This is a genomic window from Streptomyces sp. 351MFTsu5.1, assembly GCF_000383655.1.
Classification (GTDB): domain Bacteria; phylum Actinomycetota; class Actinomycetes; order Streptomycetales; family Streptomycetaceae; genus Streptomyces; species Streptomyces griseorubiginosus.
Window position 1 is genome coordinate 170,702 of record NZ_KB911786.1, and the last position, 57,671, is coordinate 228,372.

48 protein-coding genes (1 of these 48 cut by a window edge) are annotated in these 57,671 nt (G+C 71.1%); 22 read left to right on the top strand and 26 right to left on the bottom strand.

Annotated features, from left to right (window positions below; translation table 11 throughout):
- Nucleotides 1-91 precede the first annotated feature (91 nt).
- Nucleotides 92-1,846 carry a cellulase family glycosylhydrolase gene (locus H295_RS0126300; protein WP_020138341.1) on the bottom strand — a complete coding sequence of 585 codons (1,755 nt, stop codon included), beginning with the start codon at nucleotides 1,844-1,846 and terminating at the stop codon, nucleotides 92-94.
- A 97-nt stretch (nucleotides 1,847-1,943) separates the two neighbouring features.
- Nucleotides 1,944-3,446, bottom strand: a complete 1,503-nt coding sequence (locus H295_RS0126305; RefSeq protein ID WP_020138342.1) for a glycoside hydrolase family 43 protein — start codon at nucleotides 3,444-3,446, stop codon at nucleotides 1,944-1,946.
- A 294-nt stretch (nucleotides 3,447-3,740) separates the two neighbouring features.
- Here H295_RS0126305 and H295_RS0126310 point away from each other — a divergent pair, with 294 nt between their 5' ends.
- From H295_RS0126310 to H295_RS0126320, 3 genes are read left to right on the top strand one after another with little or no spacing between them, the layout of a single operon-like run.
- Nucleotides 3,741-4,790: an aldo/keto reductase gene (locus H295_RS0126310; RefSeq protein ID WP_020138343.1), complete on the top strand. Its 1,050-nt coding sequence runs from the start codon at nucleotides 3,741-3,743 to the stop codon at nucleotides 4,788-4,790.
- Complete coding sequence (locus H295_RS45675) at nucleotides 4,787-5,515, top strand: DUF998 domain-containing protein (RefSeq protein ID WP_020138344.1); 729 nt, start codon at nucleotides 4,787-4,789, stop codon at nucleotides 5,513-5,515. Before H295_RS0126310 ends, H295_RS45675 begins: the two co-directional genes overlap by 4 nt.
- A gap of 11 nt (nucleotides 5,516-5,526) precedes the next feature.
- Nucleotides 5,527-6,561: an SDR family oxidoreductase gene (locus tag H295_RS0126320; protein ID WP_020138345.1), complete on the top strand. Its 1,035-nt coding sequence runs from the start codon at nucleotides 5,527-5,529 to the stop codon at nucleotides 6,559-6,561.
- Between the two features lie 87 nt (nucleotides 6,562-6,648).
- On the opposite strand, the gene H295_RS0126325 is transcribed toward H295_RS0126320, so the two are convergent.
- From H295_RS0126325 to H295_RS0126350, 6 genes are all read right to left on the bottom strand, one after another.
- Complete coding sequence (locus tag H295_RS0126325) at nucleotides 6,649-9,540, bottom strand: glycosyl hydrolase family 95 catalytic domain-containing protein (RefSeq protein ID WP_020138346.1); 2,892 nt, start codon at nucleotides 9,538-9,540, stop codon at nucleotides 6,649-6,651.
- Nucleotides 9,541-9,630: 90 nt separating this feature from the next.
- Nucleotides 9,631-10,671, bottom strand: coding sequence for an ABC transporter permease (locus H295_RS0126330; protein ID WP_020138347.1), 1,041 nt, complete (start codon nucleotides 10,669-10,671; stop codon nucleotides 9,631-9,633).
- The gene (locus H295_RS0126335; RefSeq protein ID WP_028809767.1) at nucleotides 10,664-12,172 is read right to left on the bottom strand and encodes a sugar ABC transporter ATP-binding protein; all 1,509 of its coding nucleotides are present in this window, start codon (nucleotides 12,170-12,172) and stop codon (nucleotides 10,664-10,666) included. Before H295_RS0126335 ends, H295_RS0126330 begins: the two co-directional genes overlap by 8 nt.
- Before the next feature lie 20 nt (nucleotides 12,173-12,192).
- The gene (locus tag H295_RS0126340; RefSeq protein WP_020138349.1) at nucleotides 12,193-13,260 is read right to left on the bottom strand and encodes a sugar ABC transporter substrate-binding protein; all 1,068 of its coding nucleotides are present in this window, start codon (nucleotides 13,258-13,260) and stop codon (nucleotides 12,193-12,195) included.
- A 109-nt stretch (nucleotides 13,261-13,369) separates the two neighbouring features.
- Complete coding sequence (locus H295_RS0126345) at nucleotides 13,370-14,128, bottom strand: SDR family NAD(P)-dependent oxidoreductase (protein ID WP_020138350.1); 759 nt, start codon at nucleotides 14,126-14,128, stop codon at nucleotides 13,370-13,372.
- Complete coding sequence (locus H295_RS0126350; protein ID WP_020138351.1) at nucleotides 14,125-15,432, bottom strand: L-fuconate dehydratase; 1,308 nt, start codon at nucleotides 15,430-15,432, stop codon at nucleotides 14,125-14,127. Before H295_RS0126350 ends, H295_RS0126345 begins: the two co-directional genes overlap by 4 nt.
- Nucleotides 15,433-15,742: 310 nt before the next feature.
- Between H295_RS0126350 and H295_RS0126355 the strand changes: the two genes are divergently transcribed.
- From H295_RS0126355 to larE, 8 genes are all read left to right on the top strand, one after another.
- Nucleotides 15,743-16,465 carry a FadR/GntR family transcriptional regulator gene (locus H295_RS0126355; RefSeq protein WP_020138352.1) on the top strand — a complete coding sequence of 241 codons (723 nt, stop codon included), beginning with the start codon at nucleotides 15,743-15,745 and terminating at the stop codon, nucleotides 16,463-16,465.
- A gap of 190 nt (nucleotides 16,466-16,655) precedes the next feature.
- Complete coding sequence (locus tag H295_RS0126360) at nucleotides 16,656-17,507, top strand: fumarylacetoacetate hydrolase family protein (protein WP_020138353.1); 852 nt, start codon at nucleotides 16,656-16,658, stop codon at nucleotides 17,505-17,507.
- Entirely contained in the window at nucleotides 17,507-18,496 is a 990-nt protein-coding gene (locus H295_RS0126365) for an aldo/keto reductase (protein ID WP_020138354.1), read from the top strand. The genes H295_RS0126360 and H295_RS0126365 overlap by 1 nt, the downstream gene beginning before the upstream one ends.
- A 101-nt stretch (nucleotides 18,497-18,597) precedes the next feature.
- A complete protein-coding gene (locus H295_RS0126370) occupies nucleotides 18,598-19,500 on the top strand; it encodes an amidohydrolase family protein (protein ID WP_020138355.1) in 903 nt (300 codons plus the stop codon).
- A complete protein-coding gene (larA, locus tag H295_RS0126375; RefSeq protein ID WP_020138356.1) occupies nucleotides 19,497-20,777 on the top strand; it encodes a nickel-dependent lactate racemase in 1,281 nt (426 codons plus the stop codon). The genes H295_RS0126370 and larA overlap by 4 nt, the downstream gene beginning before the upstream one ends.
- A complete protein-coding gene (gene larB, locus H295_RS0126380; protein WP_020138357.1) occupies nucleotides 20,774-21,460 on the top strand; it encodes a nickel pincer cofactor biosynthesis protein LarB in 687 nt (228 codons plus the stop codon). The genes larA and larB overlap by 4 nt, the downstream gene beginning before the upstream one ends.
- Complete coding sequence (gene larC / locus H295_RS0126385) at nucleotides 21,457-22,629, top strand: nickel pincer cofactor biosynthesis protein LarC (protein ID WP_020138358.1); 1,173 nt, start codon at nucleotides 21,457-21,459, stop codon at nucleotides 22,627-22,629. The genes larB and larC overlap by 4 nt, the downstream gene beginning before the upstream one ends.
- Complete coding sequence (gene larE / locus H295_RS0126390) at nucleotides 22,622-23,452, top strand: ATP-dependent sacrificial sulfur transferase LarE (RefSeq protein WP_020138359.1); 831 nt, start codon at nucleotides 22,622-22,624, stop codon at nucleotides 23,450-23,452. The genes larC and larE overlap by 8 nt, the downstream gene beginning before the upstream one ends.
- A gap of 6 nt (nucleotides 23,453-23,458) precedes the next feature.
- Here larE and H295_RS0126395 read toward each other — a convergent pair whose 3' ends face one another.
- Nucleotides 23,459-25,885: a SpoIIE family protein phosphatase gene (locus H295_RS0126395; RefSeq protein WP_020138360.1), complete on the bottom strand. Its 2,427-nt coding sequence runs from the start codon at nucleotides 25,883-25,885 to the stop codon at nucleotides 23,459-23,461.
- Between the two features lie 327 nt (nucleotides 25,886-26,212).
- Here H295_RS0126395 and H295_RS0126400 point away from each other — a divergent pair, with 327 nt between their 5' ends.
- Nucleotides 26,213-28,906, top strand: a complete 2,694-nt coding sequence (locus H295_RS0126400; protein WP_020138361.1) for an RICIN domain-containing protein — start codon at nucleotides 26,213-26,215, stop codon at nucleotides 28,904-28,906.
- A gap of 108 nt (nucleotides 28,907-29,014) precedes the next feature.
- Here the strand turns inward: H295_RS0126400 and H295_RS0126405 are convergent, their stop codons facing one another.
- From H295_RS0126405 to H295_RS0126455, 11 genes are all read right to left on the bottom strand, one after another.
- Nucleotides 29,015-30,019, bottom strand: coding sequence for an aldo/keto reductase (locus H295_RS0126405; RefSeq protein ID WP_020138362.1), 1,005 nt, complete (start codon nucleotides 30,017-30,019; stop codon nucleotides 29,015-29,017).
- A gap of 33 nt (nucleotides 30,020-30,052) precedes the next feature.
- Nucleotides 30,053-31,090: a sugar kinase gene (locus H295_RS0126410; protein ID WP_020138363.1), complete on the bottom strand. Its 1,038-nt coding sequence runs from the start codon at nucleotides 31,088-31,090 to the stop codon at nucleotides 30,053-30,055.
- Nucleotides 31,087-31,716, bottom strand: coding sequence for a bifunctional 4-hydroxy-2-oxoglutarate aldolase/2-dehydro-3-deoxy-phosphogluconate aldolase (locus tag H295_RS0126415; protein ID WP_020138364.1), 630 nt, complete (start codon nucleotides 31,714-31,716; stop codon nucleotides 31,087-31,089). Before H295_RS0126415 ends, H295_RS0126410 begins: the two co-directional genes overlap by 4 nt.
- Nucleotides 31,713-32,474, bottom strand: a complete 762-nt coding sequence (locus H295_RS0126420) for an SDR family oxidoreductase (protein WP_020138365.1) — start codon at nucleotides 32,472-32,474, stop codon at nucleotides 31,713-31,715. Before H295_RS0126420 ends, H295_RS0126415 begins: the two co-directional genes overlap by 4 nt.
- A complete protein-coding gene (locus H295_RS0126425) occupies nucleotides 32,471-33,514 on the bottom strand; it encodes a zinc-dependent alcohol dehydrogenase (RefSeq protein WP_020138366.1) in 1,044 nt (347 codons plus the stop codon). Before H295_RS0126425 ends, H295_RS0126420 begins: the two co-directional genes overlap by 4 nt.
- Nucleotides 33,515-33,627: 113 nt before the next feature.
- Nucleotides 33,628-34,533 (bottom strand): amidohydrolase family protein, encoded by a 906-nt coding sequence (locus H295_RS0126430; RefSeq protein ID WP_020138367.1) that lies wholly within the window; start codon nucleotides 34,531-34,533, stop codon nucleotides 33,628-33,630.
- Nucleotides 34,534-34,571: 38 nt separating this feature from the next.
- Nucleotides 34,572-34,919 carry an L-rhamnose mutarotase gene (locus H295_RS0126435; protein WP_020138368.1) on the bottom strand — a complete coding sequence of 116 codons (348 nt, stop codon included), beginning with the start codon at nucleotides 34,917-34,919 and terminating at the stop codon, nucleotides 34,572-34,574.
- Entirely contained in the window at nucleotides 34,916-36,916 is a 2,001-nt protein-coding gene (locus H295_RS0126440) for a hypothetical protein (protein WP_020138369.1), read from the bottom strand. The genes H295_RS0126435 and H295_RS0126440 overlap by 4 nt, the downstream gene beginning before the upstream one ends.
- Before the next feature lie 8 nt (nucleotides 36,917-36,924).
- On the bottom strand, nucleotides 36,925-37,779 hold the full coding sequence (locus H295_RS0126445; RefSeq protein WP_020138370.1) for a carbohydrate ABC transporter permease: 855 nt from the start codon (nucleotides 37,777-37,779) through the stop codon (nucleotides 36,925-36,927).
- A 97-nt stretch (nucleotides 37,780-37,876) separates the two neighbouring features.
- Nucleotides 37,877-38,791, bottom strand: a complete 915-nt coding sequence (locus H295_RS0126450) for a carbohydrate ABC transporter permease (RefSeq protein WP_020138371.1) — start codon at nucleotides 38,789-38,791, stop codon at nucleotides 37,877-37,879.
- Complete coding sequence (locus H295_RS0126455) at nucleotides 38,788-40,155, bottom strand: ABC transporter substrate-binding protein (RefSeq protein ID WP_028809769.1); 1,368 nt, start codon at nucleotides 40,153-40,155, stop codon at nucleotides 38,788-38,790. Before H295_RS0126455 ends, H295_RS0126450 begins: the two co-directional genes overlap by 4 nt.
- 308 nt (nucleotides 40,156-40,463) lie before the next feature.
- Here H295_RS0126455 and H295_RS0126460 point away from each other — a divergent pair, with 308 nt between their 5' ends.
- Entirely contained in the window at nucleotides 40,464-41,225 is a 762-nt protein-coding gene (locus H295_RS0126460) for a FadR/GntR family transcriptional regulator (protein ID WP_020138373.1), read from the top strand.
- A gap of 87 nt (nucleotides 41,226-41,312) precedes the next feature.
- On the opposite strand, the gene H295_RS0126465 is transcribed toward H295_RS0126460, so the two are convergent.
- A complete protein-coding gene (locus H295_RS0126465) occupies nucleotides 41,313-43,649 on the bottom strand; it encodes an alpha-L-fucosidase (protein WP_020138374.1) in 2,337 nt (778 codons plus the stop codon).
- Between the two features lie 449 nt (nucleotides 43,650-44,098).
- On the opposite strand from H295_RS0126465, the gene H295_RS0126470 reads away from it, so the two are divergent.
- From H295_RS0126470 to H295_RS0126485, 4 genes are all read left to right on the top strand, one after another.
- The gene (locus H295_RS0126470) at nucleotides 44,099-44,605 is read left to right on the top strand and encodes a SigE family RNA polymerase sigma factor (RefSeq protein ID WP_020138375.1); all 507 of its coding nucleotides are present in this window, start codon (nucleotides 44,099-44,101) and stop codon (nucleotides 44,603-44,605) included.
- Between the two features lie 11 nt (nucleotides 44,606-44,616).
- Nucleotides 44,617-45,135 (top strand): hypothetical protein, encoded by a 519-nt coding sequence (locus H295_RS45680; protein ID WP_078616750.1) that lies wholly within the window; start codon nucleotides 44,617-44,619, stop codon nucleotides 45,133-45,135.
- A 73-nt stretch (nucleotides 45,136-45,208) separates the two neighbouring features.
- Entirely contained in the window at nucleotides 45,209-46,432 is a 1,224-nt protein-coding gene (locus H295_RS0126480; protein ID WP_078616751.1) for a bifunctional glycosyltransferase family 2/GtrA family protein, read from the top strand.
- Nucleotides 46,429-47,721, top strand: a complete 1,293-nt coding sequence (locus tag H295_RS0126485) for a glycosyltransferase family 39 protein (protein WP_028809770.1) — start codon at nucleotides 46,429-46,431, stop codon at nucleotides 47,719-47,721. The genes H295_RS0126480 and H295_RS0126485 overlap by 4 nt, the downstream gene beginning before the upstream one ends.
- Before the next feature lie 42 nt (nucleotides 47,722-47,763).
- Here the strand turns inward: H295_RS0126485 and H295_RS0126490 are convergent, their stop codons facing one another.
- A complete protein-coding gene (locus tag H295_RS0126490; protein ID WP_020138379.1) occupies nucleotides 47,764-50,133 on the bottom strand; it encodes a glycosyl hydrolase family 95 catalytic domain-containing protein in 2,370 nt (789 codons plus the stop codon).
- Between the two features lie 302 nt (nucleotides 50,134-50,435).
- Between H295_RS0126490 and H295_RS0126495 the strand changes: the two genes are divergently transcribed.
- On the top strand, nucleotides 50,436-50,951 hold the full coding sequence (locus H295_RS0126495; RefSeq protein ID WP_028809771.1) for a DinB family protein: 516 nt from the start codon (nucleotides 50,436-50,438) through the stop codon (nucleotides 50,949-50,951).
- Between the two features lie 226 nt (nucleotides 50,952-51,177).
- The gene (locus tag H295_RS0126500; RefSeq protein ID WP_234021679.1) at nucleotides 51,178-52,053 is read left to right on the top strand and encodes a GNAT family N-acetyltransferase; all 876 of its coding nucleotides are present in this window, start codon (nucleotides 51,178-51,180) and stop codon (nucleotides 52,051-52,053) included.
- Nucleotides 52,054-52,095: 42 nt separating this feature from the next.
- Here H295_RS0126500 and H295_RS0126505 read toward each other — a convergent pair whose 3' ends face one another.
- Nucleotides 52,096-52,356, bottom strand: a complete 261-nt coding sequence (locus tag H295_RS0126505; protein ID WP_020138382.1) for a helix-turn-helix domain-containing protein — start codon at nucleotides 52,354-52,356, stop codon at nucleotides 52,096-52,098.
- Nucleotides 52,356-52,841, bottom strand: a complete 486-nt coding sequence (locus H295_RS0126510) for a DUF2975 domain-containing protein (RefSeq protein ID WP_020138383.1) — start codon at nucleotides 52,839-52,841, stop codon at nucleotides 52,356-52,358. Before H295_RS0126510 ends, H295_RS0126505 begins: the two co-directional genes overlap by 1 nt.
- Before the next feature lie 18 nt (nucleotides 52,842-52,859).
- Between H295_RS0126510 and H295_RS0126515 the strand changes: the two genes are divergently transcribed.
- The gene (locus tag H295_RS0126515) at nucleotides 52,860-53,396 is read left to right on the top strand and encodes a hypothetical protein (RefSeq protein ID WP_158691064.1); all 537 of its coding nucleotides are present in this window, start codon (nucleotides 52,860-52,862) and stop codon (nucleotides 53,394-53,396) included.
- Nucleotides 53,397-53,508: 112 nt separating this feature from the next.
- On the opposite strand, the gene H295_RS43580 is transcribed toward H295_RS0126515, so the two are convergent.
- A complete protein-coding gene (locus tag H295_RS43580; RefSeq protein ID WP_234021688.1) occupies nucleotides 53,509-53,664 on the bottom strand; it encodes a DUF6131 family protein in 156 nt (51 codons plus the stop codon).
- Between the two features lie 116 nt (nucleotides 53,665-53,780).
- Here H295_RS43580 and H295_RS0126525 point away from each other — a divergent pair, with 116 nt between their 5' ends.
- Nucleotides 53,781-54,581: a phosphotransferase enzyme family protein gene (locus H295_RS0126525; RefSeq protein ID WP_199788620.1), complete on the top strand. Its 801-nt coding sequence runs from the start codon at nucleotides 53,781-53,783 to the stop codon at nucleotides 54,579-54,581.
- A gap of 227 nt (nucleotides 54,582-54,808) precedes the next feature.
- Nucleotides 54,809-56,872: an alpha-L-fucosidase gene (locus H295_RS0126530; protein ID WP_020138387.1), complete on the top strand. Its 2,064-nt coding sequence runs from the start codon at nucleotides 54,809-54,811 to the stop codon at nucleotides 56,870-56,872.
- Nucleotides 56,873-57,002: 130 nt separating this feature from the next.
- On the opposite strand, the gene H295_RS0126535 is transcribed toward H295_RS0126530, so the two are convergent.
- A protein-coding gene (locus tag H295_RS0126535; RefSeq protein WP_020138388.1) for a glycosyltransferase family A protein crosses the window boundary here: on the bottom strand, nucleotides 57,003-57,671 show its 3' portion. The gene runs 984 nt beyond the window's last position; 669 of the gene's 1,653 nt are visible here — the last part of the coding sequence; the start codon falls outside the window, past its right edge; the stop codon is at nucleotides 57,003-57,005.

The following is a 57,671-nucleotide window of genomic DNA, read 5'->3' on the forward strand; positions in this document are numbered from 1 at the left end:
ACCAGCGTGTCCACGGCCGTCTTCAGGCTCGTCGTCCGCGAGAGCACGGCTCGGCCGAGGGAGTGGGCGGCGGCACCCGGGGTGCGGCAGATCAGGCGACGGTCCCCGTCACGGTGCCTCCGTTCTTCGTCACGCGGTACGTCACGGTCGTTCCGCTCCAGAAGTGGAAGGTGAGCGTGACCTGCGCTCCGTCGGTCAGGGCGTTGAGGTAGGCGGGGAGCAGGGTGATGGCGTTGTTCGGGTAGTCGGGGGAGAAGGCGCCGTTGAACTCCTGGTAGGGCGTCCAGGAGGTGTTGCCTGCGGCGCTGCCGTCGGCGTACCGGGACTCCAGGGTCGCCAGCTGGTCACCGCGGAACCGGGTGGGGATGCTCAGCCCGTCGGTGGTGTTGCCGTGGGTGTCGGCGAGGACCGGCGGGTCGTAGCTGGTCACATGGATGCTCCAGGGGACGCCCGCGGAGAAACGGGCCTGGATCGTCGCGTTGGTGCCGTAGGCGCGGTCGCCTGCCAGCCTGGTGAGGGCGGAAGCCGTGAGGGTCAGCTGGTTGCCGGAGAGCGTGTAGTCCCGCCCCGGGAGCAGTTGCGTGCCGCCCTGCCACAGGCCCCGGAAGGTGGTGCCGTTCGGGTTCAGGGTGAGGGTCTTGGCGGTGATGGCGCCCGCCTTCGCCAGGTAGACCCGGTCCGAGGACGCGGTTCCCGAGCGGGTGGTCCAGCTGGACCTGATCGCGGCGCCCAGGCCGGGGTCGCTCCACCGGAGCGTGGTGCGGTTGAAGTAGTTCCAGCTGCCCGCGTCCCACAGGGCGGTGGTCGCCCCGGCGGTGCGGGCACTGTGGCCGAGCATCTCGTAGTACTTGAGGGCCTCGCCCTGCTCGACGCGGGAGGGGTGGTTGCTGTCGGGGTACCCCAGCAGGCCGTACTCGCCCAGGTAGGTGGGGATTCCCTGGCTGACGAAGAGGGTGCGGATCCTGGTGAAGGCGTCGGTCATGTCCTGCTGCGAGGTGGCGTCGAACCGGGTGCCGCCCGCGATGTTCACGCTGAACGGGTAGTAGCCGTAGTAGTGGACGGTGGCCGCGAGGCCGGGGTCGTTCATCGACTTGAGCTGCGCGGCCAGGGGCTCCATGCGCGCCTGGGACGGCGTGCAGCCGAGGGTGGGCAGGAACAGCAGCCGGGTCGCGTTGTTGCCGCCGGACTGACGAACCACCGTCCGGAAGGCGCTGTTCAGTTCGGCGTTGTACGCGATGCCCTGGGCCTCGGTGGTGTTGTTGAACTGCGGCTCGTTGTTGCCCTCGAAGAGCAGTTTCCGCGGGTGGTCGCGGAAGGTGCCGGCGATCTGCGTCCAGGTGGCCTTGAACCGGGCCAGCACACCGTCATGGTCGGTGGGCATGTCGGCGATCCACTGCCACGAGTCGTGGTGGACGTTGAGCACGACGTAGAGGCCGTCGTTCAGGGCCAGGTCGACGGCCTTCCTGACGGACGTCATCCACGCCGCGTCGATCGTGTAGGGAGCCGTGGCGGACTGGTGGTCGGTCCAGGTGACGGGGATGCGCACACTGCGGTATCCCTGCGCCTTGAGGGCGTCGAACAGGGACTTGGTGGGCACGTCGTTGCCCCAGGACGTCACGTCCGGAATGGCGTCGAAGGTGTTGCCCAGGTTCCAGCTCGGCTGCATCGCCGCCACCGTGTCCGCCGGGCTCGCCGCGACAGGCAGCCGTATCGGGAGCGGGTCCTTGCGGGCGGGGGACGCGAGGGCCGCGGTGCCGGTCGCCCCGATCACGGTGACCAACGCGAGCAGCAGACCCAGCAGGCGACCGAGGCCGCGGCCTCCGGTCAGGTACCGCGTTCTCTGCATGGTTGACCCTTCTCTGTCGGCCGGGCGGGGGGACCGCCCGTGGGGGGAGGTGCGAACAGACGGGTGAAGGAAGGCCCCCGAGGCGAGCGGCGCCTGGTCAGAAGCCCTGTGGGGTGTAGTCGAACCAGTCGAAGCGGACCGTGCCGGCGGCGGCGTACATGCCGATGACCCGTCCGGTGAAGCCGCCCGCCACCTCGGTGGAGAGGTGACGGCCGTCCAGGGAGCCGAGTTCGGCGAAGGCGCCGTCCGGCTCCTCGACGCCGAAGGTGACGGTGTCGGGCCCGGTGCGGGGGCCCAGGTCGGCGGCGGGGGAGAAGCGGACGCCGAGCACCACAGGTCCGGAAGGGACCGGGCGGGAGGCCAGGACCGTGCGCAGGGTCCCGGCGCGGGCGAGCACCCGGACCTCGCTCTCGGAGGCCTCGATCTCGTAGTGGTGCTCCTCGTCGAGGCGGACCGCGAGACCACCGCGGCCCTGTCCGGTGTCGACGCGGGTGCGCGCCTCGCACGTCAGGTGTTGCTGGCGGCGGCCGACGAACACGGCGTCCGGCTCGTCCAGGGAGGCGCCGCGGGCACGCAGGGTCAGCCAGCCGGAGCGCTCTTCGGTGGTGCAGTGCTCCGGGGAGCGGTCCCGGGGAGAGATCCACTGCGGCCGCAGTTCGCCGAGCTCGAAGTCGTCCCGCACGGGCTCGACCGGTCCGGGGACCAACGGCCAGGAGAGGGCGGGCAGTTCGGACGTGACCTCGCCGACCACGGGCCAGCCGTCCACCCACTCGACCGGCACCAGGAACGTCTCCCGGCCCAGCACGTGCCAGCCCGGGGTGCCGCCGCGCGGCCGGACCCCGAGGAGCACCATCCACCACGATCCGTCGGGCGCCTGGACCAGGTCCGCGTGCCCGGTGTTCTGGATCGGGTGCCGGGTACCGCGATGGGTCAGCACCGGGTTGTGCGGACAGGGCTGGAACGGACCCGAGGGGGAGGGGCCGCGGGCGATCGCGACGGCGTGGCCGCGCTCGGTGCCGCCCTCCGCGATCAGCAGGTACCAGTGGTCACCGATGCGGTACAGGTGCGGCGCCTCGGGAGCCTGCGCGCCGGGGGTGCCCGACCAGATCCGCCGCGGCTCTCCGAACGTCTCTCCCGTCACGGGGTCGATGCGCACCTGTCGGACCCCGGCGATCGTGCACCAGCACGTGCCGTCCTCGTCCCAGGCGAGGTCCGGGTCGATGCTCGGGATCCCCGGCAGCGGGATCGGGTCCGACCAGGGGCCCGCCGCGTCGGTCGCCGTGAAGAGCATGTTGCCGCCACCGCCGACGTTGGTGACGATCAGCCAGAAGCGGCCGTCGTGATGGCGCAGGGTCGGCGCGTAGAGACCGGCCGACGAGAGCAGCTCCCGCGGCAGCCGCAACTGGCTCGGCCGGTCGAGGGCGTTGCCGATCTGCGTCCAGTGCACCAGGTCGCGGCTGTGGAAGACGGGGATGCCGGGGAAGTACTCGAAGCTGGAGCAGACCAGGTAGTAGTCGTCACCCACGCGGCAGACACTGGGGTCGGGGTGGAAACCGGGGATGACGGGATTGCGCAGGGCGGTTCCCTGATGCTCGGACACGTGGTCAAGTCCTGTTCTTCAGCTGTCGAAGCGCTTCACTTGGTCGGGAACGTTAATGACACGTTTCTCGCGAAACAAGAGGGAGGATTTCCAAGAAACTTTCTTTTCCCGGCGTTGTTCACGGCCCCCTCCCGGTCGGTAGAGCGTCGAAGCGCTTCGATGCGCCGAACCGGCGGCCGGGCGCGCGGGTGTCGATCGGATTCCGTCCGAACGGACCACGGAACCCCGCGTTGCTAAGCGGAGAGTTCTCCACTACGTTATGTGGAGACCTCTCCGCATAGCTTAAGGAGCGTCATGCAGTACACCAAGCTGGGCACGACCGGCCTCGACGTGTCCCCGATCGCGATCGGTGCGATGACCTACGGCGAGCCCGACCGCGGGCATCCCGTCTGGTCGAGGGGCGAGGAGGAAGCGCGCCCGCTGATCAGGCACGCCCTGGAGTCGGGGATCAACTTCTTCGACACCGCGAACATGTACTCCAACGGCTCCAGCGAGGAGATCCTCGGCCGCGCGCTCAAGGACTTCGCCGACCGCGATGCCGTGGTGATCGCCACGAAGCTGCGTCACCCGATGCGCCTGGGACCGAACGGACGCGGACTGTCCCGCAAGGCGATCATGACCGAGGTCGACCACTCGCTGCGCCGCCTCGGCACGGACTACATCGACCTGTACCAGATCCACCGCAACGACCGCACCACCCCGTGGGAGGAGACCCTCGAAGCACTCAGCGACCTCGTGAAGGCCGGAAAGGTCCGCTACCTCGGCGCCTCCTCCATGCACGCCTGGGAGTTCGCGAAGGCCCTGAACCTCCAGAAGCAGCACGGCTGGGCGCGGTTCGTGTCCCTGCAGGACCACTACAACCTCCTCGCCCGCGAGGAGGAGCGGGAGATGATCCCGCTGTGCCTGGACGAGGGGGTCGGCACGGTCGTCTGGTCGCCGCTGGCCCGCGGCCGCCTCGCCCGCGCGTGGGACGACGCCCGCTCGACGGTGCGCTCCGAGACCGACGGCGCCTACGCGGACCTGCTCTACTCGCCGGCCGAGGAGGCGTCCAACCACGCGATCGTCGACGCCGTCGGGAAGGTCGCCGCCGCACACGGCGTCACCCGTGCCCAGGTCGCGCTCGCCTGGCTGCGCCGTCAGTCCGTCGTCACCGCACCTCTGGTCGGCGCCGGTTCGGTCCGGCAGATCGACGAGGCCGTGGCCTCCCTCGACATCGAACTCACCGACGAGGACGTGCGCGCCCTGGAGGCCCCGTACACCCCTCGGTACGACTGGCAGGGCGTCTCCGACGAGGCCGAGCTGGAGGCCATCCGCCGGCGCGTCCCCGGAATGGCCCTCGCATGACCACGATCGTCCGCTCCGGGGCCCCCGCCCGCGCCGGAGCCCTGCTCGTCCTCCTCGGCCCGCTGGTGTCCTGGGTCGCCGAGTTCATCACCGCCGCCGCATGGCAGGACCCGCCGTACTCGCCCCTGTACAACTGGGTCAGCCACCTCGGCCTGACCGGCCCGCCGCAGACCGCGTTCGGGCAGGTCGCCAACTCCCCCCTCGGCGCTGTCATGGACACCGGCTGGGTCATCTACGGCACCCTCCTGATCGTCGGCACGTTCCTCGTGTTCGACCCGCGCAAGGGCGCCCGCCCCGTCGTCATCCTGAGCGTCGCCGTCCTCGCCGGTGTCGGAGTCTCGCTCGTCGGCGTCTTCCAGGGCTCCAACGCCAACGTCGACAACGGCCTGATCGCCTTCCACACCGTCGGGGCGCAGGGCGTCATGCTCGCCGGCAACCTCATGGCGATCGCCGTCGGCACCGGCGGAGCCCGCATCGGGCTCACCAGGCGCCGCTCGATCGTGAGCACCGCGCTCGGCGCCGCAGGACTGCTCGCCTTCCCCCTCTTCATGACCGACGTGTTCACCGGCTGGATGTGGAACATCGGCCTGTTCGAGCGCGCCGTCATCTACCCGATCATGATCGGCCACGCCCTCCTGGGAAGCGGCGTGGCCGCCACCCAGCGCCACCGGGCGACGCACCCGACGGCCCCCCTCACCGCACGAGCCGCACGAGCCCAGAGCTGAAGGACAGACAGATGACACAGGTACTGGTCACCGGTGGAACCGGATTCATCGGGAGCTGGTGCATCCAGGCCCTGCTGGATGCCGGGCACACCGTCCGCACCACGGTCCGCGACCTGCGGCGCGAGCCGGCGCTGCGCTCCTGGCTGCACGCGGCCACACCGTTCGACGACGACCGGCTCACCGTCGTGCGCGCCGACCTCGAACAAGCCGAGGGCTGGGACGCCGCCGTCGCCGGCTGCGAGTACGTCCTGCACGTCGCCTCGCCGACCCTGCGCCACACGCCGGCCAACGACGACGACCTGGTGGTCCCGGCACGCGAGGGCGTCCTGCGGGTGCTGCGCGCCGCCCGCGACGCCGGTGTGCGCCGGACCGTCCTGACCAGCGCCTTCGGTGCCGTCGGGATCGGGCACCCGCCGCGCTCGACGCCGTTCACCGAGGAGGACTGGACGGACGTCGACAGCGACATCCCGCCCTACCAGCGGTCCAAGACACTCGCCGAACGCGCCGCGTGGCAGTTCATCCAGGACGAAGGCGGTGGTCTGGAACTGGCTGCGGTCCACCCCGTAGGAGTCCTCGGCCCCCTGCTCGGCCCGGACGACCCGCCGTCTCTGCGTCTGGTCCGCAGAATGCTCGAAGGGCAGGTTCCCGCATGCCCTCCCTTCGGGATGGGCTTCGTCGACGTGCGCGACGTCGCGGACCTGCACCTGCGCGCGATGACCGATCCGGCGGCCGCAGGCGAACGTTTCCTGGCCGTCGCCGGGCACAGCCTGCGCGTCATCGACATCGCACGCATCCTGCACGACCGCCTCGGTGAGCGCGCCGCGAAGGCCCCGACCCGTGAACTGCCCGTGTGGGTCGCGCGCGCTCTGGGCGTCGTGAACCCGGAACTGCGCCTGCTCAGGCACCAGCTCGGCCGGGATCTCGACGCCACAGGCGCCAAGGCGGAGAAACTCCTCGGATGGCGGGCCCGTCCCATCGAGGACACCATCGCGGAGACCGCCGAGAGCCTCCTCGCCCACGGCATCGGGACGAGGACCGCCTCGTAGCCGCGGGGAGGGGATGCTCCGGACGGGCATGGCAGCGATGTGGCGCCCCGCACGAGGACGGGGCGCCCTGCTCCGGCCTTCGCGCAGTCACACGCCGACGATCTGCCACTCCTGGTTCGTCCCGGTCCCGACGGGCCACTGGATGACGTACGCGCCGTCCGCCGTCGAGGCGCCCTCGACGTCCGCGCACCACGTGCCGTTGCGGACGTTGACGAGCCGGTAGAAGCCGCCGCCCGCGTCGACGAGCCTCCACCACTGGTTGTCGCTGCCCACGTCCTGCCACTGGATGAGCCGGCTGCCCTGGGTACCGTCCCCGGGACTGTCGAGGACACGACCGCTGTGCCGGACCCGCAGCCGGAACGAGCCGTCGGCGTTGGGCAGGAACTGCCACTGCTGACTGGTCGCGCCCGACGCGGGGGACTGGACGATCCTCGCGCTGGCGGCGGTGTCCCCGCCCGCGACGGCCAGCGCCTCCTGACTGCCCCTGTTGACCAGCCGGAACCAACCGGAGAGCAGGGCGACCGTGATGTCGGTGCGCTGCCCCGCGACCAGGGACACCTTGCGGGCGTGGGTACCGAGGGGCGAGGCGGTCACGGTGGCCGAGGTGGTCACCGAGGTCAGGCCGCGGCGGCTGATGAGGGTGACGGTCTGGTCGATCGCCGAGGTCACCGAGAGGGTGGCGGTGCGGGCCGTCAGGTCCCATGCGAAGGTGTGGATCCGGATCCGGCCGCGGGTGCGTACGCCGGTGATCGAGCCCTTGGCGAGCTGGTCGGGCAGGGCCGGAAGCACCTCCAGCACCCCGGGACGGGAGTAGATCAGGGCCTCCGCCAGCACACCCGGCAGGGCGTTCGCGGCGTCGGCGTTGTAGATGTCGAGGTCGGGATTGTGCGAGGTCATCAGCGACCTGAAGACCATGTTGTTGCCGATGATCTTCTTCAGGTTGTCGTAGACCTTCCCGCCGTCCTTCAGACGGGCCCCGGCCAGGGCACGATGGAGGCTTCCGTGGGCGGAGATGTTCTGGTCGCCCCGCTTCTCCAGGGCCCTGAGCGCCGGACGGACCAGCGCGGGCTTCTCCTCGGGGTTGATCTCGTGCAACGGCCAGGCACCGTAAAGGTGTTGGATGTGCCGGTGGTCGTAGCGGTCGGTCAGGGTGGGCCAGGACCACTCGGCGAGCGCGTTGTCGCTGTTGACGCGGTAGTCGGGCAGCTTGGCGAGCAGCGCCGTCCAGCGGGCCACGCCCTGGCCGCTGCCCTGCTCGACACCCAGGGAGTTCGCCGCCTCCACGGCGGCCTGGAGGGCGTGCCGGCCGGCCATGATGTCGCCGGTGGCGTTGATCGACAGGTACACGCCCGTGTTGCCGGGCGAGTTCTCCATGGAGAAGGACGGCACGAAGACGGCCTTGCCGTTCGCGTCGGTGCGGGTGAGGAAGTCCTCGTAGAACAGGGCCAGTTCCATCAGGGCCGGGGCCAGCCTGGTCCGGTAGAACGTGCTGTCGCCGGTGACCTGGTAGTACTCCAGCAGCGGGTAGAGCAGCCAGTCGGCGCCGCCGGTCCAGCACTGGCCCGGGAAGCTGTTGTTGTTGAAGTGGAGCATGTGGCCGTACTCGCCGTCGGTACGGGACGGGGCGAGGAAGCCGCGGGCGCCGTAGAGGTTGGTGGCGTTGGTGCGCCAGTCGGCGAGCTGGCCGAGCACCAGGTCGGCGTAGCCCTGCATGACCTCGGTGGTGTCGAGGATGTTGGCGCCCGCGACCTGGAGGTTGATGTTGGCGTCGGTGGTGAAGTCGTCGGCCCAGGCGCCGTTCCAGGAACCCGTCCAGATGCCGGTGAGACGGGGCGGCAGGACTCCGCTGGAGCTGATGAAGAGGTAGCGGCCCGAGTCGTAGAGGCGCTCCAGCAGGGCGAGGTCGATGACGCCGCGATTCGCGTTCTGGCGGGCTATGAGCTCGCTGACGGAGAGCCTGCGGTCTGCGTCGGAGACGTTCAGGTCGAGGCGGGAGCGGTCGTAGAGCTCGGTGTGGAGCGCGGTGTGTGCCGAGCGCAGGGTGGTGTAGTCGGTGCCGATCGTGGCCAGTTGGGCGTGCAGGGGCTGGGAGTCCCAGGCGGTGGACGACTCGTAGCGGCCCAGCTTGGTCAGCAGGAGCACCTTGGTCGCCTTGGCCACCACGACGGTGGCGCCGTTGACGGTCACCGACGAGCCGGTGCCGGTGGCGACGACCCGGGTGACGCCCTCGTAGCCGAAGGCGCCCTGCCCGGCCGGATAGGTGCCGCGCAGGTTCAGGTAGCCGTCGCCGTTGCTCACGGTGGCGCGGGTGGTGAAGCCGACGCCTGCGGGCACGCCGCTCAGCGCCGTGTTGACGCTGAGTGTGGTGTCGACGGTGCGGCCGGGCGCGGGGGTCAGTTCATGGACGATCACCTTGTCGGCGCGCGAGACGAAGGCGCGGCGCGACCAGGTGCCGTACTGGTCGGTCCAGCTGGAGCCGACCTCGCCGGTGCGGTAGTCGGCGGTACGGCCGTAGGTGTTGACCGTGGTCATGCCCGGGGTGCTGAGCTGGAGTTCGTACGCGGGGTGGTAGGTCTGCGTCCAGCGCAGCGACCACCCGGAGGCGAAGTCGCTGTTGGCACCGGCGTAGTTCCCGGCCAGCGCCTTGTCGCGGACGCCGTCGAGGCGCCCGGCGAGCACGGGGGGCTTGACGGAACGGGTGCCGTTGGGCAGCACCAGCCGGTGGTAATTGAAGACCACCTTCTCCAGCGCCGCCGCCCCGTACAGGACGGCGCCGTACTCGCCGTTGCCGGTGAGGAAACCGTCGGTCCAGGAGGCGGCGGGGGAGGTGTCGTGGACGCCGCGGTCGGGGAGCGTGATCTGCGGCGGGACGGCGGCCGCGGCCTCGCCCGCGAGAAGGCCGCCGGGGAGGGCGGCCGCACCGGCGGTCAGCGCCGCGGTGGCCAGGAAGCGTCTGCGGTCCATGGGCAGGTCCTGCACGCGAACTCCTTGCGGTGGGGGTCGGGCCGAATGCACGGACAGCGGGGAGGAGGGCGGAGGCGGCCCGGGGGAGCGGGCCGCCTCCACCCCCTAGTCCTGGACCTTGCCGCCGGTCACCCGGGACAGGGCCAGCGCGATCAGGATGATGGCGCCGTTGAGCGCGCCGATCCACTGCGCGGGGACGCCGCCGAGGGTGAGGACGTTCTGGATCAGGAAGAGCAGCAGGATGCCGGTGAACGCGCCGAACATCGTGCCCTTGCCGCCGTTGAGGCTGATGCCGCCGATGACGGCCGCGGCGAACACCGTGAAGATGTAGCCGTTGCCCTGCGCGGAGGCCACCGAGGCCAGCCGCCCCGAGAGCATCAGACCGCTGAGCGCGGCCAGCAGGCTCGCGGTGACGATCACGATCCACAGCACCCGGTCGGTGCGGATGCCGGCCGCCTTCGCCGCGTCGACGTTGCCGCCGATGGCGTAGAGGGAACGGCCGAAGCTGGTGAAGCCGAGCACCACGATCCCGACCGCGAACAGGATCAGGCAGACCCAGACCGAGGCGGGCATGCCGAACCACTCCGCGGTGCCGATGTACAGCATCGACGACGGCAGCTGGAAGAAGGTCTGACCGCCGGAGATGCCGGTGAGGATGCCGCGCAGCACGATCAGCATGCCCAGGGTCACGATGAAGCCGTTGAGGCCGAACCGGATGATGAACAGGGCGTTGACCGCGCCGATCAGCAGGCCCACGGCGAGCGTGACCGGCACCGACCACGCGCCCGGGAGCAGGCCCAGGCCGTGCGTGGCGCCCGCCGGGACCGTGAGCCAGGCGGCCACACCGGGCGCGAGGCCGACCGTGGACTCCAGGGACAGGTCCATCTTCTTCACGATCAGCACCAGCGTCTGCGCCAGGACCAGGACCGCGATCTCGGACATGGTCTGCAGGACGTTGATGAGGTTGTCGGCCTGGAGGAACACCGGGTTGACGATCTGTCCGACGATCGCGATGACGATGATCGCGGGGATCAGGGCGAGGTCGCGCAGCCGGGCGAAGGCGATCCTGCGCCCCCCGGCCGGCCGGGCGGCCGGCTGTTCGTCCTGCGGGGTCTTCGCGGTGGTCGCGGCCGCTGTCTCAGACATCGAGGTCCACTCCTTCCATCGCGGCCACCAGCTCGTGGTCGTGCCAGCCGCTCGGCTTCTCGGCGACCACACGGCCCTGGAACATCACCAGGACCCGGTCGCACATGCGCAGGTCGTCGAGTTCGTCGGAGGCGATGAGCACGCCCGTCCCGGACTCGGCCGTCTCCTCGACCTTGCCGAGGAGGAACTCCTTGGACCGCACGTCGACACCTGCGGTCGGGTTGATCAGCACCAGCATCCTGGGGTCGCTGGCCAGGGCGCGGGCCATGACGACCTTCTGCTGGTTGCCACCGGAGAGCCCGGAGACCTCCAGTTCGGGGCCCGGCGTCTTGATCGCCAGGTTCTCGATCATGTCCCTCGCGAGTTCGTCGCGGCGGCGCCGGTCGATGAACCCGGGCGGTCCGAGCCGTTCCGGGATGGTCAGGGTGCCGTTGTCCGCGATGGACATCCCGGGGATGTAGCCCTGCTGGTGGCGGTCCTGCGGGACGAATCCCACGCCGGCCCGGAGCGCGGCGGGGACGCTGCCCGGCCGGGGCCGGACTCCCGCGATCTCCACCGTGCCGGTGCCCGCGGCGCGCAGGCCCGCCACGGTCTCCGCCAGCTCGGTGCGGCCACTGCCGGCCGCACCCGCCAGCCCCACGATCTCGCCGCCGCGGATCACGAAGGAGACGTCGTCGTAGGCACCGGCCAGGGACGCGCCGGTGACCGACAGGACCTCCGGGACCCCGGTCTCCACCCGGCCCCGCCGCCTGCCGACGTTCTCCGCCGCCGCGTCACCCGTCATGGCGGCGACGAGCTCGGAGCGGGGCAGGTCCGTGACCGGGGCGGTCAGGATGTGCCGGGCGTCCCGGAACACCGTCACCGTGTCGCAGATCTCGTAGATCTCCTGGAGGTGGTGGCTGATGAACAGGAAGGTGACGCCCTGTTCCTGGAGGTCCTTGATCCGGCCGAACAGGCGGTTGATGGCCGCCGCGTCCAGCTGTGCGGTCGGTTCGTCGAGGACGATGAAACGCGCCCCGAAAGAGAGCGCCCGGGCGATCTCGACGAACTGCCGCTGCTCGACGTCCAGTTCACCGGCCGCCGTGCGTACGTCCACGTCGACCGACCAGGTCCGCAGCAGGTCCTCGGCCTTGCGGCGGAGGGTGCGCCAGCTGATCAGGCCGCCCCGGCCGCGGTCGTGACGGTTGAGGAAGAGGTTCTCCGCGACCGTCAGCTCGGGGATGATCGTGGACTTCTGGTAGACGCAGGCCACTCGCTGCCGCCAGGCGTCCCGGTCGGCGAGCCGGGGAGCCGGCTCGCCACCGAAGGTCACCGTGCCCGTGTCGGGTGCCTGGAGGCCGGTGAGGACCGAGACCAGGGTCGACTTTCCCGCGCCGTTGCGTCCCACCAGCGCGTGTGTCTGCCCGGGTGCGATCGTGATCCGTGCGTCGCTGAGCGCGACCGTGGACCCGAACCGCTTCGTAATCCCCGACGCCTCGGCGACGGGCGGAGCAGTAACCATGTCTGCGTATCGCCTTCCGGTCAGCCGAGGTTGTTGCCCCAGAGGGACTTGTCGTCGCTCTTGACACTGGGGACGCCGCCGTAGGTGCCGCCGTCCGCGGTGACGAGCGGGGCGGACAGCTGGTCCTCGAGGACGCCGTCGCGGACCTGGATGATGGTGCTGTCGTGGTCGGTCTTGCCGGGCTTGAACGTCTTGCCGTCGATCGCCGCCTTCAGGTAGTAGAGGGCGTACTTGGCGTAGAGGTCGGCCGGCTGGGAGACCGTGGCGTCGATCTTCCCGGCGGCGATGTCCTTGAGCTCCTCGGGGATGCCGTCGTTGGAGACGATGAAGACGTGCTTCTTGTCCTTCGGGTCGACCAGCAGACCCTTCTGCTTGAGCACCTGGAGCGTGCCGGCCAGGGCGAAGCTGGACTCCATGTAGACGCCCTTGATGTCCGGGTTCGCCGTGAGGTCGGTCTGGAGCTTCTGCGCGGCGACCGCGCCGTCCCAGTTGGTGGCCTCGCCGAACACCTTGATGCCGGGGTAGTTCTTCTTCATGCAGTCGTTGAACGCCTCGGTGCGGTCACGGCCGTTGATGGAGTCGAGGCCGCCTTCCAGCATGACGACCTTGCCCTTGCCGCCGAGCTTCGTGCCGAGGAACTGGCAGGCCTTCTCGCCGTAGGCGCGGTTGTCGGCCCGCACCACCATGTAGACCTTGCCGGTGTCGGGGCGGGTGTCCACGGTGACGACCGGGATCTTCTTCGCCGCCAACTGCGCCAGGGTGGGCGCGATGGCCGCGGTGTCCTGCGGGGCCATCGCCACGCCCTTGACGCCCTGGCTGATGAACGTCTGGGCGTTCGCGGTCAGCTTCGCCACGTCGTTCTGCGAGTTGGTCGTCTTCAGGTCCAGGCCCAGCTCCTTGGCGTACTGGGGCGTGTACTTGATGTACGAGTTCCAGAAGTCCGTGTCGGAGCGCGGGTAGTCGACACCCACCACGGGCTTGCCGCCGGAGCCTGCCGAGGTGCTGGAGCTCTGGCAGGCCGTGAGGGCGGAGACCGTGAGGACGGCGAGCGCGCCGAAGCAGGCGTACCGGGTGTGTCTGAGCGTCATTGCTCTTCTCCTTGGTGCAGGAAAACCGGAAAACGGAAGGGATGGAAGAGGCAGAAGGGGCGGGGGGAGGTGGGGCGGAGGAGGCGGAGGTGTCCGGGTACGGCCGCGGTCAGGTCCGCGGGCGGATGCGCAGTCCGTGCATGCCGCCGTCGACGGCGAGATCGGTGCCGGTGGTGGAGGCGGCGAGCGGGCTCGCGAGGTGGACGACGGCCGCGGCCACCTCTTCGGCGGCGACCAGGCGCCCCATGGGCTGACGGGCCTCGAGGGCGGCGCGTTCGCCCTCCGGGTCGTCGGCGCGGTCCAGCAGCCTGCCGACCCATGGGGTGTCGACCGTGCCGGGATTGACGCAGTTGACGCGGATGCCCTCGTGCACGAGGTCGGCCGCGCTCGCCCGGGTGAGCGCGAGGACGGCACCCTTGGTCGCGGAGTACAGCGCCCGCTGGGGCAGGCCCGCGGTCGCCGCGATCGAGCAGGTGTTGACGACGGCCGCGTGAGCGGAGCGGCGCAGATGGGGCAGCGCGGCGCGGGTCACCCGGACCATCCCGACGACGTTGACGTCGAAGACGTGGTGCCATTCGTCGTCGCTGTTGTCCTCGACGGTGCCCTGCGCGCCGATTCCTGCGTTGTTGACCAGGATGTCGATGCCGCCGAGCACACGCGCGGCCTCCTCGACGGCGGAGCGCACCTCGGTGTCGTCGGTGACGTCGGCCCGGATGCCGACGAGCGGTTCGGGCACCTGCTTCGGCGTGAGGTCGAGGCAGGCGACCCGGGCGCCCCGGGCGGCGAGCAGCTGGGCGGTGGCCAGACCGATACCGGACGCGCCGCCGGTGACGACCGCCGTGAGACCGTGCAGCTCGGATCGGCTCACTCGCCGGTCGCCTCCTGCCAGACGGGCCCGTCCGGGTAGCGGTGGGCGGCGACGGACTCGGTGTGGATCTCCGCGCTGATGCCGGGCGCGGTCGGGGCGAGGTAGCGGCCGTCCCGGATGCGGACCGGGTCGGTGAAGTGCTCGTGCAGGTGGTCGACGTACTCGATCACGCGGTTCTCGGTGCTGCCGCTGACGGCCACGTAGTCGAACATCGCCAGGTGCTGGACCATCTCGCACAGGCCGACCCCGCCGGCGTGCGGGCAGACCGGGACACCGAACTTGGCGGCCAGCAGCAGGATGGCGACGTTCTCGGTGACACCGGCGGTGCGGCTGGCGTCCATCTGGAGGATGTCGAGCGCCTCGGCCTGGAGGAGCTGCTTGAACATCACCTGGTTGTGGGTGTGTTCACCGGTGGCGACCTTGATCGGCGCCAGCGCCCTGCGGACGGCGGCGTGGCCGAGGATGTCGTCGGGGGAGGTGGGCTCCTCGATCCAGTACGGGTCGTAGGGGGCGAGCGTACGCATCCAGTCGATGGCCTTCTGGACACCCCAGGCCTGGTTGGCGTCGACGGCGATCCGGATGTCCGGGCCGACCGCCTCCCGGGCCAGTCGCATCCGGCGCACGTCGGCTTCCTGGTCGGCGCCGACCTTCAGCTTGATCTGGGAGAAGCCGTCGGCGACGGCCTCCTTGGAGAGCCGCACCAGCTTCTCGTCGTCGTAACCGAGCCAGCCGGGTGTCGTCGTGTAGGCGGGGTAGCCGGCCGACAGCAGGTGGGCGGTGCGTTCGGCGCGGCCGGGCTCGGCGCGGCGCAGGATCTCCAGCGCCTCCTCGCGGGTCAGCGCGTCCTCCAGATAGCGGAAGTCGACCAGGTCGACCAGCTGTTCGGGGGACAGCTCCGACAGCAGTTGCCAGACCGGCTTGCCGGTGCGGCGGCCGTACAGGTCCCACACGGCGTTCACGATCGCCGCGGCGGCCATGTGGATGGCGCCCTTCTCCGGTCCCAGCCAGCGCAGTTGACTGTCGCCGGTCAGCCGGCGGGAGAAGGCGCCGAGGTCGCCGAGCACCTCTTCCACCGGCAGACCGACGACCAGCGGAGCCAGCGCGCGTACGGCGGCCACCTCCACGTCGTTGCCGCGGCCCACGGTGAAGGCCAGACCGTGGCCCTCGTCCCCGCCGCTCGTACGGATCGTCACATACGCGGCGGAGTAGTCGGGTTCGGGGTTCATGGCGTCGGAGCCGTCGAGGTGGAGTGAGGTCGGGAATCTGACGTCCACCGCTTCGACGGAGCTGATCAGTTCAGTCATGGGGCCCGGCCGTCCCGTCCCGGGGGCCGCGCTGTCCGTGAGAGGTCATGGCAAACCACCTGTTGTCATATGTCGTGGGTATGTCCTGCTGCGAGTAGCAGGTCTCGGACATGGGATGGATTTAAGAGGGCGCTGGGACGTGCTGTCCATACCCCGCACCGAAACAATTTGGTTCGCCCTCGATCAACCTGCACAGACAGGAACCACTAGCCGACAGAAGAAGCAGGAGCAGTCATCCCATCTCTTCCGCATCCATGGGATGTATTGCTACGGTGCCGCTTGCGCACGCACTCAGAGGGGACGGCGATCCATGTCACTCACCGACAAGGCCATCGACCGCATCAGGGAGCTCATCCAGTCCGGTGAGCTGGCCCCGGGAGCCAAGCTGTCGCCCGAGCCGCAGCTCGCCGCGGAGCTCGGACTGTCCCGCAACCTGACGCGGGAGGCGGTGAAGGCCCTGGTCGTCTCCCGGGTGCTGGAGATCCGGCGCGGCGACGGCACCTATGTGACCAGCCTCGAACCGGAGCTGCTGCTCAGCGGCATCGGCTCCGCCGTGGAGCTGCTGCACGGCGACACCCTGCTGGAGCTGACGGAGGTGCGCCGGCTGTTCGAACCGGTCGCCACCGCCCTGGCCGCCACCCGGATCTCGGCCGCCGCCCTCGGCGAGGTCGAGCGCCACCTGGACGCGATGCGCGCCGCCCGCGAAGACGTGGAACTGCTCAACGAGCACGACACGGCCTTCCATCGCACGGTCGTCGCGGCCACCGGGAACGCCACGCTCGCCGCCCTCCTGGAGGGCATCTCCAGTCGCACCGTGCGCGCCCGGATCTGGCGCGGCCTGGTCGACGACAACGCCGCCGCGCGCACCGTCGCCGAGCACGAGGCCATCTACCAGGCCCTCGCGGTCGGGGACGCGGCCCTCGCGCAGGCCGCGGCCCTGCTGCACGTCACCACGACGGAGCGGTGGCTGCGGGACCACTGGGGCGCCGAGGACGGCAGCGCCCCGCGTGACCTGGCCGGCGCCGAGGCATGAGCTGGCCTGCGCCTGAGCCTGCCTGCGCCTGCGCCTGGGCCTCCGCCTGGGCCGGCCGTCGGACGCCGCGGTAACGCAATGCGCCGTCACCGGCTCCACGGCCACCGACCTCGCCGCCGCCGTTGCGTGAGAGCCGCGGCACCCCCTTTCCTCCCCCGAACCGATCGCACATCCCCTCCAGGAGAACCCGATGAGACTGCTGCGTGTGGGCCCGCCCGGCCTGGAGCGCCCCGCCGTCCTGGACGCCGACGGAGGCGCCCACGACCTGACCCCGATCACCGACGACATCGACGGCGACTTCCTCGCGGGCGGCGGCATCGACCGTGCCCGCAGAGCCCTCACCGAGGGCCTCCTGCCCCCGATCGAGATCGCCGGGCAGCGGATCGGCGCCCCCGTCGCCCGCCCCGGCAAGGTCGCCTGCGTGGGCCTCAACTACGTCGACCACGCCGCCGAGACCGACACCCCGCCGCCCGCCGAACCGGTGCTGTTCATGAAGGCCGCGAACACCGTGGTCGGCCCCGACGACACCGTGCTGATCCCGCGCACCAGCGTCAAGACGGACTACGAGATCGAACTCGCGATCGTCATCGGCCGCACCGCGCGCTACCTGGACTCGGAGAACGCCGCCGACGAGGTCATCGCCGGCTACGCCATCGCCGACGACGTCTCCGAGCGCGCCTTCCAGCACGAGCGCGGCGGACAGTGGGACAAGGGCAAGTCCTGCGAGACGTTCAACCCGCTCGGCCCCTGGCTGGTCACCCCGGACGAGGTGGGGGACCCGCAGGGGCTCGCCATGCGGCTGTGGGTCAACGGGGAGCTCCGGCAGGACGGCCACACCAAGAACATGATCTTCGGGGCTCGGCACATCGTGTGGTACCTGAGCCAGTTCATGGTGCTGGAGCCCGGTGACGTGATCAACACCGGGACCCCGGCCGGTGTCGCCTTCGGTGCCAACGACTTCCCCTATCTGCGGGAAGGAGACGTCGTCGAGGTGGAGATCGACCGGCTCGGGCGGCAGCGACACGTCCTCGGACAGGCCTGATGACCTCCCCCGACCCGCACCCCGGCCCCGAGCGGGTCCCGCTCGGCCGTTCCGGCGTCACCGTCAGCCGTCTCGGTCTGGGCACCTCCCCGCTCGGCGGCCTGTTCTCGGCGGTCGACGACGGCCAGGCCGCCGACACCCTCGACGCGGCCTGGTCCGCCGGAATCAGGTACTTCGACACCGCCCCGCACTACGGCGCGGGCCTCGCCGAACGCCGACTCGGCCACTTCCTCACCGCGTCCGGCCACCCGCGCGCGGAGTACACGGTCTCCACGAAGATCGGCCGCCTGCTCGTGCCGGGCGACTCCGCCCCGGGGGACGAGGCCTTCGACGTCGACGAGGGGCTCGTGCGCGTCCGCGACTACAGCGCCGACGGCGTCTACCGCTCGCTGGCCGACAGCCTGGAGCGCTCAGGACTCGACGCCTTCGACATAGTCCTCATCCACGACCCCGACGACCACTGGGAGGAAGCGGTCCGCGGCGCCTACCCGGCCCTGGCCCGGCTGCGGTCCGAAGGGGGCGTACGGGCGATCGGCGCCGGGATGAACCAGACGGCGATGCTCACCCGGTTCGTCCGCGAGACCGACCTCGACTGCGTGCTCGTCGCGGGCCGCTACTCGCTGCTCGACCGCACCGCCGCCGACGAGCTGCTGCCGCTGTGCGCGGAGCGCGAGGTGGGCGTCCTGGTCGGTGGCGTCTTCAACAGCGGCATCCTCGCCGCCCCGGCACCCGGCGCCACCTTCGACTACGCCCCGGCACCCGAGGCCGTGCTGCGCCGCGCCCGGGCCCTGGCCGAGCGGTGCGCCGCCCACGGGGTCCCCCTGGCCGCGGCCGCGCTCCAGTTCCCCTACCGCCACCCCGCGGTCACCTCGGTGGTGCTCGGCGCCCGCAGCGCGCGGGAGATCGCCGATAACGTGGACCACGCGCGCCGGGAGATCCCGCAGGAGCTGTGGGACGAACTCGACGCCCTCGCTCCGGAGGCGCGATGAACGGCATCGACGGCCCCGGAACGGACGGGCGATGACCAGGATTTACGGCCTAGAAACAGCGGCGCGATGACCGGAATCAACGCACTCGGAACGGACGCGCGATGACCAGAATCGACGCCCACCACCACGTCTGGCGCCTCAAGGACTCGCCCCAGCACACGCCAGGACCCAGTCCGCGCCCGCACGACTGGCTCGACACCCCCGACATGGCCTCCGTCCGCCGCGACTTCACCCTGGACGACCTCGCGCCGGAAACCGCGGCCGCCGGCATCGACCGCACGATCCTCGTCCAGGTGCTGCCCGACGTGGACGAGACCGCCGACTTCCTGGCGTTGGCCGCCTCGTCCGACCTGGTCGCGGGCGTCGTCGGCTGGGTGGACCTCACCGCCGGGGACGTGGCCGGCACCCTGGCCGCCCTGCGCGCAGGCCCCGGCGGCGAACTCCTCGTCGGCGTAAGGCACTTGGTGCAGGCCGAGCCCGACCCGGCGTGGCTGAACCGTCCGGACGTCCGGCGGGGCCTGGCAGCCGTGTCGGACGCGGGCCTGGTCTACGACCTGCTCACCGTCCCGGACCAGCTGCCCGCCGCCCTCGACACCGTCCGGGCCCTGCCCGGGCTGACCTTCGTCCTGGACCACATCTCCAAGCCGCCCATCGCCTCGGGCGAGCGGGAGCCCTGGGCCGGCCGGATCCGTGAGCTGGCCGCCGAGCCCAACGTGTTCTGCAAGCTGTCCGGCATGGTCACCGAGGCCGACCGGGACCGCTGGACCACGTCCGACCTGCGCCCCTACGCCGACGTCGTGCTGGACGCCTTCGGCCCGTCCCGGGTGATGTTCGGCTCCGACTGGCCGGTGTGCCTGCTGGCCGCCTCCTACCAGGACCTCGTCCGCACCACCGAGGAGCTCACCTCCGGGCTGGGCGCCGTCGAGCGGGCCGACGTCTTCGGGGGCACCGCGGCCCGCGCCTATCGACTCCCCCTGGACCGACCGCGTGAGGAAGCCCCGTGAAAGTACGTCTGGCCTACGGTCGGTCGGGACTCGACATCGACGTCGACCCGAGCACGGCGACCGTCGTCGAACCCGTCCACCACGAAGCCGCCCCGGACCAGTCGGCGGTACTGCGCGCGGCCCTGCGCGACCCGGTCGCCGGACCGCCGCTGCGCGAACGGGTCCGGCCGGGGCAGACGGTCGCGATCTCGGCCTGCGACGGCACCCGCCCCCAGCCGCGCCACCTGATGATCCCGGCCGTCCTCGACGAACTCGACGGGATCGTCCGCCTGGAGGACGTCGTCATCCTCGTCGCCACCGGCACCCACCGCGGCAACAGCGAGGCCGAGCTGCGCGCGATGTTCGGCGACGAGGTCGTGGACACCGTACGGATCGTCAACCACGACGCCCGCGACGCCGGCCGGCTGACCTGGATGGGCACGTACGGCAAGGACGTGCCGGTGTGGCTGAACCGGGAGTGGGTGGAGGCGGACGTCCGCATCACCACCGGTTTCGTGGAACCGCACTTCTTCGCCGGGTTCTCGGGCGGGCCCAAGCTCGTCGCCCCCGGCCTCGCCGCTCTGGAGACGGTGCTCGTCCTGCACGACGCGGCCCGGATCGGCGACCCGCGCGCCACCTGGGGCGTCATCCACGGCAATCCGGTCCACGACGACGTACGCGACATCGCCGAGGCCACCGGTGTGACCTTCGCGCTGGACGTGGTGCTCAACCGGGACAAGGACGTCGTGGCCGCCTTCGGCGGCGATCTGCTGCCGATGCACGCGGCGGCCACGGCGGCGGCCAAGCGCATGGCGATGCGCCCGGTGCCGGCGCCGTTCGACGTCGTCGTCACCACCAACTCCGGCTTCCCGCTGGACCAGAACCTCTACCAGGCGGTCAAGGGCATGTCCGCCGCCTACCAGGTGGTCCGGCCCGGCGGGACGATCGTCTGCGCCGCCGAGTGCCGTAACGGCTTCCCCGACCACGGCTCCTACCGCGAGGTCCTCGCCTCCGCCGCGTCGCCCCAGGCGCTGTTCGACGACATCAGCGCCCGCACCGAGACCGTGCCCGACCAGTGGCAGGTACAGATCCAGGCGCGCATCCAGTCCGGCAGCCGGGTCGTCATGCGCACCGGCTTCCTCAGCGACGCCGAACTGGCCACCGCCCACCTGGAACAGACGCGGGACATCTCCGCCACCGTCGCGGAGGCCCTGGCCGCCGCCGGGCCGGGCGCCCGGGTGTGCGTCCTGCCCGAGGGACCGCAGACCATCCCGTACGTCGACGGGGCCCGGTCATGAGCGAGGTGCTGAACCTGGGCTTCGCCCGCGTCGACCTGGACCGCGAGGCCCGCCAGGGACTGCCCGAGGTCGTCTACGGCCCCGGCAAGACCCCGGAGCAGATCGTCGGCATCGTCACCGGCCTGCTCACCCACAACAGCGGCCCGGTGCTCGTCACCCGCGTCGCCCCGGAGACCGCCGCGACCGTCCAAGCGGCCGTGGACGGCGGCTCGTACGACGCGGAGGCCCGGTTGCTGCTGTGGCGCCCCGCCGCCACCGGGTCGTTCTCCGTCCTCGTGGCCGCCGCCGGAACATCCGACCGGCCGGTCGCCGCGGAGGCCGTCGCCGTGGCCGCGGCGGTCGGCCTGGACACCAGCGCCGTCCACGACGTCGGCGTGGCGGGACTCGACCGCATCCTCCAGGTCCGGGACCGGCTCCGGGCCGCGGACGCGGTGATCGTCGTCGCCGGCATGGAGGGCGCCCTCGCGAGCGTCGTCGGCGGCCTGGTCCGCGCACCGGTCGTCGCGGTCCCGGTGTCCACCGGCTACGGCGCCTCCCTGGAGGGCGTCACCGCGCTGCTCGCCATGCACGCCTCCTGCGCCGCCGGGGTGACCGTGGTCAACATCGACTCCGGCTTCTCGGCCGCGATGGCGGTCCACCGCATCGCCCAGACACGCGACGACCGTGGAGGGGACGACCGGTGATCTGCTGGATCAACCCCTTCACCGGCCTGGCCGGCGACATGCTGCTGGCCGCGCTCATCGACGCCGGGGCACCCCTGGACCGGATCCGGGCCGCGATCACCGCCACCGGCCTGACCGGCTGGGAACTCACCACCGAGCGCGTCACCGACCACGGCCTGTCCGCCACACGGGTCCACGTGCACGTCACGGACCCGGTCACCGAGCGCCACGCGGCCGAGGTCATCGAGCTCGCCTCCCGGGCCGCGCCCGAGCCCGTGGCGGCCCTCGCGGTCGCCGCCGTGACCGCGGTCGCCGAGGTGGAGGGCCGCCTGCACGGCACCGACCCCGCCCGGGTCCACCTGCACGAACTGGGCGGCCACGACACCCTCGTCGACATCGTCGGCACCGCCGCCGCCCTGCACGCCCTCGGCGTCACCGAGGTCGTCAGCTCGCCGCTGCCGCTCGGCCGGGGACGCATCGACGCGGCCCACGGCGTCCTGCCCTGTCCGGCCCCGGCGACGCTCGCCCTGCTCGCCGGAGCCGCGGTCACCGGCACCGACCTGCCGGGGGAGACCGTCACCCCGACCGGTGCCGCCCTGCTGCGCGCCTCGGACACCCGGTACGGACCACCGCCCCCGATGACGCTGGGGCCCACCGGCTACGGCGCGGGCACCCGGCGCCTGCCCGACCGCCCCAACGTCGTCGCCGTCACCCTCGGGGAGCCGGCCGGCACCGGTCGGGAGGACGTCGTCGTCCTGGAGACCAACCTCGACGACGTCACCGGCGAGGTGCTCGGCCACACGATCGCGCGGGCCATGGAGGCGGGGGCGCTCGACGCCTGGGCCACCCCCGCTGTGATGAAGAAGGGCCGCCCCGCGCAGGTCCTGCACGTGCTCACCACGCCCGAGCACGAGGAGCCGCTGCGGGACCTCGTGCTGGCCGAGACCGGCAGCCTCGGCATCCGCCGCCTCACCGCGACCCGCACCGCACTGCCCCGCCGCTTCGAGACCGTGGACGTCGGCGGACACCCCGTGCGGATCAAACACGGCCCGCACCGCTCCAAGCCCGAACACGACGACCTGGTCGCGGCAGCGGACCGACTGGGTCTGCCCCTGCGCGAGGTGGCGGCCCGTGCGCTGAGCGGACAGGCCCAGGACCACCCGCCGAAGGAGAGGGGAACCCATGGATGACGACACGCAGGAACAGCGCCTCCTGGACCGGATACGGGCCATCGGACCCCTCGCCGTGGCCTACTCCGGCGGCGCGGACTCCGCGCTGGTCCTCGCCGCAGCGGTCCGTGCCCTGGGGCCCGAGCGGGTCATGGCCGTCACCGCGGTCTCCGAGAGCCTGGCCGCGGAGGAACTCCCCAGAGCCGCAAGGCTCGCCGAGAGCCTGGGAGTTGCCCACCTGACCCCGCGCACCGAGGAGCTCTCCCGCCCCGGCTACCGGGCCAACGGCCGCGACCGCTGCTACTTCTGCAAGTCGGAGGTCCTGGACACCATCACCGCCCTCGCCCGCGAGCACGGCCACGACCAGGTCGCCACCGGGACCAACGCGGACGACGCCCGCGACCCCTTCCGCCCGGGCATCCGGGCCGGCCGTGAACGCGGCATCCACACCCCGCTCCTCGACACCGGTTTGGACAAGGCGGCCGTACGGCGGCTCAGCCGGGCCTGGTCCCTGCCCACCTGGGACAAGCCCGCGACCCCCTGCCTGGCCAGCCGGATCCGCTACGGCGTCGAGGTCACCCCGTACCGTCTCGCCCGCGTCGACCGCGCCGAGACCGCCGTACGGGCGCTGCTCGCCGACGCAGGGCTGACGGTGACGGATCTGCGGGTCCGTGACCTCGGGGACACCGTGCGTCTGGAGATCGACTCCCGGCTGGTGGAGCGGGTCGCGGCGCACCCGGGCATCCCCGGGGCCCTGGCGACCGCCGGGTACGGCGAACTGCCGCACCACGTCGGGCCGTTCCGGTCGGGAGGGCTCAACGTGGAGTCCCGGGCGGCCGGTTGAGGAGGCTCAGTCCGGCAGCGGCAGCTCCGCCCAGATCGTCTTGCCGGTGGCGGTCTGGCGGCTGCCCCAGCGCTCGGCGAGCTGGGCGACGAGCAGCAGTCCGCGTCCGCCCTCGTCGAAGGTGCGGGCCCGGCGCAGGTGCGGGGCGGTGCTGCTGCCGTCGGAGACCTCGCAGATGAGCGTGTCGCCCCGCAGCAGGCGCAGCTCGATGGGCGCGCTGCCGTAGCGGATGGCGTTGGTGACCAGTTCGCTGACGATCAGTTCGGTGGCGAAACCCAGCTCGTCCAGTCCCCACGCGGTCAGCTGGTCGCTCGCCTCGCGGCGGGCCCCGGCGACCTGGGCGGGGTCGGTGGGCAGCCGCCAGGTGTGCACCCGGTCGGGGTCGAGCGCGGACGTGCGGGCCAGGAGCAGCACGATGTCGTCCGCGGGGGCGGTGGGTATCACCTTGCGGACCACCTGGTCGCAGAGGTCCTCCAGGCCCGAGGGAGGATGGGCCAGCGCGTCCCGCAGCAGGCCGAGGCCCCGGTCGATGTCCCGGTCGGCGGCCTCGATCAGCCCGTCCGTGTAGAGGGCGAGCACGCTCCCCTCGTCCAGTTCCACCTCGACGGCCTCGAACGGCAGACCTCCCACACCCAGGGGCGGGCCCGCGGGCACGTCGAGGAACCGTACCGTTCCGTCGGGGGCCACCAGGGCGGGCGGCGGATGTCCCGCCCGGGCCATCCGGCAGGTGCAGGAGACCGGGTCGTAGACGGCGTACAGACAGGTGGCGCCCACCTCTCCGGACGCCCCGCTGGTCAGGCCGCGTGCCTCGGGGCCCTCGTCCCGGTCCAGCCGGACGACGAGGTCGTCGAGCTGGGTGAGCAGTTCGTCGGGGGCGAGATCCACGTCGGCGAGCGTGCGCACGGCGGTGCGCAGACGGCCCATCGTGGCCGAGGCGTGGATGCCGTGACCCACCACGTCACCCACCACGAGGGCCACGCGTCCCCCGGACAGCGGGATGACGTCGAACCAGTCGCCCCCGACCCCGCTCGCCGAACCGGCCGGCAGGTACCGGTAGGCGAGGTCCACCGCCGCGGGCGCGGGCAGCCGCTCGGGCAGCAGGCTCCGCTGGAGGGCGAGGGCCGTCCGGCGCTCCTGGGAGTAGCGGCGGGCGTTGTCGATGCTCACGGCCGCCCGCGCGGCCATCTCCTCGGCCAGCAGCAGGTCGTCGTCGCCGAAGGCCTCCGGGGTGCGGTGCCGGACCAGGTGCACCAGGCCCAGGGTGACGCCCCGGGCGCGCAGCGGCACCAGCAGGACCGAGTGCATCCCGAACCGCCGTACCGCCTCACCACGCGCCGGGGACTCGGTCAGATACTCGCGCAGCACCGGATCGCTCATGCGGTGCCGGGTGCCCCGGCCGGTGCGCAGCGCCAGGGCCGCCGGGGAGTGCGCGGGCCGGGTGGTGGTCTCTCCCACCGCCACCGCGGCCTCGGGACATCCCGGGAGCACTGAGGCGTGGGCGCAGCGGGACAGGACGACCGGTCCCGTGGGCGACACGGGTTCCGGTTCGTCCCCGCGTACGACGGACTCCAGCAGGTCGACGACGACGTAGTCGGCGAAACCCGAGACGGCCACGTCGGCGAGCTCCTCGGCGGTGCGCGTCACGTCGAGGGTGCTGCCGATGCGCGCACTGGCCTCGTTGAGCACCTCCAGGCGGCGCCTGGCCCAGTACTGCTCGGTGGTGTCGATGACCAGCGCCGAGAGGCCCTGCACCGAGCCGCCCGGCTCCTTGAGCGGCGTGAGATAGACCGACCAGGCGTGATCCTGGACCTCGCCGGGGGCGCGCCCCGGCCGCTGCTCCTTGTGGAGGGCCTCCCCGGTGCGCAGCACCCTGCGCTGGAGGCGGTCCATCTCCCGGTGGCTGGCCTGGATCTCGGTGAGGGTCAGGCCCTTCATCTCGTCGCTGGTCATGCCCATGGCCCGGCTCATCACCTGGTTGCACGCCACGAAACGGGCCTGGTGGTCGTAGACGGCGACGGACAGCGGGAGCTGCGCGAGCGCCCGGTCCCACAGCACCGCGGCATCCGCCTCCCCCGGACCGGAGGCGTACGTCGTCGCCGCACCCGTGACCAGCCAGAGCGGGCCCGCCTCGCCGGCGGGCAGGGGGGTGCCGGACAGCCGTACGAGGACCCGGTCGCCGTCGCGGTGGCGCAGGACCACGTCGCTCGTCCAGGGCTCCGCGGCGGACAGGCGGCGCCCGGCGGAGTGCGGCAGGTCCGCGGCGAGGAAGTCGGCGGCCGGACGGCCCACGACCTCGTCGGAGGTGTGTCCGAGCAGCGCCTGGGCGCCCGCGCTGCACGCCATGATCCGCAGCTCGGCATCGATGACGACCGCGAAGTCCTCGGGTACTCCGGTGCCCGCCGCCGCACCGGAGACTTCGGACTGGTTGCCCATGCGACGACCCACTCTCGCTCATGCCGTGACGGCGCCCCCGCCGGCGGCGCGTCACGGGCGGTGCGTCCAGCATCCCGCCCGGACCCGCTCGACTCAACCGAAGCGAGCCTTTGACAGAATGAGTAGTACTCATATCTGGGCGTCCGAGGTGAAAATTTCCCCCTCTCCGGATGGGCTGATCCGGAACATCTGCTCATCTGCCAGCGGCGTTGCACGAGTTGAAGCGCGACCTACTGAAAATGTGCCTGTCCCATCCCTTGACTCACTCGCGCTTCGGCCCGGATAAATGCAACTCATGAGCAATGTGGCTCGGAGAGGAACCCGCACATGAGACCCCTGCGTACAGGCACCGGACTGGCCAAGGCACTCGCGGCCGGAGTCGTCGTCCTCGCGACCGTGGTGCCGGCCCAGTCGGCACAGGCGGCCACGATCAACTACTACGTCGACCCCACCGGCGGCAACGACAACAACTCCGGCACCAGCACCGCCGCCGCCTTCAGGACCGTCCAGGCGGCCCAGGCCGCCGTCCGCTCCTCGAACGCGAACATGTCCGGCGACATCGTCGTGAACCTGCGCGGCGGCACCTACAACCTCACCACCCCGATCACGCTGGGTACGAGCGACTCCGGCACCAACGGCCACACGGTCGTCTACCAGGCCTACAACGGGGAGACGCCCGTCATCGGCAGCGGCCGGACCGTCACCGGCTGGACCGCCGTCGGCAACGGCGAGTACAAGGCGCCGGTCGGCAGCCTCACCTTCCGCCAGCTGTACGTGAACGGCGTGCGCGCCACCCGCGCGCGCTACCCCGACCTGGGCTCGGACTTCCAGCTCCAGGGCAGCGACAAGACCAACAAGCTGCTCACCGTGCTCAGTTCACAGATCTCCAACTGGAGCAACCTCAGCCAGGTCGAGATGAACCTGGAACTGCAGTGGGCGGAGAACCTCCTGCGGCTGAAGTCGTTCACCACCTCCGGCGGCACCGCCGACGTCTCCCTCCAGGACCACGAGGCCGGCATCCTCTTCCAGCGGCCCTACCCGATCCTGGCGGGCGGCTCCCCGCTGCACTTCGAGAACGCCCACGAGTTCCTCGACGAGCCGGGCGAGTTCTACGTCGACACGGCCGCTCAGACGGTCTACTACAAGCCGCGTTCCGGCGAGGACATGTCCACCGCGACCGTGCAGGCCCCCACGCTGCCCACGCTCGTGGAGGTCAAGGGCACCAGCCTGGACGCCCCGGTCCACGACCTGCGGTTCTCCGGCATCACGTTCGCCCGGACCACCTGGACGGAGGCGACCGGCAACGGTCTGCTCAACGGCCAGGGCGGGCTGTACAACGTCTCGGCCGACACCTCCAACCACCAGTACGTCGACCGACCGCCGGCCGGGGTCCACGTGGCCGACGCCGACCGTGTCTCCTTCACCGGCGACACCTTCACGCAGATGGGGACCACCGCCCTCGACCTGCACCACGGGGTGCACGACAGCAGTGTGACCGGCAACGTCGTGTACGACATCGCGGGCAACGGGATCATGGTGGGCAAGTTCTCCGACCCCACGGTGGAGATGCACACCGTCTACAACCCGCCCGCCTCTCCGGCCGGTGAGGACGCCCGCGAGGTCGTCAAGAACGTCACGGTCGACGACAACCTGATCACGCGGATCGGTGAGGACTACCTCGGCACCGCCGGCATCAACGCCGGCTTCGTCAACAGCACGACCATCGACCACAACGACATCAGCGACACCCCGTGGGCCGGAATCTCGCTCGGCTGGGGCTGGCAGTCCGCGGCCAACGCCGAGGGCAACAACAGCATCAGCCACAACCGGATCGGCAACGTGGTGAACCGGCTGTGCGACACGGCCGGCATCTACCACCTCTCCAACGACCCGGGCACGGTCATCAGCGGCAACTACGTGCACGACGTGGTCCGGACTCCGGCCGCCTGCGGTTCCGCGGTGGCGGGCGTCTACCTGGACGAGGGCTCCAACAACATGACCGTCTCGGACAACGTGCTGTCGCTCACGGACGGGTTCATCAACCAGAACGCCAACGGCACCAACGTCACCCTGTCCGGCAACACGACCTCGGGCACCTCGGTGATCCGGGCCTCCGGACTGGAACCCGCCTACCAGGCCCTGTCGGCGAGGCTCAACCTCGCCTACAACAAGCCGGCGTCTGCCTCCACCGTCCTGAACTCCGGTGTCGCCGCGTCCAAGGCCGACGACAACGACAGCTCCACCGGCTGGTCACCGACCGGCAGCGACACCTCGGCCTGGTGGCAGGTCGACCTCGGCCAGGCCTACCAGCTCGGCCAGTACTCCCTGACGATGCGCCAGGACATCGACCAGCCCGAGACGCGCAGCAACTTCGAGATCCGCGCCTCCAACGACCCGTCGTTCGCCACCTACACCGTGCTGGGGCGCGAGGACAGCCGCACCCTGCCGATGGCATCGACGCTGACGGGGAACATCGACGTCCGCCAGAAGTTCCGCTATGTGCGGGTCGCCAAGACCGACGGCGCGTACTTCTTCTTCTCCGACTTCAGCGTGCAGCAGGCCGCCGGCGCACTGGAGGACGCCACCGGCACCCCGGCCCTCAACCCGTCCACGTACTACACGATCAAGAACGTCAACAGCGGGCAGCTCGCGGACGTGTACCAGGCCTCCACCGCCGACGGCGCCAAGGTCGTTCAGTGGCCGGGCAACGGCGGCTCCAACCAGCAGTGGACCATCGTCCAGGTCAGCGGCCGGCTCTACAAGATCATCAACAGGAACAGCGGCAAGGCCCTGGAGATGAACGCCTCGACCCACCGCAGGGGTGCCGCCCTGCAGCAGTACACCTACAACGGCGGCAACAACCAGCTGTGGTACTTCGAGCCGACCAGCGGTGGTTACGTCATCCGCAACTTCGAGAGCGGGCAGGTCCTGGAGGTCGGCGGCAACTCGACGGCCAACGGCGCCGCCATCGACCAGTGGATGGCGCTGAACCAGCCGAACCAGGCGTGGACCATCCAGTGACCGAGTGCGTCTGAGGGCACCGAAGGCTCGGCGGCCGTCCCGTGAACGGGGCGGCCGCCGACGGCAGTGCCGCAGCGCGGATCACCCGGCGCTGCGGCCCTGAGGGTCTCAGGACGGGCGGCCGTCACCGTCGGCGATGGGCACGTCAGCCCTGATCAGCCCCTGCGCACGCAGCTCGTCCCAGAGGCCGTCCGGGAGGGGCCGGGCGTGCAGTTCGACATTGCGCCGGACCTGTTCCGCGGTGCGCATGCCCAGGGTGACGTTGACGACGGCGGGGTGCGCGAAGGGGAAGGCGATGGCGGCGGCCGGAAGGGTGGTGCCGAACCGCTCGCAGACCTCCGCGATGGCCTGGGCCCGCCGCACCAGGTCGGTGGGGGCGTCCTGGTAGTCGTACTTCATGCCTTCGGCGGGCCGGTTCTCGGAGAGCAGACCGGAGTTGAAGACGCCGACCGCGACCACGCTCTTGCCGTGGGCCAGCGCGGCGGGCAGGACGTCGTCGAGCGCGGACTGGTCGAGCAGCGTGTAGCGCCCGGCCAGCATCACCACGTCGGCGGCGGTCTCGCGCAGGAAGCGGGCGAGCATGGCGGACTGGTTCATCCCGGCGCCGATCGCCCCGATCACGCCCTGGTCGCGCAGCTCGGCGAGCGCCGGCATGGCCTCGTCGGCGGCCTGCTGCCAGTGGTCGTCGGGGTCGTGGAGGTAGACGACGTCGATGCGGTCCAGGCCGGTGCGCACCAGTGTCTCCTCGAGGGAGCGGAACACCCCGTCGCGGCTGAAGTCCCACTGCCGGCGCAGGTCGTCCCGTACGACGAACCCGTCGTCGTCGACGCCCCGCGGGTGCTCGTTGGGGACCAGGAGGCGGCCCACCTTGGACGAGACCACGTACTCCTCGCGGGGCCGCTCACGCAGGGCCGCACCGAGCCGGCGTTCGGAGAGGCCGAGGCCGTAGTGCGGCGCGGTGTCGAAGTAGCGGATACCGGCGTCCCAGGCGGCGTCGATCGCGGCCGACGCGGTCCGGGGGGCGGTCGCCCGGTACAGGTTGCCGATCACCGCGGCACCGAAGCCGAGCTCGGTGACGCCGACCGGCGTGTGCTGGATCTTCCGGTGCTGCATGACGTGCTCCTGGGACGGGGGTGGGGACGCCGGTCAGCGTCGGACGTGGGCCGAGCCGCCGTCGACGAGCGCCTCGACCTCGGGGAGAGTGGCCATGGAGACATCGCCGGGAGTGGTCATGACGAGGGCGCCGTGGGCGGTGCCGTAGGCGAGGGCGCGTTCGAGGGAGTGGCCGGCGAGCAGGCCGTGGATCAGTCCGGCGGCGAAGCCGTCTCCGGAGCCGATGCGGTCCAGGACGTGCAGGCCGGGCATGCGAGGACCGGCGATGTAGCCCGTCTCCGCCGACCATGCGGCCGAACTCCAGTCGTTCACACCCGCCGAGGGCACCTCGCGCAGGGTCGTCGCGAGCACACCGGCCCCGGGCAGCAGGCCGGCCACCGCGGCGAGCGCGTCCGGGACCTCGTCGGCCGTGAACCGCACGGCGCCCGGATGCTCACCCGCGAGGCCGAGGGCGCCCACCACGACGTCGGCGTGCCGGGCCAGCCGCAGGTCGACCTCGCGGGCCCGCTCGGGTCCGCCGCGGTCGGCCCAGAGGCTGTGCCGGTAGTTCGGGTCGTAGGAGACGGTGAGGCCGTGCCGACGCGCGGCCGCCATCGCCTCGTCGGCGACGTCGGCCGTGGTCTCCGACAGGCCCGCGAAGATCCCGCCGGTGTGGAACCAGCGCGCCCCGGCCGAGAACACCGTGTCCCAGTCGATGTCACCCTTGCGCAGCTGGGAGACGGCCGTGTGGGCGCGGTCGCTCACGCCCAGCGCGCCGCGGATGCCGTAGCCGCGCTCGACGAAGTTCAGGCCGTTGCGGGCAGTGCGGCCGATGCCGTCGTCGGGGACCCAGCAGATCCTGGAGGTGTCCACCCCGCCCTGGAGGATCAGGTCCTCGACGAGGCGTCCGACCGCGTTGTCCGCCAGAGCGGTGACGACGGCGGTGCGCAGCCCGAAGCAGCGGCGCAGTCCGCGCACGACGTTGTACTCGCCGCCGCCCTCCCACACCTGGAAGGAGCGGGCGGTGCGGATGCGGCCCTCACCGGGGTCGAGGCGCAGCATGACCTCGCCGAGGGCGATCACGTCGGTCACGGCGTGCTCCGCTCCACGGCGTCGGCGGTCAGCCGGCGGATCTCCTCGTAGTCGCCGCTCGCGAGGAGGGCGGGGGTGGCCATCCAGCTGCCGCCGACGGCCAGGACCGCCGGTTCGGCGAGGTAGGCGGTCATGCGGTACGCGTCGATCCCGCCGGTCGGCATGAACCGCACCCCGGGAAAGGGCGCGGCGAGTGCCCGCAGCATCGCCCGGCCGCCGAGCGGCTCGGCGGGGAACAGCTTGACCGTGTCGATGCCCGCCCTGACCGCGCGCATCAGCTCGGTCGCCGTCGCCACGCCCGGCGCTATCGGCACCCCCAACGCCCTTGCCGCGTCGAGGACTTCGTCGTCGAGGCCGGGCGAGACGAGGAATTGGGCCCCGGCCGCCACGGCGCGTTCCGCCTGCTCGGCGGTCAGCACCGTGCCGGCGCCGACGACCAGGCCGCCCTCGGCGGCCATCGCCTTCACGACCTCCTCGGCGTCCGGGGTGCGGAAGGTGACCTCCGCGCAGCGGGCACCCCCAGCCGCCAGGGCGCGGGCCAGCGGGGCGGCCGTGCGGGGGTCGGGCACGGTCAGGACCGGCACGATCCGCGCCTCGGCGAGCAGCTCGGCGAGGTGGACGGTCATCGGCCCAGCCATCCGCCGTCGACCGGGAGCACGGTGCCGTGGACGTAGGCGGCCGCGTCGGAGGCCAGGAACACGGTGGCGCCCGCGAGGTCGTCGGCGCTGCCCCAGCGCGCGGCCGGGATGCGGTCCAGGATCGCCTTGCTGCGGACCGGGTCGTCCTGGAGCGCCTGGGTGTTGTCGGTGGCGATGTAGCCCGGCGCGATGGCGTTGACGTTGACGCCGTGCGGCGCCCACTCGTTGGCCAGCGCCTTGGTCAGGCCCGCGACACCGTGCTTGGCGGCGGTGTAGCCGGGGACGGTGATGCCGCCCTGGAAGCTCAGCAGGGACGCGGTGAAGATGACCTTGCCCCGGCCGCGCGCGACCATCGACGCGCCGACCGCGCGGGCCAGCGCGAACTGGGCGCTCAGGTTGACCTGGAGGACCAGATCCCAGTCCGCGTCCGGGTGTTCGGCGGCGGGGGCGCGGCGGATCGTGCCCGCGTTGTTGACCAGGATGTCCACCGGCCGCTCCCGGCCCGCGAGGTCCGCGCCCAGCGTCCGGACGGCCTCGGGGTCGGCGAAGTCGGTGCGGATCGCCTCGAAGGTGCGCCCGGCGGCGGTGACGTCCTTCTCCACCGCGCTGCCGGACTCCTCCAGCGAGGCGCTCACCCCGATGACGTCCGCACCGGCCTCCGCGAGGGCCCGGGCCATGGCCCGGCCGATGCCGCGCCGGGCGCCGGTGACGACGGCGAGCCGTCCGGTGAGGTCGAAGGCGTTCATACGGTGGCCTCCTGGGCCTCGTCGGTGCAGTCCACCAGGATCTTCATCACGTTGCCGCCGCCCTCCAGCGCCTCGAAGGCGGCCGGTGCCTGGGTGAGCGGGACGACCTTGCTGATCAGCCGGTCGGCGGGGACGGTTCCGTCGGCCACCAGGGTCACCGCCCGCTCGAAGTCGGAGCGGTCGTACAACCGGGCGCCGACGAGGGTGAGTTCGCGCCAGAAGAAGCGGTGCAGGTTCACCTCGCGGGGCCGGGAGTGGATCGCGACCAGGCACAGCCGGCCGCGCACGCCGAGCACGTCGACCGCGGTGTCCACGCCGCCCTGCGCCCCGGACACCTCGAAGGCGACGTCCGCCCCCGCGTCGCCGGTCCACTCCCGCACGAGTGCGGCCAGGTCCTCGGCGGCCGGGTCCCACACGGTCAGGCCCAACTCCTCGGCGAGCAGCCGCCGGTGGGCGCTCAGCTCCACCACCCGCACGTCCCCGCCGGCGGCCCGGGCGACCAGCGCGATCAGGACGCCGACCGGGCCGCCGCCGACCACGACGACCCGCTCGCCCTCGCGCACCCCGGCCCGGCCGACGTCGTGCACCGCGACCGCGGTGGGCTCCACGAGCGCGGCCCGGTCCAGCGGCAGGGACTCCGGCAGCCGGATGAGGGTGGCGGCGGGCACGGTCCAGCGCTGCTGCATCGCGCCCGGCGAGTCGATGCCGATGAAGTCCAGGTGCTGGCAGATGTGCTGGTGGCCGCCCTGGCAGGCCGGGCAGGTGTCGTCCCAGCGCAGCGGCATCACGGTGACCGCGTCACCGGGCGCCCAGCCCGCCACGTCCGGGCCCACCCGGACGATCCGCCCGGACATCTCGTGCCCGAGGACGGCGGGCGCGGTGACCCGGGCGTCCATGTCGCCGTGGAAGATGTGCAGGTCGGTCCCGCAGATCCCGACGTACGCGGGGGCGAGCTCCACCTCACCGGGGCCCGGCGGCGCGCTGAGGGCGGGGGCCGTGTCCAGGGTGCGGGCGGAGAGATAACGGGCGGCTAGTGTCATGGGGGGTCAGGGTCCCTTCGGCGCGGACGGTGCCCGCGGATGCCGACTGGCTCGGCGTCCGCGGCGTCGGGTCCGGCGCTGGTTCGTGCGGGTGCGGGAGAGGTGCGGAGGGATCAGGTCGTAGGGGCCGTGGTGTCGTTCTGCCCGGCGGCCGCAGTGAGGCCGTAGAACGTGGTCGCGGTGCCGGCGAGGAGCGCCTGGACGTCGTCGGCGCTCCAGCCGGTGAGAAGGTCGTCCACGGTGGCGGCCCACCGGTTCCAGCCGCCGGCGAGGTTGGCGACCGGCCAGTCCGAGCCGAACATCAGCCGCTCGGCGCCGAAGGCGGAGACCAGGACGTCCCAGGCGGGGCGGATGTCGGCGGTGGTCCAGTGGGTGTGGTCGGCCTCGGTGACCAGCCCGGAGACCTTGCACACCACGTGCGGATGTGCGGCCAGCCGCCGGATCCCGCGTTCCCAGTCGGTGAGGTCCTGCCCGACGAGGTCCGGCTTGCCCGCGTGGTCGAGGACCTGGGGCAGGTCGGGGAAGCGTTCCGCGAGCCGGATCGCCTGGTCGAGCTGGTGGTCGCGCACGAGCACGTCGTAGCGCAGTCCGCGGTCCCGGGCCGCCCTCAACCCGCGTTCCACGTCCGGGCGTTGCAGCCAGTTCGGGTCCGTCTCGCCCTGGACCAGGTGCCGCAGGGAGCGCAGGTGTCCGCCGCCCGGGCCGGCCTGCAGCTTCTCGAGCACGTCACCGACGGCCGGTGACGTGAGGTCGGCCCAGCCGACCACGGCCTGGATCAGGGGCTCCCGCTCGGCGAGCGCGAGCAGGTCCTCGGTCTCGGCGACCTCCGCGATGCACTGGACGACGACCGTGCCGTGCAGTCGCCGGCCCGCGATGGGCCGGGTGGCGGTGGAGCGCAGGTCCTCGGGGGTGAAGGTGCGGCGGATCGATGCCACGCCGGGGTCGTCCAGCCACGGCTGGGGACGGTGGGCGAGGTCCCACAGGTGATGGTGGGCGTCGATGAGCACGGGTGCGTTCACGAGGTGATCCAAGTCGGGTCGGACTGGTGCGGGCCGGGTCAGGAGGTCGCGTCGTCGGCGGGCGGGCTGAGGTGCCAGACCTCGGGGAGCTCGGTCCACTGCCGTCCCTCGCCCCGGTCGGGGAAGGGCTCCTGGCACGGGTCGGTGTGCTTCCACCAGCGCTGGGTCTCGGGGTCGGCCTCGATGGACGCCATGTCCGCCTCGAAGTCGTCGCCGATGTACTCCATGTACGCGAACAGCACGTCACCGTGGAGGTAGATGCTGTAGTTGCGGATGTTCGCGCGGAGCAGGGCGGCCTCGACGCCGGGCCATACCGCGGAGTGCAGTCGGAGGTACTCCTCGCGGTGCTCGGGACGGAGCCTGATGGTCTGGGCGATGCGCTTCATGCCGATTCCCCTGTCGTGTCACGGGAGTTGGACGCGTCGAACGGTGTGCGGTAGCCGGGTGTGCGGGTGCGCAGCCCCAGCCGCAGGGTCAGCCGGATACGAGTGGAGGCGGGCAGCCGGACCGTCAGGTACGGGCCGTCGCACGGGGCCTCGACCTCGGAGACCACCGGCTCGGTGTGGCCGTAGTCGTACATGTCGCCGAGCCAGCTGTCGTCCGCGCACGTCGTGTACCGGACGCCGGTGATGGTGTGCTCGGCGAACGCGCCCGCCTGGACGATGACCGTGCGGTCGGTCTCGGGGGCCAGGTTGACCAGCTCTACGGTGGTCGCCTCGGGGTCGATGGAGGTGACCAGCGCGGCGACGTCGGCGGGCAGACCCGCGCGGCGGGCGTCGGCGTCGTGGTACCGCAGCCGGGCCTGCTGGAGACCGCCCTGGTACAGCACCTGCGGTCCGCCCCAGGTCAGTTGCACCAGGGCCTCGGTGACCACCGGGTTGCACAGCTGCCACACATGGATGTCGGCCTCGGGCACGTCCATGTCGCGGTAGCGGTCGATACGCCGCAGCCGGTGCCGTACCTGGGCCTGGGCGGTGGCGAGGATGCGCTCGGGGTAGTCGGGGTCGTCGCCGGCGAGGAAGGCGAACCACGCCTTCTCGTGCCCGGAGTCCTCCTTGGACCGGAACGGCCGCACGGTGCGCCAGTCGATCCCGTCCGCTTCGCGCAGCCCCTCCAGCCGGGCGCGGTCGGCCTGGGAGGAGGTGTGGTGCCACAGGGCCACCGGCACGGGCGGCGTGGCCGGGTTGTAGTCGAACCAGCCGGAGTCGTTGTGGCGGAACGGCAGGTGGAGGGTGGGCGTGTGCCGGTCCGGGCCGAGTTCGACCGCCCACTTGGAGGGCAGGCTGGAGTCGGCCTCCGTGTGGGGCATGACCTTGGCCTGGGCGATGAGGGTGTCGAGGGAGGTCGCGACCATGGAGAGGTAGTCGTCGTCGCCGGTGACCGTGGCCGCCGCGAGCGCCCCCACGCAGGCCGCGTGGCCGAGGCTGTGCCAGCCGTGCGGCCAGGACCAGCCGTAGTGGCCGCCGTACCAGCGCCCTTCCAGCAGGCTGCCGACCACTCCGTCCGGGCCGACGTTGTCGGGGATGAGACCGCCGTTCGCCTCGGTGCGTTCGCGCCAGGCGCCGACGTACTCGACGATCCAGTCCCGGTAGCGCTCCTCGCCCGACAGGATCCAGGCGTTGAGGACCAGACCGGCCGCGGCGATGTTCATCGTCGTGTCGCCGACGCCCATCCGGTCGCGCATCTGGTCGCCGAGCCGCGGGTCCGCCGAGAGCGGGTACGGACCGTCCTGGGCCTCGGGCAGCCATTCGAGCGGGTAGCCGTACGTCTCGGCTTCCTTCAGCAGCCACGGGTACACGTCACCGTCGAACAGGCCGGTGCGCTCGGGGTCGCTGCCGTTGTGGGGGCGGGTGATGATGCGGTGCTCGGGGTCGTAGTTGCCCTTGGCGGGGTCGACGTACAGCTCGGCGAAGCGCAGCGCGCGCTCCCGCCAGCGGTCGGGGGCGGCCATGCACAGGAAGTAGAGCAGCAGCAGGCTCTCGCCCTGGTGGAACCAGTCGTAGCCGCGCTCGTACTCGTCGCGCAGCATGTCCAGTTCGGTCAGCTGCCGGGTGACGCCCTCCCAGTGCTTCTCGCTGGCGGGCAGCAGGTCGTCCGCGCCGCCGAGGAGGTACAGCTGGGGCCAGTTGAAGAAGACCTCGTAGAAGTCGTCGACACCGTCGCGGGTGGTGAGCGGGCCGGTGTAGTTCAGCCGTCCGTCCGGGCCGGTGAAGTCGCGGGCGAAGCGGCGCCAGGCGTGGTCGAGGAGGTCGAACAGCGAGCGCTGTGCGACCGCCCAGCCGGGTGGTTCGAGTAGCGGGACTCCGGCCGTGATGTCGGGTGCGGGCTGCTCGGAGGCCGGGGTCTGCGCTTCGGAGGCGTGGGGGTCGGGGCTGTAGGGCATGAGAGCTGTTACTCCTTGGTGGCGCCGGCGAGCATTCCGCTGACCAGGAAGCGCTGGGCGAAGAGGAACACGACGAGCACCGGGGTGATGGCCACCAGCGTCGCCAGGGCCAACTGCGGGCGTTCGATCGCGAGGTCGCCGACGGTCGGGTTGAACGACGGCACATTGCTGAGCAGATTGCCGACGCCCACCTGGATCGGCATCTGGTCGCTCTCCGGGAGCATCACGTACGGCAGGAAGTAGTTCGTCCAGTTGGCGACGAAGCTGAAGAACCCGACCAGCGCGATGACGGGGGTCGCCAGCGGCAGGGCCACATGACGGAACACGCCGAACTCGGAGCAGCCGTCCATCCGTGCCGCGGCCAGGAGGTCCTTGGGCACGGCGGTGGTGAAGTAGATGTACGTCAGGTACACCCCGAACGGGTAGAACGAGTACGGCAGGATGATCGACCACATCGTGCCGATCAGATGGACCGCGTTGATCTCCAGGAAGAGCGGCACCACCAGCGTGGCGTTCGGCATCAGCATCACGACCAGGGTCGCGACCAGCAGCGTGTGCCGGCCGCGGAACTCGGTCATCGCCAGCGCGTAGCCGGCCGGAATGGCCAGGCAGAGCGTGATGACCAGGCAGATCGCGGCGTAGACGGCCGAGTTGCGCAGCCACACCAGGATCGCGTCGTCCTGGAAGGCGGTGAGCGCGTGCCAGTTGGCCTTCAGCGCGTGCCAGGACCCGAAGGACAGCGGGTTGTCGTGGACGAGCTGCTGGTCGGTCTTGGTCGCCGCGAGCAGCAGCCACAGCACCGGCAGCACGAAGAACACCACGAAGACGGTGAGCACCGAGCCCGCCAGCAGCCCGGAGGCCACTTTCCGCGGGGCCCGGCGGCGCTGCTGCCGTTCCGCGTGACGGGTCCGGCTCGTAGGGGTCGCGCCCTGAGCGGCGAGAGGGGGAGTGGGTCGGGTCTCAGTCGGCATCGAAGAACCCCGATCGTGCGACGAAGACACCGGCGACCGACACGCTGACGACCAGGAGCTCCACCGAGACCGCGGCCGCGCCGTTGATGTTGTTCATCTGGAAGGCGAAGTCGTACGTCAGCTGGTTGAGCGAGTAGTCGCGGCCGGCCACGCCCGTGCTCGCGAGGGACAGCAGCTGCGGCTCGACGAAGAGCTGCGCGCCGCCCGCGAAGGCCAGGATCACCATGTAGACGATCCACTTGCGGAGCATGGGGATCTGCACCCGCCAGGCGGTCTGCCAGCCGTTCGCGCCGTCGATGCGCGCGGCCTCCATGACGTCCTTGGGGATGTTGTTGAGCGCGCCGTACATGACGACGATCCAGCCGCCCGCGCCGGTCCAGAACGCGATGATCGTGAACAGCAGCGCCAGGTTTCCCGGGGCGATGACCTCGCCGAAGGTGTGGAAGCCCAGCGTCCCCAGCAGGGAGCTGACCGGGCTGACCGTCGGGTCGAGCATGAACAGCCACACCAGGACGCTCGCGGCGCCGGCGAGGGCGCCGGGGATGTAGTAGAGGAAGCGCAGTGCCTGACTGAGCGGTCCGGAGGACAGCTTGTGCAGGAGGAGTGCCAGGAGCACCACGAACACCACGAGGGACAGCAGCCAGAAGACCAGGTACAGGGCCACGTGGCTCAGCGAGTCGACGAAGCGGAAGTCCTGTGCCGTGGTGACGAAGTTGGAGAGGCCGGTGAAGGCGCCTCCGGCGTCGGTGAACGCGAAGTAGATCGCGTAACAGGTCGGAAGGACGCCGAAGGCGATCAGCAGCAGCACGTAGCCGGCGACGAATGCCACGCCGGCCCGGCTCTGCCGGGAGGTGCCGCGAGGGCGCCCCCGGACAGAGCCGGCCGAGGAGTGCGCGACGGTCACTTGGCGACCTTGTATCCGTCGGCCTGGGCGTACTTGACGATCGAGTCCTGCCAGGCGGGCAGCATCGACTCGATGGTCTTGCCCTGCGTCAGCGCGGGCTTGACGGTCGCGGCCCAGATCGCCTCCTGGCTGAACTGGCCCGAGCCCCAGTCGGACCACACCTGCGAGGAGGCGTCCTTGAGCGCGGTGAGATCGCCCTCGTAGTACCCGGAGGCGGCCTGGGCCTTCAGCCAGTTCTCGGCGGCGGGCGCGTAGGCCGGGAAGCCGGGGGCCTTCTCGCCCTGGTAGGCGTTGTCGGTGGTGACCCACTTCAGGAAGTCGGTGGCCGCCTTGAGGTGGCTGGAGTGCTTCGACAGCAGCCAGGTGCCGCCGCCGACGTTGCCGGTGGACGGGGAGGTGTCGCCCTGCCACTGCGGTATGGGCGCCACCGAGACCTGCTTGGCCGGGATCTTGAGGCCGTCCTTGAACACGGCGCCGCCGTACCAGGCCGGGCCGGGCATGAGCAGGACCTTGTCGGCCTCGTTCTTGGCGAAGTCGGTGCTGAAGACGCCGCTGATCGACATCGACTTGTTCTTGATCAGCGTGTCCAGCAGCTTGGCCATCTTGGTGCAGGCCTCGCTGGTGGTGTTGACCGAGACGGCCTTGGGGCCGGTGATGTGGTTGGCGCCGCACTTGCTCGCCCACATGTAGATCTCCGGGGTGAAGGTGTCACCCGCGTCGCCCACGAGGTAGCCGGGGTGCTCCTTGGCGACCTTCTCGCCGAGCGCCTGGTACTCCTCCCAGGTCGTGGGGACGGTGTAGCCGAACTTCTTCAGCAGCGGCGCGTTGTACCAGAGCACCGCCTGGGAGAGGTCGTTGCGCAGGCAGTACATCGTGCCGTCGACCGTGCAGACGTCGTTGGCGCCCTTGGCGAACCCGCTGAGCGTCGCATCCGGGATGAGGCCCTTGTTCAGCGGAGCCGCGAAGCCCGCGTCGACGGCCCAGCTCGCCTCGTTGTTCTGGGAGCTGAAGACGACGTCCGGCCAGCCCTTGCCGGTGCGGTTGAACAACTGGACCTTCGTCTGGAGGTAGTTGGACCCGTTGGCGTCGCCGTCGTAGCTGACGATGTTCAGCTTCGCGTTCGGGTGCGACGCCTGGTATTGCTTCGCCGCGTCCATGCGGGTCGCGTCCACCCAGACGGTCAGCGCCCCGTTGTTCTGGGCGGCCTGGGCGAATCCGTCCTTGTTGGTCGTGCCGGTGGTACCACCACCGCCGCCACAGGCGGTGACGGTGAGGAGCACGGTGGCGGCGCAGCCGGCCAGCAACGCGGCTCGTCTCCCGCTGGTCCCTGTCTCCCGGGCGGCCGAAGGCTTGTAGACGGACATGAGCGACTCCACTGGGTGTCCATGAGGGTTTCTGACGGCTCTGGCGTTACCGCCGCGGAAGAAATTAGCCGCCATATCGGATGTCCCGTCAAGGGGTGTGTAGTTCTTTTTTCGACGTTCGGCAGACATGTCAACGCGACCCTTAGGGGACATAGAACCAGCTAAAACGGCATTTAAGGGTCAAAAGTTCTGAGGATTCATGATCGAGTCTCGTCCAGATGAGTACTACTTATCGGAGCCTGGGGTACGATGAGCGCGGCTTCAGGCCGATCAGTCACCGTCGTCGCAGTCACCCGGAGGCAGGACACATGAAGGACACGCCCGCCGTGGCAACGGTGGTGAACGGAACGGACGAGCGGCGCGACTACCGGCCCGGCTACGAGATCGTGGCGGAGCGGATCCTCGAGTTCATCGCCGAGTCCCGCCTGGTCCCCGGTGACCGCATGCCCACCGAGAACGACCTGGCCCAGCAGCTCGACACCAGCCGGGCGGTGGTCCGGGAGGCGGTGAAGATCCTCTCGGCGCTCGGTCGGGTGCGCGCGCACAAGGGGCGCGGTCTGTTCGTCGCGGACGACGACGGCATGCTGATCACCAGTCGCTGGGGCGGCTTCTTCCGGCCCGTGGATCTCGATCACGTGCTCATGCTGTTCGAGTTCCGCCGGGTCCAGGAGATGGCCGCCGCCCGGCTCGCGGCCACCCGGGCCACGCCCGCCGAACTGCGCACCATCGAGGTCGCCATGCAGCAGTGCCGGCACGGGTACGTCCACGGCGAGGTCGACGTCTTCAACCAGGGGGACGACGAGTTCCACGCGGCGGTGGCCACGGCCTCGCACAACACCTTCCTCGGCAGCGCGGTGCGCGACGCCCGCCGTCTCCAGCGCCAGTCCAGCGCGATCGGCATACACAACACGTTCAACGAGGGCACCGCTTCCGCGGTCGAGGAGCACGAGGCGATCTACCGCGCCATCCGCGACGGCCGGCCCGACGAAGCCGCCCAGGCCACGGCCGTACACCTCGACCGGACGCTGGAGGACTACCGGCGGGAGATCCAGCGCCGCCTGTTCGGCTGACGTCCGGGGCCGGCGGTCCGGTGGGTCGTCCGCCCGGACATGCCGAAGGGGCCCGCCGCGCGTACGGCAGACCCCTTCGAACTCCGGTCACAGCGCGACGAGTTGCCAGTCCTGGTTGGCGCCACCGGTGACGGGCCACTGGACGACGGCGGCCCGGTCGTCGGTCGACCCGCCCGTGACGTCGGCGCACCAGCCGGTGCGGACGTTGACGAGCCGGTGGTGACCGCTGGTCGCCGACGGGACCAGCTTCCACCCCTGGCTGTCGGCACCGTTGTCCGGTTGCTGGACCAGCGTCGAGCCCTGGGCGCCGTCCGCGCTCTGGAGGACCTTGCCGCTCTTGGCATTGCGCAGCCGGAAGGAGCCGTCGGCGTCGGGCAGCAGGGTCCACTGCTGGTTGGTCCCGCCGGTCCAGGGCCACTGGATGAGCCCGGCGCCGTCGGCGGTCGAGGCGTCGGCGACGTCCAGCACCTTGCCGCTCTTGCGGTTCACCAGCTTGAAGGTGCCGAGGTCCGCGCTGAAGGGACGGTCGTAGACCTCCAAATTGCGCAGGGAGGCCCAGACCCCTGTGGGCAGGCCTGTCACCGTGACGCGTACGTAGCGCGCCTGCGCCTGGAAGGCCGCGGTCTGCACCTGGCTCGTACTCGTCGTGGTGCTGTTGTCGACGAGGACGGTCCAGCCGCTGTTGTCGGTGGAACCCTCGATCCGGTAGCGGTAGTTGGCCTTGTCGAGCTCCCAGGCGATGCGGACTCCGGTCAGTGAACGGGTCGAGCCCAGGTCGACCTTGAGCCAGTGGCCGGTGCCGCCGTCGTCGGCGCACCAACGGGTGGAGGTGGACCCGTCGACCGCCTTGGCCGCTGTGTTGCCCTTCGACGTCTCCTCGCTGTCGGCGGTCACGGTCCGGCCGGCCGCGATGTCCGCCGGCTGGACGCTTCGGTCGAGGACGACACCGACGACGCTGTCCTGGGGATGGGTGGTGCGATCGATGCCGGTGACCGTGACACGGCCGTCGCCCGCGGTGGAGTACGACAGGTTCGCGCCGGAGCGCACGTCGAAGACCCGGGTCACCTGGGCGTCGCCGATGGAGGGGGTGGTGAAGGACGTGCCGCTGTGACCGGGCAGGAGGTGGACGTAGAGGGTGCTGCCCTTGTACGTGAAGCCGTACTGGCCGTCGACCGGGTTCCACGGCCCGCCGCGGGTGCCGTAGACGGACTGGCCGCAGGCGCTCATGAAGGCGCCGATCTGCCGCAGCAGTCCGGCCTGGTCGGCGGGGACCGTGCCGTGCCGGTCCGGGCCGACGTTTACCATCGCGGTGATGTTGCGGATCCAGCAGTTGACCAGGATGTTCATGGCGGTGCCGTAGCTCATGGCCGGGGAGGGGGTGTAGCCCCAGGCACCGCCGACGCTGAACACCTTCTCCACGAGCCGGCCCGTGCGGATCGCCCCGGTCGGGACCGAGGGGCCCTCGTCGCTCTCGTAGTCGCCCGCCCAGCCGGAGCGTGAGGTGGCGAGGATGTCGGGCTGGTGTTTGCGGACCATGCCCATCAGCCCCAGGGGCCTGCCGGCGGCGTCCGTCTCGCCGTAGGCGGCGTCCACCGGCCACTGGTTGGCGGTGTCCCGGTACTGGCCGGGCTCCCAGAAGAACGCCCCGTCGGCATCGGTGCCCTGCTCGGCGACCCAGCCGCCGTCCCACCACAGGTCGTCGATGACGCCGTACCGGGTGACCAGCTCCTTGACCGACTCGTACACCTCGGTCTTCATGATCCGCGCGTTCTCCTTGTGCGCCGGATCGGTGGTGTAACCCCAGGGATTGCTCGCGCAGTTGGTGCCGGTGACGTCGTAGTAGCCGGGATAGCGCCAGTCGATGGGGGAGTAGTAGAGGCCGACCTTGAGTCCGGCCGCCCGAACCGCCGCCACGTAGTCCTTGACGAAGTCACGGCTGAGCGGGGCCTGTCCGGAGCTCCAGGCGTTGGGGTGGTTCAGCGGCCACAGCGCGAAGCCGTCGTGGTGGCGGGTGGTCAGGGTGGTGTACCGCGCGCCGAAGTCCTTCGCCAACTGCGCCCAGGCGGCCGGGTCGTAGGCGTCCGCGGTGAACTGCTCGCTCGTGGCGTCGGTGACGTACTTCCGGTAGTTCGCGGGCGTCACGGGCGCGTTGTGCATGTACCACTCGCCCTGGGCCGGACCCGCGTACACGCCCCAGTGGATGAACATGCCCAGCTTGGCGTCCTGAAGCCACTGGATCGTGGAGTCCGGCTGCTGTTCGAGGCCGAGGTCGACCTTGGGGATCCGTAACGGCGGCAGCGGCAGGGGAGAGCCGGCCGCAGCCGCGTGGGCGGGAGCGGCCGCCGCGACGGGGCCGACCGCGGCGGCCGCCGTCATGGCTGCCATGCCGGCCAGAACGGATCTGCGGGAGAGGGAGTCCGGCACCGTGAGTTCTCCTGTTCGGACATGGGGAAGCAGGGCTCGGCGAGGAGCATCGGGCCATGTGTCGAGGCGGCTCCATCGGTGTCTGCGGGGCGATCGGAACGAGGCTCGTGGTCTTGTCGCTGTACCGACAGACATAGGATGTATTAAGGGGTCTTCGGGTGTCGCGTGTCCAGCCTCGCGCGAGGAGTTTTCGAGAAGTGCACGAGGTGCCACATCGGCAACTGCGCAGCCATGGCCAGAGGTTGGATGTCTGGAAGTGTGCGCGTGGGTCGCGGCGGTGAGGAGGTTCCGACCGAGCCGTCCGGGGCGGGCCTCGCGCCCGGGCTCCCACCGTGAACGGCTCCATCGCCTCGGCGTGATCCAGATCACGGACTCCGAGTGCAGCGTGCGCCGGGGTCCGGTGCCTTTCTCAAGGTGTAGGCAACCAGGGGAAAGCAGGGACAGTGCGGATGGAGCAGGCTCGGGCCCGTGAGTTCGACGCGTTCGTCGCGGCCCGCTGGTCAACGCTGATCCACCTCGCCCGGCTGCTCGTCGGCGGCGACCGCCACCGGGCCGAGGACCTGGTCCAGGAGTCCCTGGTCAAGCTCTGGTTCGTCTGGCCCAAGGTCGCCGACGACGCTCCGGAGCCCTACGTCCGCAAGGTGATGGTGCGTGCGGCGGCCCGCTCGGGCCGGCGGCTCTGGTGGGGTGAGCGCCCCGTCGAGCAGCTGCCCGAGACGGCGATGGCGACGGATGTCTCCGCGGACGTGGCGGAGCGGTCCCGGCTGGAGGCGGCGCTGGCTCAGCTGCCGCCGAAGCAGCGCGTGGCGGTGGTGTTGCGCTACTACCAGGACCTTCCCGAGAGCCAGGTCGCGGACGTGCTCGGATGCCCGGTGGGGACGGCTCGGTCCCACGCCGCCCGGGGAGTCGCGCGACTGCGCCGGCTCCTGGCCGACGTCATCGAGCCGGTCCAGTGAAGGAGGGCCCCATGGATCACTTCGAGCGCGAACTGGCGCGGATGATGCGCGACGGTGAGGAGCCCACGCCCTTCGAGGCGAGGCACGGGGAGCGGCTCCGGGCCGGGGTGCGCCACCGCCGCCGGATCAGGGCCGCACGCAGGGCCGCGGGTTCCGTCCTGGCCGTCGCCGGGCTGTGCCTCGCGCTGTTCCTGCTGCCCCAGGGACCCTCCCAGGTGGAACCCGCGGATCACGACCCGCTCCCCACCGTCACCACCACACCGTGGACGTCCGCACCGCCCGGCACCCCCGACGCCACGCCGAGCGGCCCCTCCTCGTCGGCCACGACCGGCGCCCCCACGTACACCAGCGGCGACTCGGCGACCACGACACCGCCCACGGCGCCGGTCACGACAGGAGCCGCGACCGGGACGTCGTCCTCCTCGACCTCGCCCCCGCCCACCGGCGGCTCCACCTCGCCCCCGCCCACGGGGACGGCGACCTGGCAGAGCGACTCCCCGCCGGTCTCGACCTCGCTCGTCACGCCGTAGCCCGCGAGCCCACCCCGTTCCGCCCCGAGTGTCTTCAGCATGCCCTGACCAAGCGCGCAAAAGAGGATCAACCATGAGAAAAGCCGGGCCGTTTCCCGTGCGGGAACAGAGTCGTCTCCCGCACCGCACACCGGTGCCGACTCACCATCCGGAGCCGGTCCTGGACGTGGTCGTCCCGGTGTTCAACGAGGAGGCGGACCTGGATCCGAGTGTGCGAAGGCTTCACGCGCATCTGCGTGAGACGTTCCCCTACCCCTTCCGGATCACGGTCGCCGACAACGCCAGCACCGACCGCACCCCGCAGACGGCGGCCCGGCTGGCGGCGGAGTTTCCCGAGGTCGCCTGGCTGAGACTGGCCGACAAGGGCCGCGGCCGGGCCCTGAGCCACGCATGGTCGCTGTCGACGGCGCCCGTCCTCGCGTACATGGACGTGGATCTGTCCACCGACCTGACGGCGCTGCTGCCGCTGGTCGCCCCGCTGATCTCGGGACACTCCGACATCGCCATCGGCACCCGCCTGGCACCGGGCTCCCGGGTGGTGCGCGGCCCCAAGAGGGAGATCACCTCCCGCTGCTACAACGCCCTGCTGCGCTCCACCCTCTCCGTGGGCTTCTCCGACGCCCAGTGCGGATTCAAGGCGCTACGCCGTGACGTGGCCGAACGACTGCTGCCGCTGGTGCAGGACTCCGGGTGGTTCTTCGACACCGAGCTGCTGGTCATCGCCGAGCGGGCCGGACTGCGCATCCACGAGGTCCCGGTCGACTGGGTCGACGACCCCGACAGCCGGGTGGACCTCCTCGCCACCGCGCTGGCCGATCTGCGCGGCATCGTCAGGATCGGCGGAGCGCTCCGCCGCGGCGCCTTCCGGCCGGCCGCCGTACTGGGCCGGGCCCCGACCGGGGCGACCCACGGCCCGGCCCGCCAACTCGTGCGCTTCGCCGCCGTGGGAGCGGTCAGCACCCTCGCGAACCTGCTGCTGTACACGGCGTTGCGCCCCCTCACCGGACCCCAGTCGGCGAACGCCCTCGCGCTGCTGCTGTGCGCAGTGGCCAACACGGCCGCCAACCGGCGCTTCACCTTCGGGCTCTCGGGCCGCGGCCACGCCGTGCGACACCAGGGCCGGGGCCTGGTGGTCTTCCTGATCGGGCTGGCCGTCACCGCCGGGTCCCTCGCCGTGCTGCACCACGCGGCGCCCACGGCCACGCACCGCACCGAACTCCTCGTCCTGCTCGCCGCCAACCTGGGCGCGACGCTGCTGCGGTTCCTGCTGTTCCGGACCTGGGTGTTCCGCGGATGAACCACAGGACTGTCACACCGACGAAAGCCCTCCGACCAGGGACCTGGAACGCGAGGCTCTCGCCGCCGCCCGCCCCCGACCGACCCCGCCACCAGGCCGCCCTGCACCGGCTGCGGCGCGCGGCCGTGCACCACGGGCCCGTCCTGCTCATGTACGGCACGTTGAAGCTCATCGGCTTCGGCGCCTTCATGTATCTGCTGCACGCCACCGGGGACTACCAGAAGAGGAACCCGCGCTTCGGCGGAGGCGCCCGTCCCTGGGACGTCCTGGCCACCTGGGACGGCTGGTGGTACCAGCAGATCGCCGAGCACGGCTACCACCCGGCGCTCGTCCCGGTCCCCGGAGCCACAGGTCTGATCACCCTCGAAGGGAACTCGGCGGCGTTCTTCCCGCTCTACCCGGCCCTCATGCGGGCTGTCTCCGAACTCACCGGCCTCGGTTCGTACGGCGCCGGGCTGCTGGTCTCGATCGTCGCGTCCTTCGTCGCCGCCCTCGGGATCCATGCCGTGGCCGAGCGGCTCGGTGGCCGGGGAGCCGGGCTGGCAGCGGCCGGTCTCTGGGCCGTCTGGCCCGGTTCAGGAGTGGAGTGGGCGGTCTACTCCGACTCCCTCTACGTCGCCCTGGCCGTCTGGGCCTGCCATGCCGTCATGAGCCGCCGATGGCTCACCGCCGGGTTGCTGACCTGCGCGGCCGGGCTCAACAGGCCCACCGCCGCGGCACTGATCGCCGCCGTCGCGGTCGCCGCCCTGCTCGCACTGCACCGCCGCGAGGACGGCATCCGGCGGCCACTCGCCGCAGTGCTCCTCGCCCCACTCGGTCTGCTCGCCTACCTCGGCTGGGTCGGCCACCGGGTGGGCGACTACGGCGGCTGGTTCAAGCTCCAGTCCGGCGCCTGGGCGCACGAATGGGACTTCGGCCGGCAGACCCTGGACGTCCTCACCTCGGTTCCGGTGGGCCGCTCGGACTACCTCTTCCCCTGGCCCTTCGCGGACATGATCGGCGTCGGGGTCGTCCTGCTCGCGCTGGCCCTGCTCCCGCTGCTGTTCCGCATCCGGCCTCCGGCCGTCCTGACGGTCCACACCGTCCTGACCCTCGTCCTCGTCCTGGGCAGCCAGCAGATCTTCGGCAACGTCTCGCGCTATCTGCTCCCGCTCTTCCCCCTGTTCATCCCGCCGGCTCTCGCGCTGCGCAGCCTCGGCCCGCTCCACCGGTTCGCGCTGCTCGCCACGGCGGCCCTGGCCTCCGGGTCGTACGCGGGCTACGCCCTCTTCGAACTGGGCGTGCCGTAAGGTTCGGTTCCGATCCGTCACGCCGTCTCGTCGGCCGCTCGTTCAGAACCGCACGTGGTGCAGTCCTGCCCGTGCCGCCGTGAACTCGCCGTGGGCGAGCCCGGTCGCCGGGCTGGTCCAGTGGGTCTCGACGCCTGCGTGCTGGTCGTCCGTGACGTCCGGGAGCGAGCCCGGGGCAGGCAGCAGGAGCCGGTACCGGCCCGGGCGGGACAGGTGCAGAGCGGCGTGCACCAGGCCGCCGTCCCGCCAGTCGAGGTCGACGGTGACACCGCCGCGGGCCCGCAGCCCGCGCACGGTGCCGCTCGGCCAGGCGTCCGGCAGCGCGGGCAGCAGCCGCAGTTCGCCGGTGTGGCTCTGGAGCAGCATCTCCGCCAGCCCGGCCGTGGCGCCGAAGTTGCCGTCGATCTGGAAGAGCTCGGGTGGGTGCAGGTCGAAGAGATTGTCGGACGTCGACTCGGCCAGCAGTCTGCGCAGGCTCTCGTGCGCGAGGGCGCTGTCGCCCAGGCGCGCGGCGAGCGCGACCACCCATGCCAGGCTCCACCCGGTGCCGCCGCCACCGTGGGCCAGCCTCAGGTCGAGGGCGGCCCGGGCGGCTTCGAACAGTTCCGGGGTGCGCTCGGCGTCGACCCGGTCACCGGGATACAGCCCGTACAGGTGGGACAGGTGCCGGTGGCCCGGTTCCTCGGGCACCGCGTCGTGACGCCACTCGGCCAGCGGCTGACCCGGGTAGTACGGCAGCGGGGGCAGCCGTCGCCGGGCCTGCTCGAGGCCATCGGCGATCGGGTCGCTCAGGCCCAACTCCTTCGCCGCCGCAAGGCAGTTGGCGAACAGCTCCTCGACGAGCCACAGGTCCATGGTGACGGCTGCGGTGGTCGCGACGAGCGCCGTCCCGCCCGGCGTAGGCACCTGGAACCGGTGCTCGGGGGAGGTGGACGGGCAGGTGACCAGATGACCGTCGGCGTCCTCGACGAGATAGTCCAGCAGGAAGACGGCGGCCTCGCGCATCACCGGCCACGCCCGGTCGGCGAGGAAGTCCCGGTCGCCGGTGAAGCGGTAGTGCTCCCACAGATGAGCGCACAACCAGGCGCCGGCCATGGGCCAGTTGGCCCACTGGGGGCCGCCCTGGACCGGGTGGGTGGTGCGCCAGAGGTCGACGTTGTGGTGGGCCGTCCAGCCGTCGCAGTCGTAGTAGGCCCGAGCGGTGCGGCGCCCCGCGGCGGCGAGGTCGGTGATCAGGTCGAACAGGGGCTCGTGGCATTCGGGCAGGCCGGTGGTCTCGGCGGGCCAGTAGTTCATCTGGAGGTTGATGTTGGTGGTCCAGTCGCACTGCCAGGGCGGCTGGACCTGGGTGTTCCAGATGCCCTGGAGGTTGGCGGGCTGGGTGCCGGGACGGGAGGAGGCGATGAGCAGGTAGCGGCCGTAGGCGAACTGCAGGGCGGTCAGGCCCGGGTCGTCCGCGCCGGAGCGGACGGCGGCGAGGCGTTCGTCGGTGGGCAGCGCCTCCAGCGCCCGGTCGTGGCCCAGGCTGAGGACGGTCCGGTCGTGCAGGGTGCGGTGGTCCGCGATGTGCTCGGCCCGCAGGCGGTCGTACGGAATCCCGGCGGCGGCGTCGAGCAGCCGGGCTGCCTCGGCGGTGGGGCCGGTCTCCGGGCCGTCGGGCTCGGTGTCCCAGCCCCGGAAGCCGGTGGCGGCGGCGACCAGGACGGTGGCGCTGGTGGCGCCGACCAGTCGCAGACCGCCGGTCCGGGGATCGGGGGCGACGGTGCCCTCGTCGGTGACGACACGCAGGGCGGCCGCGAACCCGGTTCCCGCGTCGGGGGCGTAGCGGACCGCGTCGGGTCCCGTGGCCTCGAACTCGACGTGGGCGGGGACCCGGCCCGAGACCGCCGGTCCGGGACCCGAGCCCGGGTGGGCCGACTCCAGCAGGGCGGTGAAGGACAGCGCCCCCGGAGTGTCGCAGCCGAGGCGGACCACGAGGACACCGGCGACCGCGGAGACGAACAGTTCGCGCGTGTACCGGACCCCGTCGGCGGTGTAGGCCACCGTGCACACGGCGTCGGCCAGGTCCAACTCCCTCCGGTAATCGGTGACTTCGTCACCGTGGCCGAGATCGAGGAGCAGCGCGCCCAGGGGCTGGTACGCCTGGGTGTCGGGCCCCTGCATACGCGCCGCGAGCTCCTCGGCGCTCACGTGGTCGTGGTCGTCGAGCACGGCCCGGCGCAGTGCTCGCAGGTACTGTGCGGGGTCGTGGTCGTCGGGGGCGAGCGGGCCGCCGGACCACAGGGTGTCGGCGTTGAGGTCGACGCGCTCTCGGGCCGGGCGGCCCGGCACCATGGCGCCGAGGGAGCCGTTGCCCAGGGGCAGCGACTGGGCGAAGCCTTCGGCGGGACGGCGGTACCAGAGTTTCAGCATGTGCGGAATCCGTGGGTGAGGCTGACGGGCTGGGCGTGGACCTCGTCACGGGGCTGGACGCGGGGGCCACATGGACCGCTGCCGACACCGTGCTGGGCGACGTACAGACTGACATACGCCTGGTGGGTGGGGAGGAGCGAGGCCGGTGGTGCGTCGAGCAGCATCGAGGTACTCGCCGGCCCGGCGTACAGCTGCGGGGACGACCGACGACCAGGTTCAGGGAGGGCCACCGGTGCCTGTCCGGTTGATCTTGCCTCGAAAATTGGGCGGCGTCCGAAGACCGAGCGCCCTAGCGTGCGGGCATGTCATTTTCTCTTGAGCGTCCCCCCATGCAGGCCGACGAACGCACTGCCCTCGTCGGCTGGCTGGACCTGCAACGCCAGATCCTGAGATGGAAATGCGAGGGCCTGAGCGAGGCCGACGCACACCGCTCCGTCGTCCCGACCTCACCGGCGATGACGATGGCAGGGCTCATCAGCCATATGCGGTGGGTCGAGCACACCTGGCTGGAGGTGCTGTTCCTGGGAGGCGACAAGACGCAGAACCCCTCCTTCGCGGACACGGCCGAGGACGCGGACTGGCGCACCGACGGCGCCTCTCTGAAGCAGCTGCTCTCGGAGTACGAGGCCCAGTGCGCCCGGAGCAACGAGATCGTGGCCGGGGCATCCCTGGACGACGTCGGTCGCCACCCCGACTACCGGTCCGCCCAGGCCAACCTCCGCTGGATGCTCATCCATCTCGTCGAGGAGACCGGCCGGCACGCGGGCCACGCGGACATCGTCCGCGAGCTGCTAGACGGGGCCAAGGGGTACTACTAGGTCGTCCTCCTCTTCGAAAAGGATCTCCCCGCCAGGGCTCAGCGCGTACGCGCAACGAGCCGTCGAATCCGTACGGACCCGCGTCCGGCCGGCCGCTGTGTCTCGGGGGCCGGGCCACCGTGGTCCGGAGTCGGTAAATCGGGTCGACAGGGAAGGCCGGATGGCGCAGGGTGCACCCATGTCCGGTCTCTCTTCACAGCTGCTGCCGGTGGGATACCACTCCAGAGTGGCGACCAGCGCAGACGCTCCCGAGGTCCATCGGCTGGTCACCGCGTGCGAGGTCGAGCTGCACGGCCGCGCCACCACCGGTGCCGACAGCGTCGCCGCCGACCTCGGCACATCGGCCGCCGAGGCGCCGTCCGAGTCGGTGCTCTTGCACGGTTCCGCCGGGGAGTTGGCCGGTTGGGCCCGGGTGAGGGGCCGGCGCGCCACGGTTCACGTCCATCCCGCACACACCGGCCGGGGTCTGGGCGGCCTCCTGCTCGCCTGGACCGAGGACCGGGCCCGCCGGTTCGGCGGTGACCGCCTTGCCCAGACCGTCCCCGACAGCGATCAGGCGGCAGTCGTACTCCTGAGGTCCGGTGGATACACCCGGCTCGTCACCGAGTGGCTCCTCGAGTTCGCGATGCCCTCCGAACCGGATGTGCCCGCCCCGCCGGCCGGCATCACGGTCCGTGCCTTCGAGGCGGGTGACGAGCGAAGCGTGTACCAGCTCACCGAGGACGCGTTCGACGAATGGCAGCAGCGGCGGAAGGGCTACGCGGAGTGGGCCCGGCACACGGTCGAACTGCCGAGCTTCGCCCCTGCGGCGTCACCGCTCGCCTTCGCCGGTGACCAACTGGTGGGCGCGGTGCTGTCCCTGGATGTCCCGGGCGACGACGAAGGGTACGTCGAGCGGGTCGCGGTCCGGAAGGACCACCGCAACCGGGGGACAGCGCGCATGCTGCTGCGGGAGTCCTTCCGGGCCTTCCATCGCCAGGGCAAGCGGGGCTGCACCCTGTGGACGCACTCGGACACCGGCGCGCTGTCGCTGTACGAGCGCATCGGCATGACGGTACGGCGGTCCTCCACGGTCTACAGCAAGGACCTCACCTCGGAGTGAACGGGAGCGGGCGGCCGCCGCGGGCTCCGCTCGGTACGGCCGTCAGGACGTGCCCGAAGCTCCGCTGTCGGCGCCTGCCGGTGACGTCACGCTCTCGTCGTCCGTCTCCCACCGCAGCAGATCCCCCGGCTGGCACTCGAGCACCTCGCAGAGCGCGGCGAGCGTCGTGAACCGCACCGCCTTGGCACGGCCGTTCTTGAGGACCGCGAGGTTGGCGGGCGTGATGCCCACCCGGTCCGCGAGCTCGCCCACGGACATCTTGCGCCTGGCCAGCATGACGTCGATGTCGACGGTGATCGGCATCAGATGACCTCGTTCAACTCGGCCTGCATCTGCGCCGCTTCGACATCACGCGCCACGGCCTGGGCGAGCAGTGTGCGCAGGACCAGCACGATGAGGGCGACCCCCAGAATGGCCAGGCCGATCCCGGCCATGATGACGGTGACCCCGGGATCGTCCCGCTGGCCGGGCGCGTTGACGGCGGTGACCGTGAACCAGACGAGGGAGGCCGCGGTGATCGCCCCGATGATGCCGTCCACGTACCGGAAGGCGCCGTGGGAGAACACGGTCCCGCGGCGCACCATCGTCACCAACCGCCAAACACAGACCCCGGTGACCTGGACCGAGACGAGGCCGAGAATCGTGATCAGGCGCAGCGGCGTCAGCGGCAGCGACCCGTCCTCGGGGTCGGTGGCCAACGCCCACACCATGAGGGCCTGAACGCCCAGGGTGCCGGTGAGCACCACGACGAGCACGGCGCGCAGCGCCCGCACGGCGAGTTTTCCCATGCCTCAACCTTCCATCGAATGGCGATGGAAATCTATCGAAAAACGATAGGCGCGGCAAGGGCTGTTGAAACCCCCGGTGCGATGTCGCACTCTTGGCGCAGCCGTGCCGACCGGGCAGGCGAGTGGAGGGGGTGCCGGATGCGGCAATCGGAGGACGAACTCCTGGCGGAGGCCCTCGGCCGTATCAACAAGGGCGGCAAGTTCGCCGCGCGGTTCCTCAGGAACGACGTCGCCGAGTTCGACCGCGACCTGTCCCTGGGGTTCGATCCCGCGGTCGAGCATGCGCGTACCGTGCTCGTTCAGCTCGCCGGTGGCGCGGCCCCGGAGCAGGTGGAGGCCGGCCCGGACCGCGTGACGTTCCGCGTGCTCACCGGGGGCGGACACCTCGGCCTGAACCCGGTGGTGGTGACCATGGACGCGACGCGCATCGGTGAGGGGGCCACCACTTTTCATGTCCGGGCCGTCGCGAAAGAAGGGCTGGTCAAGCAGCGTGCGGGGCAGAAGACGGCCGAGCGCGTCGCGGCACTGCTGAGCGGAGCCGGTGTCGGTCCGTGAGTCACAGGTGCGCGAGGACCGACGCATGAGGGCGGGCCGGGACATCCCGGCCCGCCCTTCTGGGTTCTCCGTGTGGGTTCTCCGTGTCGCGGGGGTGTGCGCAAGGGCGACGTCACCAATAGTGTCGTCGACCGGCAACGGCGTGACCTGCGGATCCCATGATCCACAAGGCGGCGCCGATCACCAGAAGGATGATCCCGATGGTCCACAGGATCGAGACGCCGGTAAGGAAACCGACGATCAGAAGGATTACACCAAGGGCGATCATCGCGACCTCCTGTAGCGGGTACTGCTCTTGGTGTTCGATTACCCGCAATTCGGCAATGGAGGCCCACACATTTTTCATCAACCGCATCCCCGGTGGTCGTCGGTAGCGTGAGCGGCATGGCGGCAGCGGACGAGGTCCTGACGGGGGGAATGGCGAACGCGGGCCAGGTCGTCCGCCGCGGTGCCCTGGTGGACCGGCCCGCACCGTCCACCGCGCCCGCCCTCCACGCCCACCTCCGCGCTCTCGCGCAGCACGGGTTCGACGGGGCTCCGACCCCGCTCCGGCTCACCGAGGACGGCCGCGAGCAGCTGACGTACATTCCCGGCGATGTCGCGCTGCCGCCGTTCCCCGGATGGGCGATGACCGAGGAGGCCCTGCGGTCGGTCGGAGACCTGCTGCGGCGTCTGCACGACACCAGCGCGACCGTCCCGGTCGACCGCGACATCGAGTGGCCCCGGTCCCTGGCCGACCCGGAGGGCGGGACGATGCTGTGCCACAACGACGTGTGCCCGGAGAACGTCGTCTTCCGCGAGGGCCGCGCCGTGGCCCTGATCGATTTCGACCTGGCGGCTCCCGGCCGACCGGTGTGGGACCTCGCCATGGCCGCCCGCTACTGGGTGCCCATGCTGGACCCCGTGTCCGCGGCGGTGCTGCACCCCGCCGACCTGGACGTCCCCGCTCGTCTGCGGATCCTTGCCGACGGCTACGGCCTGTCCACCGAGGAGCGAGCCGGACTTCCCGGTGTCATCGAGCAGGCCACCGCGTCCTGCCGGGCCTTCGTCGCCGGAAGGGTGGCCGAGGGTGATCCCGTCTTCGTCGAGGCGCTGTCCGAGCGAGGCGGCTGGCAGCGCTGGGACCGGCTCCAGGAGTGGCTCGTGGCACAGCGTGAGATCTTCACGGCCGACCTGCGGAAGTGATCCGAGGTCTGCGTCGCACATGTGACGGAGTGATCCTAGGAATCTTGGCGCTCGGTGACGACCACCGCTTGTCGATCGGGCTTCTTGCGGTCACATATCCCTGCTGAACGGGATGTTTTGACGAGTTGTCACTTCTCTCTGGACGCCGAGGTGGGCAGCGTCTATAAATTCATCCGATGTCGCGCCCCGAGTCGTCCGGCGCACCCCCAGGACCCAGGAGCCGCACCATGTCCTCCGCCCCCCTGAGCAGACGATCCCTGATCAAGGCTGCCGCGCTCGCCGGAGGCGTTGTGGCCTTCGGGCTGCCGCAAGTCCTCCTCCCTGCGACCGCCGAGGCCTACACCGTCCCTGCCAAGATGGACTGGTGGTACCAGGCCCGGTTCGGGATGTTCATCCACTTCGGGTCCTACTCGTATCTCGGGCACGGTGAGTGGGCGTTCAACAACGAGGGCTGGACCAAGGCCGATTACCAGAACCAGGTGTCCGCCCACTTCAACCCGAGCGCGTTCAACGCGGCGGCCATCGCCCAGCTGGCGGCGGACGCCGGCATGAAGTACCTGGTGATCACCGCCAAGCACCACGAGGGCTTCGCCATGTGGGACAGCAACGTCCCCGGCTTCACCGACACCACCGGCACCAAGCTCTACAACATGCACGACTACGCCGGTGTCCAGGGCGACCTGCTGGCATCGCTCAAGAAGGAGTGCGAGGCGCGAGGCGTCAAGTTCGGGCTGTACTACTCGATCCTGGACTGGAACCACCCCTCCCAGACCATCCGGAGCGGTGGCGTCACCACGATGGCCTCCATGGCCGCCCGCAGCGCGTACATCGCGGACATGAAGGCCCAGTTGCAGGAACTGCTGGACCGTTACGACCCGGCGCTCCTGTGGTTCGACGGCGACTGGTTCGGCGAGCCCGCAAGTCCCACGCTCCAGGACTGGTGGCTCAAGTCCGACGGCCTCGACCTGTACAACTGGCTCATCGCCCGCAAGCCGGGCCTCGTCGTCAACGAACGGGTCAAGCGCGACCTCGGTCTGGGCGACTACGCGGTCGCGGAGTTCGGGGTCCCCAGCGCGCCGATGGACCGCCAGTGGGAGCGCTGCGACACCATGAACGGCGCCTGGGGCTACAACGCGGGCCTGGAGAACTCGTACCAGCCCGTCAAGAACTTCGTGCAGGAACTCGTCACCTGTGTCTCGCGGGACGGCAACCTCCTCCTGAACATCGGCCCCAAGGGCGACGGTTCGGTCACAGCCGGATCCGTGACCGTTCTGCAGGGCCTGGCCTCGTGGATGGCGACCTACGGCGACAGCGTGCACGGCGCCCTGGCAAGCCCCTACTCCAGCGACCCCGGCTGGGGCAGGGCCACCAAGAAGAACGGCAAGCTGTTCGCCCACGTCTTCACCTGGCCCACCAACGGTGTGCTGCAGATACCGGCGCTCACCAACACGATCAGCCGCGTCTACCTGATGAACAACCCGTCGGCCTCGCTCAGTTACACCGTCAGCGGCGGGCAGATCAACGTCAATGTGCCGACCAACGCCCCGGACGCCGGCGTCTCCGTGGTGTGCGTCGAGGTGAGTGGTGTTCCCACGGCGGCGGCAGGACCCAGGGCCACGGTGTTCCAGGACGTCAACTACGCCGGAGGCAGCGCCGCTCTGGCGTTGGGCAGCTACACCTCGTCCCAGCTGTCGGCGGCGGGGGTTGGGCCCTCGTCCGTGTCCTCGCTGAGGGTGCCCCAGGGCTACCAGGTGACGGGCTACTCCGGCGACAACTTCACCGGTACGGCCTGGACGTTCACCTCCGACAACCCCGACCTGCGGGTGACCGGCAACAACGACGCCATCGCCTCGCTGAAGGTCGCGTTCAACCCGGCCGCGTACTTCCGGCTGATCAACGTCACGGACGGACTGGCCCTGGACAGCGGCGGCAACGTCGCCAGTGGCTCGAACCTCAAGCAGTGGACGCCGGTCGACAGCGGCAACCTCCAGTGGCAGGCCGTCGACCTCGGCACCGGCTACTACCGGCTGGTCAACCGGACCAACGGCATGGTGGCCGACGGCTGGGGCTCGACCGGTGCCGGAGATCCCGCCCGGCAGGCGGCCTGGAACGGCGGCCCCAACCAGCAGTGGCAGATCACCGACCGCGGCAACGGCCAGTACTCCCTGGCCAACCGCGCCACCGGACTCGTCCTCGACGGCGGCGGACAGGTCCCCTCCGGTTCGGTGACCAAGCAGTGGACCTGGGTGAACAGCCCCAACCTGCTCTGGACGTTCCAACCCGTTTCCTGACCGTCCCGGTGCGCGGAGGCATGAGCGCCCGAGGGCCCCGACCGGTCCGCCCGGCCGGGGCCCTCACACGGTCGCCGGGAACGTCGGCATGCAGAACCGCGCACGCCCCGTCGTCCCCCTTCCGTTACCGCTACCGCAGCATCCGGCGTTCCGCCCGGCGGGCTGCCGCGCGGACGTTGGCGCGCATGCCGTCGGGGAGGCGCCGCAGCACCTCGCGGACGCCGTGGCGCAGTCGGTGGTCCGCTGCGGTGCGCAGCACGACCCGGCGGGTGGGGCCGATACGGCCGGGGCCGCCGACGGTGAGCCGCAGCTGACCGCCGGGGCCGCCCCAGCCCGGGGAGACGAGGCGCGGGGGCGTGCCCACGGCGATGGCGCCCAGCGAGACGCGGGTCGGGCCCGGTGCCACGGCCAGCCTGGGGCGGCGGCCGACGCCCAGCAGCTGGCCGCCGGCCCACACCTGGTGGGAGCCGCCTTCCAGGGGGTCGCCCCCGGCGAGGGTCAGGGGGTCGATGACCGTCTCACCGGCGACCACGACCCGCCGGCGGCCGCCGCCCAGGGGTTCGAGGGCGGGTGTCAACTCCCCGTCGGGGTACCACCAGTGGTTGCCGGCGGTGTCGTGCACGATGAGTTCCCCGTAGGCGTGCGAGAAGGGGTCGCGGACCTCCCAGTCCTCCGCCCCGGGGATGCCGTCGAGGAGGTCGGGGTCGAGCAGCAGCCGCCCGCCGCGGTCCACGACGGTCAGCGGCTCGCCGTCCGCCTTGACCATGCCGATCCGGGTCCGGAGCACCAGCTTGCCGTT

Coding starts and splice junctions, on each gene's coding strand:
- H295_RS0126300 (WP_020138341.1), bottom strand. CDS start 1,846: ATGCAGAGAACGCGGTACCTGACCGGAGGCCGCGGCCTCGGTCGCCTG.
- H295_RS0126310 (WP_020138343.1), top strand. CDS start 3,741: ATGCAGTACACCAAGCTGGGCACGACCGGCCTCGACGTGTCCCCGATC.
- H295_RS45675 (WP_020138344.1), top strand. CDS start 4,787: ATGACCACGATCGTCCGCTCCGGGGCCCCCGCCCGCGCCGGAGCCCTG.
- H295_RS0126320 (WP_020138345.1), top strand. CDS start 5,527: ATGACACAGGTACTGGTCACCGGTGGAACCGGATTCATCGGGAGCTGG.
- H295_RS0126330 (WP_020138347.1), bottom strand. CDS start 10,671: ATGTCTGAGACAGCGGCCGCGACCACCGCGAAGACCCCGCAGGACGAA.
- H295_RS0126335 (WP_028809767.1), bottom strand. CDS start 12,172: ATGGTTACTGCTCCGCCCGTCGCCGAGGCGTCGGGGATTACGAAGCGG.
- H295_RS0126340 (WP_020138349.1), bottom strand. CDS start 13,260: ATGACGCTCAGACACACCCGGTACGCCTGCTTCGGCGCGCTCGCCGTC.
- H295_RS0126350 (WP_020138351.1), bottom strand. CDS start 15,432: ATGACTGAACTGATCAGCTCCGTCGAAGCGGTGGACGTCAGATTCCCG.
- H295_RS0126355 (WP_020138352.1), top strand. CDS start 15,743: ATGTCACTCACCGACAAGGCCATCGACCGCATCAGGGAGCTCATCCAG.
- H295_RS0126360 (WP_020138353.1), top strand. CDS start 16,656: ATGAGACTGCTGCGTGTGGGCCCGCCCGGCCTGGAGCGCCCCGCCGTC.
- H295_RS0126365 (WP_020138354.1), top strand. CDS start 17,507: ATGACCTCCCCCGACCCGCACCCCGGCCCCGAGCGGGTCCCGCTCGGC.
- H295_RS0126370 (WP_020138355.1), top strand. CDS start 18,598: ATGACCAGAATCGACGCCCACCACCACGTCTGGCGCCTCAAGGACTCG.
- larB (WP_020138357.1), top strand. CDS start 20,774: ATGAGCGAGGTGCTGAACCTGGGCTTCGCCCGCGTCGACCTGGACCGC.
- larE (WP_020138359.1), top strand. CDS start 22,622: ATGGATGACGACACGCAGGAACAGCGCCTCCTGGACCGGATACGGGCC.
- H295_RS0126395 (WP_020138360.1), bottom strand. CDS start 25,885: ATGGGCAACCAGTCCGAAGTCTCCGGTGCGGCGGCGGGCACCGGAGTA.
- H295_RS0126400 (WP_020138361.1), top strand. CDS start 26,213: ATGAGACCCCTGCGTACAGGCACCGGACTGGCCAAGGCACTCGCGGCC.
- H295_RS0126405 (WP_020138362.1), bottom strand. CDS start 30,019: ATGCAGCACCGGAAGATCCAGCACACGCCGGTCGGCGTCACCGAGCTC.
- H295_RS0126415 (WP_020138364.1), bottom strand. CDS start 31,716: ATGACCGTCCACCTCGCCGAGCTGCTCGCCGAGGCGCGGATCGTGCCG.
- H295_RS0126420 (WP_020138365.1), bottom strand. CDS start 32,474: ATGAACGCCTTCGACCTCACCGGACGGCTCGCCGTCGTCACCGGCGCC.
- H295_RS0126425 (WP_020138366.1), bottom strand. CDS start 33,514: ATGACACTAGCCGCCCGTTATCTCTCCGCCCGCACCCTGGACACGGCC.
- H295_RS0126435 (WP_020138368.1), bottom strand. CDS start 34,919: ATGAAGCGCATCGCCCAGACCATCAGGCTCCGTCCCGAGCACCGCGAG.
- H295_RS0126440 (WP_020138369.1), bottom strand. CDS start 36,916: ATGCCCTACAGCCCCGACCCCCACGCCTCCGAAGCGCAGACCCCGGCC.
- H295_RS0126455 (WP_028809769.1), bottom strand. CDS start 40,155: ATGTCCGTCTACAAGCCTTCGGCCGCCCGGGAGACAGGGACCAGCGGG.
- H295_RS0126460 (WP_020138373.1), top strand. CDS start 40,464: ATGAAGGACACGCCCGCCGTGGCAACGGTGGTGAACGGAACGGACGAG.
- H295_RS0126470 (WP_020138375.1), top strand. CDS start 44,099: ATGGAGCAGGCTCGGGCCCGTGAGTTCGACGCGTTCGTCGCGGCCCGC.
- H295_RS45680 (WP_078616750.1), top strand. CDS start 44,617: ATGGATCACTTCGAGCGCGAACTGGCGCGGATGATGCGCGACGGTGAG.
- H295_RS0126480 (WP_078616751.1), top strand. CDS start 45,209: ATGAGAAAAGCCGGGCCGTTTCCCGTGCGGGAACAGAGTCGTCTCCCG.
- H295_RS0126485 (WP_028809770.1), top strand. CDS start 46,429: ATGAACCACAGGACTGTCACACCGACGAAAGCCCTCCGACCAGGGACC.
- H295_RS0126490 (WP_020138379.1), bottom strand. CDS start 50,133: ATGCTGAAACTCTGGTACCGCCGTCCCGCCGAAGGCTTCGCCCAGTCG.
- H295_RS0126495 (WP_028809771.1), top strand. CDS start 50,436: ATGTCATTTTCTCTTGAGCGTCCCCCCATGCAGGCCGACGAACGCACT.
- H295_RS0126505 (WP_020138382.1), bottom strand. CDS start 52,356: ATGCCGATCACCGTCGACATCGACGTCATGCTGGCCAGGCGCAAGATG.
- H295_RS0126510 (WP_020138383.1), bottom strand. CDS start 52,841: ATGGGAAAACTCGCCGTGCGGGCGCTGCGCGCCGTGCTCGTCGTGGTG.
- H295_RS0126515 (WP_158691064.1), top strand. CDS start 52,860: ATGGCGATGGAAATCTATCGAAAAACGATAGGCGCGGCAAGGGCTGTT.
- H295_RS43580 (WP_234021688.1), bottom strand. CDS start 53,664: ATGATCGCCCTTGGTGTAATCCTTCTGATCGTCGGTTTCCTTACCGGC.
- H295_RS0126525 (WP_199788620.1), top strand. CDS start 53,781: ATGGCGGCAGCGGACGAGGTCCTGACGGGGGGAATGGCGAACGCGGGC.
- H295_RS0126530 (WP_020138387.1), top strand. CDS start 54,809: ATGTCCTCCGCCCCCCTGAGCAGACGATCCCTGATCAAGGCTGCCGCG.